General features: G+C 49.3%; 44 protein-coding genes, 3 tRNA genes and 4 pseudogenes (1 of these 51 only partly in view). 40 read left to right on the top strand and 11 right to left on the bottom strand.

Going from position 1 to position 51,068, the window contains the following annotated elements:
* The first annotated feature begins 45 nt into the window (after positions 1-45).
* Positions 46-121 (top strand) — tRNA-Gly (locus AYY17_RS06770).
* A 724-nt stretch (positions 122-845) separates the two neighbouring features.
* Here AYY17_RS06770 and queG read toward each other — a convergent pair.
* Complete coding sequence (queG, locus tag AYY17_RS06765; RefSeq protein ID WP_067422406.1) at positions 846-2,003, bottom strand: tRNA epoxyqueuosine(34) reductase QueG; 1,158 nt, start codon at positions 2,001-2,003, stop codon at positions 846-848.
* A gap of 196 nt (positions 2,004-2,199) precedes the next feature.
* Here queG and tsaE point away from each other — a divergent pair, with 196 nt between their 5' ends.
* The 16 genes and pseudogenes from tsaE (at position 2,200) to rplI (ending at position 17,965) form a co-directional block, all read left to right on the top strand.
* A complete protein-coding gene (tsaE, locus tag AYY17_RS06760; RefSeq protein WP_067365946.1) occupies positions 2,200-2,664 on the top strand; it encodes a tRNA (adenosine(37)-N6)-threonylcarbamoyltransferase complex ATPase subunit type 1 TsaE in 465 nt (154 codons plus the stop codon).
* A 13-nt stretch (positions 2,665-2,677) separates the two neighbouring features.
* The gene (locus AYY17_RS06755; protein WP_067422404.1) at positions 2,678-3,982 is read left to right on the top strand and encodes an N-acetylmuramoyl-L-alanine amidase; all 1,305 of its coding nucleotides are present in this window, start codon (positions 2,678-2,680) and stop codon (positions 3,980-3,982) included.
* Positions 3,983-4,001: 19 nt separating this feature from the next.
* Positions 4,002-5,900 carry a DNA mismatch repair endonuclease MutL gene (mutL, locus tag AYY17_RS06750; protein WP_067422402.1) on the top strand — a complete coding sequence of 633 codons (1,899 nt, stop codon included), beginning with the start codon at positions 4,002-4,004 and terminating at the stop codon, positions 5,898-5,900.
* The gene (miaA, locus tag AYY17_RS06745; RefSeq protein WP_067422400.1) at positions 5,893-6,831 is read left to right on the top strand and encodes a tRNA (adenosine(37)-N6)-dimethylallyltransferase MiaA; all 939 of its coding nucleotides are present in this window, start codon (positions 5,893-5,895) and stop codon (positions 6,829-6,831) included. The genes mutL and miaA overlap by 8 nt, the downstream gene beginning before the upstream one ends.
* Positions 6,832-6,938: 107 nt before the next feature.
* Positions 6,939-7,247, top strand: coding sequence for an RNA chaperone Hfq (gene hfq / locus AYY17_RS06740; RefSeq protein WP_067407016.1), 309 nt, complete (start codon positions 6,939-6,941; stop codon positions 7,245-7,247).
* A 98-nt stretch (positions 7,248-7,345) separates the two neighbouring features.
* Complete coding sequence (gene hflX / locus AYY17_RS06735; protein WP_067422419.1) at positions 7,346-8,626, top strand: ribosome rescue GTPase HflX; 1,281 nt, start codon at positions 7,346-7,348, stop codon at positions 8,624-8,626.
* An 87-nt stretch (positions 8,627-8,713) separates the two neighbouring features.
* Positions 8,714-9,967, top strand: coding sequence for an FtsH protease activity modulator HflK (gene hflK / locus AYY17_RS06730; RefSeq protein WP_067422398.1), 1,254 nt, complete (start codon positions 8,714-8,716; stop codon positions 9,965-9,967).
* A gap of 2 nt (positions 9,968-9,969) precedes the next feature.
* Positions 9,970-10,985, top strand: a pseudogene (gene hflC, locus AYY17_RS06725) (protease modulator HflC).
* Positions 10,986-11,173: 188 nt separating this feature from the next.
* Entirely contained in the window at positions 11,174-12,472 is a 1,299-nt protein-coding gene (locus tag AYY17_RS06720) for an adenylosuccinate synthase (protein WP_067422396.1), read from the top strand.
* A 206-nt stretch (positions 12,473-12,678) separates the two neighbouring features.
* A pseudogene (gene nsrR / locus AYY17_RS06715) lies at positions 12,679-13,106 on the top strand (nitric oxide-sensing transcriptional repressor NsrR).
* Positions 13,107-13,135: 29 nt separating this feature from the next.
* Positions 13,136-15,577 carry a ribonuclease R gene (gene rnr / locus AYY17_RS06710; RefSeq protein ID WP_067422394.1) on the top strand — a complete coding sequence of 814 codons (2,442 nt, stop codon included), beginning with the start codon at positions 13,136-13,138 and terminating at the stop codon, positions 15,575-15,577.
* 77 nt (positions 15,578-15,654) lie between these two features.
* Positions 15,655-16,389 carry a 23S rRNA (guanosine(2251)-2'-O)-methyltransferase RlmB gene (gene rlmB, locus AYY17_RS06705; protein ID WP_067422391.1) on the top strand — a complete coding sequence of 245 codons (735 nt, stop codon included), beginning with the start codon at positions 15,655-15,657 and terminating at the stop codon, positions 16,387-16,389.
* 151 nt (positions 16,390-16,540) lie between these two features.
* Complete coding sequence (rpsF, locus tag AYY17_RS06700; protein ID WP_004241366.1) at positions 16,541-16,930, top strand: 30S ribosomal protein S6; 390 nt, start codon at positions 16,541-16,543, stop codon at positions 16,928-16,930.
* 5 nt (positions 16,931-16,935) lie between these two features.
* Positions 16,936-17,253: a primosomal replication protein N gene (gene priB, locus AYY17_RS06695; RefSeq protein WP_067365973.1), complete on the top strand. Its 318-nt coding sequence runs from the start codon at positions 16,936-16,938 to the stop codon at positions 17,251-17,253.
* Positions 17,254-17,257: 4 nt separating this feature from the next.
* Positions 17,258-17,485, top strand: coding sequence for a 30S ribosomal protein S18 (gene rpsR, locus AYY17_RS06690; protein ID WP_004234502.1), 228 nt, complete (start codon positions 17,258-17,260; stop codon positions 17,483-17,485).
* A 30-nt stretch (positions 17,486-17,515) separates the two neighbouring features.
* On the top strand, positions 17,516-17,965 hold the full coding sequence (gene rplI, locus AYY17_RS06685; RefSeq protein WP_025154545.1) for a 50S ribosomal protein L9: 450 nt from the start codon (positions 17,516-17,518) through the stop codon (positions 17,963-17,965).
* A gap of 80 nt (positions 17,966-18,045) precedes the next feature.
* Here the strand turns inward: rplI and AYY17_RS06680 are convergent, their stop codons facing one another.
* Complete coding sequence (locus tag AYY17_RS06680; RefSeq protein WP_235845308.1) at positions 18,046-18,645, bottom strand: LysM-like peptidoglycan-binding domain-containing protein; 600 nt, start codon at positions 18,643-18,645, stop codon at positions 18,046-18,048.
* A 266-nt stretch (positions 18,646-18,911) separates the two neighbouring features.
* On the opposite strand from AYY17_RS06680, the gene AYY17_RS06675 reads away from it, so the two are divergent.
* The 3 genes and pseudogenes from AYY17_RS06675 to AYY17_RS21135 all read left to right on the top strand — a co-directional run.
* Entirely contained in the window at positions 18,912-19,532 is a 621-nt protein-coding gene (locus tag AYY17_RS06675; protein WP_067407060.1) for an FKBP-type peptidyl-prolyl cis-trans isomerase, read from the top strand.
* A gap of 195 nt (positions 19,533-19,727) precedes the next feature.
* Positions 19,728-20,468, top strand: a complete 741-nt coding sequence (gene cysQ / locus AYY17_RS06670) for a 3'(2'),5'-bisphosphate nucleotidase CysQ (RefSeq protein ID WP_067422389.1) — start codon at positions 19,728-19,730, stop codon at positions 20,466-20,468.
* Between the two features lie 391 nt (positions 20,469-20,859).
* A pseudogene (locus AYY17_RS21135) lies at positions 20,860-21,063 on the top strand (DUF1107 domain-containing protein); the annotation flags it as partial.
* A 75-nt stretch (positions 21,064-21,138) separates the two neighbouring features.
* Here AYY17_RS21135 and paeA read toward each other — a convergent pair.
* A complete protein-coding gene (gene paeA, locus AYY17_RS06665; RefSeq protein ID WP_067422387.1) occupies positions 21,139-22,491 on the bottom strand; it encodes a polyamine export protein PaeA in 1,353 nt (450 codons plus the stop codon).
* Between the two features lie 304 nt (positions 22,492-22,795).
* Positions 22,796-23,461: a peptide-methionine (S)-S-oxide reductase MsrA gene (msrA, locus tag AYY17_RS06660; protein WP_067422385.1), complete on the bottom strand. Its 666-nt coding sequence runs from the start codon at positions 23,459-23,461 to the stop codon at positions 22,796-22,798.
* 135 nt (positions 23,462-23,596) lie between these two features.
* Between msrA and tamA the strand changes: the two genes are divergently transcribed.
* From tamA to AYY17_RS06645, 3 genes and pseudogenes are all read left to right on the top strand, one after another.
* On the top strand, positions 23,597-25,339 hold the full coding sequence (tamA, locus tag AYY17_RS06655; RefSeq protein WP_067422382.1) for an autotransporter assembly complex protein TamA: 1,743 nt from the start codon (positions 23,597-23,599) through the stop codon (positions 25,337-25,339).
* Positions 25,339-29,111 (top strand): annotated as a pseudogene (gene tamB, locus AYY17_RS06650) (autotransporter assembly complex protein TamB). Before tamA ends, tamB begins: the two are co-directional and overlap by 1 nt.
* A 3-nt stretch (positions 29,112-29,114) precedes the next feature.
* Positions 29,115-29,477, top strand: coding sequence for a gamma-glutamylcyclotransferase family protein (locus AYY17_RS06645; protein WP_067422380.1), 363 nt, complete (start codon positions 29,115-29,117; stop codon positions 29,475-29,477).
* A gap of 67 nt (positions 29,478-29,544) precedes the next feature.
* On the opposite strand, the gene ppa is transcribed toward AYY17_RS06645, so the two are convergent.
* Both ppa and fbp read right to left on the bottom strand, forming a co-directional pair.
* On the bottom strand, positions 29,545-30,075 hold the full coding sequence (gene ppa, locus AYY17_RS06640; RefSeq protein ID WP_067366000.1) for an inorganic diphosphatase: 531 nt from the start codon (positions 30,073-30,075) through the stop codon (positions 29,545-29,547).
* A gap of 86 nt (positions 30,076-30,161) precedes the next feature.
* Positions 30,162-31,175: a class 1 fructose-bisphosphatase gene (gene fbp / locus AYY17_RS06635; RefSeq protein WP_067422378.1), complete on the bottom strand. Its 1,014-nt coding sequence runs from the start codon at positions 31,173-31,175 to the stop codon at positions 30,162-30,164.
* 166 nt (positions 31,176-31,341) lie between these two features.
* On the opposite strand from fbp, the gene mpl reads away from it, so the two are divergent.
* The gene (gene mpl, locus AYY17_RS06630; protein ID WP_067422376.1) at positions 31,342-32,694 is read left to right on the top strand and encodes a UDP-N-acetylmuramate:L-alanyl-gamma-D-glutamyl-meso-diaminopimelate ligase; all 1,353 of its coding nucleotides are present in this window, start codon (positions 31,342-31,344) and stop codon (positions 32,692-32,694) included.
* 73 nt (positions 32,695-32,767) lie between these two features.
* Here mpl and argR read toward each other — a convergent pair whose 3' ends face one another.
* On the bottom strand, positions 32,768-33,238 hold the full coding sequence (gene argR / locus AYY17_RS06625) for a transcriptional regulator ArgR (protein ID WP_067367210.1): 471 nt from the start codon (positions 33,236-33,238) through the stop codon (positions 32,768-32,770).
* Between the two features lie 449 nt (positions 33,239-33,687).
* Here argR and mdh point away from each other — a divergent pair, with 449 nt between their 5' ends.
* Positions 33,688-34,626: a malate dehydrogenase gene (mdh, locus tag AYY17_RS06620; RefSeq protein WP_067422374.1), complete on the top strand. Its 939-nt coding sequence runs from the start codon at positions 33,688-33,690 to the stop codon at positions 34,624-34,626.
* A 93-nt stretch (positions 34,627-34,719) separates the two neighbouring features.
* On the opposite strand, the gene AYY17_RS06615 is transcribed toward mdh, so the two are convergent.
* Positions 34,720-34,986 carry a helix-turn-helix domain-containing protein gene (locus tag AYY17_RS06615; protein WP_067406966.1) on the bottom strand — a complete coding sequence of 89 codons (267 nt, stop codon included), beginning with the start codon at positions 34,984-34,986 and terminating at the stop codon, positions 34,720-34,722.
* Positions 34,987-35,571: 585 nt separating this feature from the next.
* On the opposite strand from AYY17_RS06615, the gene AYY17_RS06610 reads away from it, so the two are divergent.
* The gene (locus AYY17_RS06610; RefSeq protein ID WP_067422372.1) at positions 35,572-35,964 is read left to right on the top strand and encodes a DNA-binding protein; all 393 of its coding nucleotides are present in this window, start codon (positions 35,572-35,574) and stop codon (positions 35,962-35,964) included.
* Between the two features lie 38 nt (positions 35,965-36,002).
* Here AYY17_RS06610 and ispB read toward each other — a convergent pair whose 3' ends face one another.
* Positions 36,003-36,974: an octaprenyl diphosphate synthase gene (gene ispB, locus AYY17_RS06605; protein WP_067406962.1), complete on the bottom strand. Its 972-nt coding sequence runs from the start codon at positions 36,972-36,974 to the stop codon at positions 36,003-36,005.
* A 260-nt stretch (positions 36,975-37,234) separates the two neighbouring features.
* On the opposite strand from ispB, the gene rplU reads away from it, so the two are divergent.
* The 3 genes from rplU to cgtA all read left to right on the top strand — a co-directional run bounded on the left by rplU (position 37,235) and on the right by cgtA (position 39,127).
* Positions 37,235-37,543: a 50S ribosomal protein L21 gene (gene rplU, locus AYY17_RS06600; protein WP_067366017.1), complete on the top strand. Its 309-nt coding sequence runs from the start codon at positions 37,235-37,237 to the stop codon at positions 37,541-37,543.
* 19 nt (positions 37,544-37,562) lie between these two features.
* The gene (rpmA, locus tag AYY17_RS06595; protein ID WP_067406960.1) at positions 37,563-37,823 is read left to right on the top strand and encodes a 50S ribosomal protein L27; all 261 of its coding nucleotides are present in this window, start codon (positions 37,563-37,565) and stop codon (positions 37,821-37,823) included.
* 128 nt (positions 37,824-37,951) lie between these two features.
* Positions 37,952-39,127 (top strand): Obg family GTPase CgtA, encoded by a 1,176-nt coding sequence (cgtA, locus tag AYY17_RS06590; RefSeq protein WP_067422370.1) that lies wholly within the window; start codon positions 37,952-37,954, stop codon positions 39,125-39,127.
* Positions 39,128-39,840: 713 nt separating this feature from the next.
* On the opposite strand, the gene dacB is transcribed toward cgtA, so the two are convergent.
* Positions 39,841-41,283, bottom strand: a complete 1,443-nt coding sequence (dacB, locus tag AYY17_RS06585; RefSeq protein ID WP_067422368.1) for a serine-type D-Ala-D-Ala carboxypeptidase — start codon at positions 41,281-41,283, stop codon at positions 39,841-39,843.
* A gap of 297 nt (positions 41,284-41,580) precedes the next feature.
* Between dacB and greA the strand changes: the two genes are divergently transcribed.
* Positions 41,581-42,057 carry a transcription elongation factor GreA gene (gene greA / locus AYY17_RS06580; protein ID WP_067406954.1) on the top strand — a complete coding sequence of 159 codons (477 nt, stop codon included), beginning with the start codon at positions 41,581-41,583 and terminating at the stop codon, positions 42,055-42,057.
* 194 nt (positions 42,058-42,251) lie between these two features.
* On the opposite strand, the gene yhbY is transcribed toward greA, so the two are convergent.
* The gene (gene yhbY, locus AYY17_RS06575) at positions 42,252-42,545 is read right to left on the bottom strand and encodes a ribosome assembly RNA-binding protein YhbY (RefSeq protein ID WP_067366029.1); all 294 of its coding nucleotides are present in this window, start codon (positions 42,543-42,545) and stop codon (positions 42,252-42,254) included.
* Positions 42,546-42,704: 159 nt separating this feature from the next.
* Between yhbY and rlmE the strand changes: the two genes are divergently transcribed.
* The 10 genes from rlmE to infB form a co-directional block, all read left to right on the top strand.
* Positions 42,705-43,334 carry a 23S rRNA (uridine(2552)-2'-O)-methyltransferase RlmE gene (gene rlmE, locus AYY17_RS06570; RefSeq protein ID WP_067406950.1) on the top strand — a complete coding sequence of 210 codons (630 nt, stop codon included), beginning with the start codon at positions 42,705-42,707 and terminating at the stop codon, positions 43,332-43,334.
* Positions 43,335-43,382: 48 nt separating this feature from the next.
* Complete coding sequence (ftsH, locus tag AYY17_RS06565; RefSeq protein ID WP_067422366.1) at positions 43,383-45,326, top strand: ATP-dependent zinc metalloprotease FtsH; 1,944 nt, start codon at positions 43,383-43,385, stop codon at positions 45,324-45,326.
* Between the two features lie 148 nt (positions 45,327-45,474).
* Entirely contained in the window at positions 45,475-46,323 is an 849-nt protein-coding gene (folP, locus tag AYY17_RS06560) for a dihydropteroate synthase (RefSeq protein WP_067422364.1), read from the top strand.
* Positions 46,316-47,650 (top strand): phosphoglucosamine mutase, encoded by a 1,335-nt coding sequence (glmM, locus tag AYY17_RS06555; protein WP_067422362.1) that lies wholly within the window; start codon positions 46,316-46,318, stop codon positions 47,648-47,650. The genes folP and glmM overlap by 8 nt, the downstream gene beginning before the upstream one ends.
* Before the next feature lie 297 nt (positions 47,651-47,947).
* The gene (gene secG, locus AYY17_RS06550) at positions 47,948-48,289 is read left to right on the top strand and encodes a preprotein translocase subunit SecG (RefSeq protein ID WP_067422417.1); all 342 of its coding nucleotides are present in this window, start codon (positions 47,948-47,950) and stop codon (positions 48,287-48,289) included.
* 82 nt (positions 48,290-48,371) lie between these two features.
* Positions 48,372-48,461, top strand: a tRNA-Leu gene (locus tag AYY17_RS06545).
* Between the two features lie 58 nt (positions 48,462-48,519).
* Positions 48,520-48,596: transfer RNA gene (locus AYY17_RS06540), tRNA-Met, on the top strand.
* A gap of 203 nt (positions 48,597-48,799) precedes the next feature.
* A complete protein-coding gene (rimP, locus tag AYY17_RS06535) occupies positions 48,800-49,252 on the top strand; it encodes a ribosome maturation factor RimP (protein WP_067422415.1) in 453 nt (150 codons plus the stop codon).
* A 26-nt stretch (positions 49,253-49,278) separates the two neighbouring features.
* Positions 49,279-50,790 carry a transcription termination factor NusA gene (gene nusA, locus AYY17_RS06530; RefSeq protein WP_067422360.1) on the top strand — a complete coding sequence of 504 codons (1,512 nt, stop codon included), beginning with the start codon at positions 49,279-49,281 and terminating at the stop codon, positions 50,788-50,790.
* A gap of 21 nt (positions 50,791-50,811) precedes the next feature.
* Positions 50,812-51,068 carry the 5' end (the start) of a translation initiation factor IF-2 gene (gene infB / locus AYY17_RS06525; RefSeq protein ID WP_067422358.1) on the top strand. It continues 2,476 nt past the right edge of the window, so the window shows 257 of its 2,733 coding nt (coding positions 1-257); its start codon is at positions 50,812-50,814; the stop codon falls past the right edge of the window.

The following is a 51,068-nucleotide window of genomic DNA, read 5'->3' as shown; positions in this document are numbered from 1 at the left end:
AATCTCGTTTCCCGCTCCAAATTATCAGGTATACGCCGTTGTGATGCGGGAATAGCTCAGTTGGTAGAGCACGACCTTGCCAAGGTCGGGGTCGCGAGTTCGAATCTCGTTTCCCGCTCCAATCTCTTTTCTTCTTATATCGTTTTTCTCTTCTGCTCGTTTTCTTTTGTAAAAATACCATTGTCGCTTTTATTCGTATTTCTTATACCTGCTGCTTTCAGTTAAATTGTTGCCGGTATAAATAAGCATCTGTGCCCGCCGTTTGCACAGAATAATCACCGTTAATGATCCGTAGCGGAATAATGCTGATTATTTAACCGGTTAAACCGGTTTTTTTGGAAAAATCAGGTAAAATGCTTGCTAATCCACGGCTGGCGAAATAGAATGTGCGCCCTCTCTGATGAAGGTCAGGCCGGTGATCAGCAGTGGTGATTGTTTGAACGCAAACAGATAGCCAACAGGACTTTCTGACCGGTTTTCAGGTTAGTTTCCGGTTTATACCCTCTTTCAGGGGATAATTAAGGTAAACTGACAGATTATTTTTGTCCGCCTGTTATTTTTTATCCATAATCAGATGCGCCACGTTATTAACACCCTGCGCGCTCAGTCACACTTTCCTGCACAGAGTTATCCACAGATCGGATTTTGACGGCTATTCTCCTTAATGTGGTAAAACTCCGCATGCTACTTATTTAATTCATTGATATTTATATATTAATTTAATTTATACTATTTGCGTGACAGCTCTCTTGCATTTTTTTCTTCACGTTGATAGACAAGGTTTTTTTTATATTATTCACAACTCATAGTATTGTGGATAACTTTTTCTGCTATAGGGGGAGAGCTCAGGCGTCGCGGGGTAAACCTTTGGAAATGGCGCGGATAAGTCGTTTTTGCTGTGAAGTCTGTATTTCAATACCGGATTCCTCTCTTTTCACATACTGGCAGGCAATTGCCCAGTCAATGTGCTCATCCAGCCAGTCTGTCAGCCCTTTTTTCGCGGTCAGGGCGATCACTATATTATCTTCATAAGACGCATTGCCGAGTGCAACACTGATATTTCTCAGCCAGCGCAGATACCCGATACGCCGTATCGCAGAGCCTTCCGTGATACGCAGAAAGGTGGCTTCATCCCATGCGAAAAGTGTCAGTAACTCCGGGGTATGCAGTTGTTTGCGCGGTGAAAAATCATCTTCATCAGTCAGTTGTGAGAAACGGTTCCACGGGCAGATAAGCTGACAGTCGTCGCAGCCGTAGATCCGGTTACCCATCAGCGGGCGGAACTCCTCAGGGATCGCGCCTTCCAACTCGATAGTCAGATAGGAGATACAGCGGCGGGCATCAATAGTATAAGGCGCCACAATTGCCTGTGTCGGGCAGGTGGTCATACAGGCCACGCAGCGCCCGCACTGCTCTTCAACCGGCCTCTCAACAGGCAGAGGCAGGTTAATCAGAAGCTCTCCGAGAAAAAACCAGGAGCCGGCATCACGATTTAAAACAAGTGAGTGCTTACCAACCCAACCGAGACCAGCCTTCGCTGCCAGCGGTCGTTCGAGTACCGGCGCGGAATCAACAAACGGGCGGTAACTCAGGGAATGATTGAGTGCCAGCGCATCACAATGCGCCTGAATTCGCTCACCAAGCTGTTTCAGTCTCTGGCGCAGGAGCTTGTGATAGTCCCGCCCCAGCGCATAGCGGCTGATGTAACCCAGTGCAGGATTTTGCAGTGTGGCGGCAAATGCCGCTTTGGCAGGCAGATAGTTCATCCGCACACTGATGACACGCAGTGTGCCGGGCAGTAATTCATGCGGGCGCGCGCGCATCATGCCGTGACGCGCCATCCAGTCCATCTCTCCCTGATACCCTGCATCCAGCCACGCCTGCAATTTCGGCTCTTCGGCACTCAGGTCGGTATCGCAGATACCCACCTGCTGAAAACCAAGTTCATTTCCCCACAGTTTTATCTGTGCGGCGAGGGCGTGTAAATCGGGGCTATTGCTCATGATGTGAGTACTTGCTGACTATACAGAGGGCTACCGGGAATGGGACGGAGTTTATCACAGACTACCGGGTACAAAAACCGTACATTATTGTCGTTTTATCGCACACGGCTATGCAGGTATAATGCCGTAATGTGGTATGTTTATTACGAAACACGCTCAATTATTTCAATAAAAATAACCTGTGACGAAGAAGAACATGAAAGAACGCCTTTTTACGCTGGCAGATGAAGCTGCCACAGTTGCACTGGGCCGCGCATTGGCGCAACAGAGTCAGCGCGGGTTTGTCCTGCATCTTTTCGGTGATTTGGGTGCCGGTAAAACCACGTTCAGCCGCGGTTTTGTTCAGGCACTGGGGCATTCCGGGCATGTAAAAAGCCCGACATACACGCTTGTCGAGCCCTATGAACTCTCTCCGCGTCCGGTTTATCATTTTGATCTGTATCGTCTGTCTGATCCGGAAGAACTGGAATTTATGGGGATCCGCGACTATTTCGGCAAAAATACAGTGTGTCTGGTGGAGTGGCCACAAAAAGGGGCGGGTTTTCTGCCGGATGCAGATTTGGAATTGCACTTACGGTATGATGGAGAAGGTCGGGAAGCCCGTTTTGCTGCCCGCTCACCCTATGGTGAGGAACTCCTGGACAAGTTAGCGGAGAAATAAGGAATTGCCGAGAATGAATGCATATCTGACACGCAAGCCGGGTTTAACCTCAGCGTCATGGCTGACGGGACTCCTGTTTTGTATGAGCCTTCTGTTTACGGTTGCCGGACAGGCAGCGGTACTGACGGCGGTGAATGTGACCAATGACGGGTCACAGGGCACATTGTCACTCGATTTCGATGCAAAGCCGGATTACAAACTGTTTCCGCTGCATGACCCTGAGCGGCTGGTGATTGATATCCGCCAGTCACAGAAAATTACCGGGCTGCCGATGAAGCTTAATAACGGGCTGATTAAGGTTGTCCGGGAAAGCAAGGCGCCGGATGCTCAACATCAGCGCATTGTGCTGGAACTGGCTGAGAAAAACAGTGTCCGCGACGCCGTTGTGAATAAGGGCGGGCAGTCTCAACTGATAATTACCCTGACCGGTAAAAATGGTTATTCATCACCGGCATCTGCTCCGGTGGCAGCAGCGCAGCCGGTGACCAATCCCGGTAAACCGCTGCGGATGAATAACAGCGCACCGGTTACCTCCGCACCAGTCGCAGAACCGGTTCAGGCAAAAATTCCGGTAGTACCGACAGGTAAAATGCCGAAAAACAGCCGTCAGGTCGTGGTTGCGATTGATGCAGGGCACGGCGGGAAAGACCCCGGCGCGATTGGTCAGAACGGACTGAAAGAAAAAAATGTCACTATCAGTATCGCCCGCAAGCTTGAAAAACGGCTGAAAGATGACCCGATGTTTAAACCGGTTCTGACCCGCGACGGCGACTATTTTATCTCGGTTGCCGGGCGTTCAGAAGTTGCCCGTAAATTTGGTGCCAATATGCTGGTTTCTGTCCATGCAGACTCCGCCCCGAACCGCACTGCGCGGGGCTCTTCTGTATGGGTACTGTCTAACCGCCGGGCAAACAACGAATTAGGCAGCTGGCTTGAGAAGAGCGAGAAGCAATCTGAGTTGCTGGGCGGCGCAGGTGATGCACTGGCAAATGGTGCGGATCCGTATCTGAGCCAGGCGGTACTGGATTTGCAGTTCGGTAACTCTCAGCGCGTCGGTTACGCCGTGGCGCAGGATGTTATCCGCCAGCTCCGTCAGGTGGGTAAAGTGCATAAAGGTACGCCGGAACATGCTAGCCTCGGCGTGCTTCGCTCACCGGATATTCCGTCCATTCTGGTGGAAACCGGGTTTATCAGTAATGAATCCGAAGAACAACTTTTAGGATCGGATGCGTATCAGGAGCAGGTTGCTGCCGCGATCCACGGTGGATTACGCGCCTACTTTACGGCGAACCCGCTCCAGGCCGCGCCATCTAAATAACAGAGATACGGGAGCGATTATGGCAATCCGGATTTTACCGCCACAGCTGGCAAACCAGATAGCCGCCGGCGAAGTGGTTGAGCGCCCGGCATCGGTGGTAAAAGAGCTGGTGGAAAACAGCCTGGATGCCGGTGCAACCCGTATTGATATCGATATCGAACGGGGCGGAGAGAAACTTATCCGCATCCGTGATAATGGCTGCGGAATCGCCAAAGATGAGCTGGCACTGGCGCTGGCACGCCATGCCACCAGTAAAATCGCCACACTGGATGACCTTGAAGCCATTATGAGTATGGGATTTCGCGGTGAGGCGCTCGCCAGTATCAGCTCGGTATCCCGCCTGATGCTGACCTCCCGGACTCAGGATCAAAACGAGGCCTGGCAGGCATATGCCGAAGGCCGCGATATGGCGGTAACTCTGAAACCGGCGGCACATCCCGTCGGCAGTACAGTGGAGGTTCTTGATCTCTTCTTTAACACCCCCGCCCGGCGCAAGTTTATGCGCACAGAAAAAACCGAGTTCGGTCATATTGATGAAATTGTCCGCCGCATTGCGTTGTCGCGTTTTGATGTGGCGATAAATCTGACCCACAACGGCAAGCTGATGCGCCAGTACCGCGCGGTTAAAGCCGACGATCAGCATGAACGGCGCCTGGGAACTATTTGCGGCACGGTATTTATGCAGCAGGCACTGACTGTTGCCTGGTCTCATGACGGGCTGGATATCAGAGGCTGGGTGGCATCACCGGCGGATTACAGCGGTCCGGCGGATTTACAGTACTGCTATGTAAACGGACGGATGATGCGGGATCGCTTAATTAACCATGCGATCCGCCAGGCGTATGAAGATAAGCTGGGCAGCGACCGGCAGCCGGCGTATGTGTTGTATCTGGAGATTGACCCGCGTCAGGTGGATGTTAATGTTCACCCGGCAAAACACGAGGTTCGTTTTCATCAGGCGCGTCTGGTGCATGATTTTATTTATCAGGCCGTACTCAGTGTGCTGAAACAGCATGAGCAGCCTGCACAGTTACTTGCACAGGAAGAGTCAGTTGCTCAATCACATCATGTGATTGAAAACCGGGCCGCCGCCGGTAAAAATATTTTTGAACGTGAGCAAGCGCTCACACCAGTTTCCCGTCCTGCGGGTGCAGAAAACCCGGCTCCCCGCAGTGAGCGCGGCGGCACAATCCCGGCATATTCTGCCGATAAACCTGTTTACAGCGCAAAAGAAGCCGGAGTATATCAGTCATTAATGCAGGTTCCGGCAGAAACAAAGCCGCAGCTGTTCCCTGAGCGAAGCCATTTTTTGTCAGAAAACCGGGTTAGCGCGGGAAGTCAGCCGGTAACGGAAAAAAGTGAGCGTGTAAGTTTTGGTAAAATGCTTACACTTTATCCGCCGTGTTATGCGTTAATTGAAACAGATGCTGGGATAGCACTGTTTTCCCTCAGTAAAGCGACATATTATCTGCGCTGCCAACAACTTCTTCCCGGTAAGCAGGGACTAAAGGCTCAGCCGCTGATGATACCACTTCAGATTACGCTGAACGCGCAGGAGTGTGAGACATTTACGCAATTTTCCGGGGTATTGAATGCTTTCGGTATAGAAGGCTCAATTTCCCGTGGAAAAGCGACGATTCGTACGGTATCGTTACCGCTTCGTCAGCAAAATTTACCTCATCTTATCCCCGCGTTACTGAATTTTCTGGCTGCGGCTCCTGATACGGCGTCTGATGTTGTTGCCGGCTGGCTGGCAGATCAGCTTGAGAGTGAACCGGTGGCACAGAGTAAAGCGCAGGCGGTTCAGATAGTCGCTGAGGTTGAGCGGCTCTGTCCGACCCTGGTACAGAATCCGCCAAAGAATTTATTACAATTAATTGATTTAACTGAGGTCGTTTCGGCATTTTGTCATGAGTGAACTGAATAATCATAAACCTGCCGCCCTGTTTTTGATGGGACCGACGGCCTCAGGAAAAACGGCGCTGGCGATTGAATTACGTCAGCACCTGCCGGTGGAAATCATCAGTGTGGACTCTGCATTGATCTACCGGGGCATGGATATCGGAACGGCAAAGCCGACCGCCGCCGAACTGGCGCTTGCCCCGCACCGGCTGATTGATATTCTGGACCCGTCCGTTGCCTATTCTGCGGCCGATTTTCGCCGTGATGCGCTGGCCGCCATGAATGAGATAACCGCACAGGGAAAAATTCCGTTGCTGGTGGGCGGAACCATGCTGTACTTCAAAGCCCTGCTGGACGGATTATCACCATTACCGTCAGCAGACCCGGTTATCCGGGCGCAGATTGAGACGCGGGCAGCACAGGATGGCTGGCAGGTACTGCATGATGAACTGTGTGCTGTTGATCCGGTTGCCGGCGCACGTATCCACCCGAATGACCCGCAGCGCCTGAGCCGGGCGCTGGAAGTGTATTATATTTCCGGCAAAACAATGACAGAACTGACGCAAACAGCAGGGGAAAATTTGCCCTTTAATGCTTATCAGTTTGCCATTGCGCCGGCAGATCGTAAAATATTGCATCAGCGTATTGAAATGCGTTTTCAGATGATGCTGGAAGCCGGTTTTGAGGACGAAGTCCGCGTGTTGTATCAGCGTGGAGATCTTCATCCTGATTTGCCGTCGATCCGTTGTGTCGGCTATCGCCAGATGTGGTCTTATCTGGCGGGCGAATGCAATTATGACGACATGGCGTACCGCGGCATTTGCGCCACCCGTCAGCTTGCCAAGCGGCAGATGACGTGGTTGCGGGGTTGGGAGGGTGTTCAGTGGCTCGACAGCGAACAGCCTGAACAATCTCTTAAAACCGTTATGCATGTTCTTCGTGCATAGCGCCGTTGATTGTGTACAATTAACGGGTTATGAAAGTTTTTGAGTAGTTATTTTTCGAACCCTGTTTGGGTTTAATCTAAAAAACAACAAAATAAGGATAATACAGAATGGCTAAGGGGCAATCTTTGCAAGATCCGTTCCTGAACGCATTACGTCGCGAAAGGGTTCCGGTTTCTATTTATTTGGTCAACGGCATTAAATTGCAGGGTCAGATCGAATCATTCGACCAATTTGTTATTCTTTTGAAAAACACGGTCAGCCAAATGGTTTACAAACACGCGATCTCTACCGTCGTACCTTCGCGTCCGGTTTCTCACCACAGTGGTGGCGCAAACCCGGGTACTGGTGGCAGCAGCAATTACCATCAGTCAGCCGGTAATGGCGGAGCACAACAGGATACTGATGGCGCTGAATAAATCAGTGTTCAGACGTCATTCGCGGAAAAACATGGGTAGGGAGACTTTACCTGTGTTTTTTCCTGTGTGTTTTTCACCTGTCCTGAGAGGTTATGCTGTTGTTTGACAGATATGAAGGCGGTGAACGGGCCGTTTTGGTCCACGTATTTTTCTCACAGGATAAAAACACTGATGATCTCAGTGAGTTTGAATCCCTTGTGACATCCGCGGGCGTAACTCCCGTCCAGATTGTTACCGGCAACCGCAGCTCTCCGCACCCGAAATATTTTGTGGGTGAAGGTAAAGCGGAAGAAATCGCCGGTGCAGTGAAAGACAGTGAGGCGGACGTGGTGCTGTTTAACCATGCCCTCAGTCCGGCACAGGAACGCAACCTTGAGCGTTTATGTGAGTGCAGAGTGGTCGGCAGAACCGGGGTTATCCTGGATATCTTCGCCCAGCGGGCACGGACACACGAAGGTAAATTGCAGGTGGAACTGGCGCAGTTACGCCACATGTCCACGCGTCTGGTTCGTGGCTGGACGCACCTGGAACGCCAGAAAGGCGGGATTGGTCTGCGGGGACCGGGCGAAACACAGCTCGAGTCTGACCGCCGGATGCTGCGGGATAAAATAAAACTTATCGCCGGTCGTCTGGAAAAAGTAGAACGTCAGCGCGGACAAGGTCGTCAGGCGCGCAGCAAAGCGGATATTCCGACTGTGTCACTGGTCGGTTACACCAATGCCGGAAAATCCAGCCTGTTTAATCACATAACTGACGCGAAAGTCTATGCCGCGGATCAGTTATTTGCGACACTCGATCCGACACTGCGGCGGATTGATGTTGATGATGTCGGCACGGTCGTGCTGGCGGATACCGTCGGGTTTATCCGTCAACTGCCGCACGATTTGGTGGCTGCATTTAAAGCCACATTGCAGGAAACGCGTGAAGCCACCTTATTGCTTCATATTGTGGATGCTGCAGATAACCGTGCTGATGAAAATATTCAAGCCGTTGATAGTGTACTGGAAGAAATAGATGCAAATGAAATTCCGGTACTGATGGTGATGAATAAGATCGATATGCTGGAGGATTTTGAACCGCGTATCGACAGAAATGAGGAAAATCTGCCGGTCAGAGTCTGGCTTTCAGCGCAGACCGGGGCAGGTATCCCGTTGTTGTTCCGCGCGCTGACCGAACGCCTTTCAGGTGAGATCGCACACCTGGAATTGTGTTTGCCTGTACAGGAAGGTCGTCTGCGCAGTCGTTTTTATCAGCTTCAGGCGATTGAGCGTGAATGGCTTGATGAAGATGGCCGGATTTGCCTTGAAATCAGACTGCCCATTGTTGAGTGGCGCCGTCTCTGCAAGCAGGAACAACAGTTAGCCGATTACGTTATCTGATTATCAGGGGGCGTAATATATTAATTAAGAGTGCGTTTTTGCGCTCTTAGCCCTGAAAAACCGATCATAAAAGAGTGGAGCGAAGGCATGGCGTGGAATCAGCCCGGCAATAACGGACAGGACCGCGACCCTTGGGGGAGCAGCAATAAAGGCGGCAACTCCGATGGTAACAAAAGCGGCCGCAACCGTGGGGCATCTGATCTCGACGATCTGTTCCGGAAAATGAGCAGAAAACTCGGTGGTCTTGGTGGTGGTAAAGGCGGAAATAACAACGGGCAGTCAGGCGGAAACAGCCGTCCGCCAATGCAGTTCGGTGGTGGGCGCCTTTTGGGCCTGGCAGCTGCTGCAGTTGTCGTCGTCTGGGCCGCAACCGGCTTTTATACGATTAAAGAAACAGAGCGTGGTGTTGTTACCCGCTTTGGTAAGTTCAGTCATGTTGTTCAGCCCGGTCTGAACTGGAGACCGACCTTTGTTGATCGCGTTACTGCGGTTGATGTGGCGACTGTCCAGGATCTGGCAACGAACGGAATGATGTTAACCGCAGATGAAAACGTTGTCCGCGTTAACATGAACGTACAGTTCCAGGTTGTGAATCCGGAAGATTATCTTTTCAGCGTCACAAACCCGAATAACAGTCTTCGCCAGGCGATGGACAGTGCGGTACGTGGTGTTATCGGTAAGTTCACCATGGAAAAAATCCTGACGGCGAACCGTACCGTGGTCCGTAACGAAACCCAGAAAGTGCTCGAAGAAACAATCCGCCCTTATAAAATGGGGATAGCGATTGTGGACGTCAACTTCCAGGAAGCCCGTCCGCCGGCAGAAGTTCAGGCCTCATTTGATGATGTGATTGCCGCCCGTGAAAACGAACAGCAATCTATCCGTGAAGCTGAAGCCTATTCGAACGAAGTCTTACCACTGGCAAAAGGTAACGCGCAAAGTATGATTGAAAGCGCACAGGCCTATAAAGCCAGTATCGTACTGAAAGCACGCGGTGAAGTCGCAAGTTTTGCCAAGATGCTGCCGGAATACCGCGCGGCACCGGATATCACCCGTGAACGTCTCTATATCGAGACCATGGAACGTGTGCTGAGTAATACCCGTAAAGTTATTGCTAATGATAAGAGTAACAGCATGATGGTGCTGCCTCTGGATCAGCTCATGCGTGAGCAGCGGGCAGCAGCGCCGTCTGCGCCGTCAGCCTCTGCACCATCTGCGGGAACACCATCCAAACCGGCATCACGTCCGGTACAAAACAGCAGTCAGAATCCGAATGTACCCGCTGAATACGGCGATACGTACGGAGTTCGTGGCAACTCTGAACGCGTAGGGAGACAATAATCATGCGTAAGTATTTAGCCGTTATTGTTATTCTGGTTTTAGGCGTCCTGTATGCCTCTGTCTTTGCTGTTCAGCAGACAGAGCGCGGTATTGTACTGCGCTTTGGTAAGGTTCTGCGTGACTCAGATAACAAACCGATTGTGTATGAGCCCGGTCTGCACCTGAAAGTGCCGTTTATCGAAACTGTTAAGATGCTGCCGGCCCGTATCCAGACTCTGGATATTCAGGCTGACCGTTTCTTAACCAACGAAAACAAAGACCTGATCGTCGATTCTTACCTGAAATGGCGGATCAGTGATTTCAGTCTGTATTACCTTGCGACAAACAGCGGTAATATTAATCAGGCAGAAAATCTTCTGAAACGTAAATTCAGTGACCGTCTGCGTTCTGAGTTTGGTCGTCTGAGTGTGAAAGAGATTGTGACGGACTCCCGTGGTACGTTGACAACAGAAGTTAAAAACGCACTGAATGAAGGTAGTTCAGGTAACGATCCGCAGGCAACTGATGCTGATAACGCGATTGCTGATGCAGCCGCCCGTGTTCAGGAAGAAACCAAAGGCGCACAGCTGATGGTGGTGAATCCGAACAGTATGGCTGCGTTAGGTATTGAAGTGGTGGATGTCCGTATCAAGCAGATTAACCTGCCGGCGGAAGTCTCTGAAGCTATCTTCCAGCGTATGCGTGCAGAACGTGAAGCGGTTGCGCGTCGTCACCGTTCACAGGGTCTGGAAGAAGCGATGAAAATTCGTGCTATTGCAGACAAAACCCGTACTGAAATGCTGGCAGAGTCAGAGCGCCAGTCATTAACATTGCGCGGTGCCGGTGATGCGGAAGCGGCTAAACTGTTTGCGGATGCATTCAGCCAGGATCCGGATTTCTATGCCTTTATCCGAAGTCTGCGTGCCTACGAGCAGAGCTTTAAGCCCGGCGGTAATGACATTATGGTGTTAAGCCTGATACGGATTTCTTCCGTTATATGAAGGCGCCGACATCATTGCGTCCGGTGTCAGGTCAGTAAATCCGGCGCCGCCCGGCGGCACGGATAAATCATCAGCATGCTGATGATCGCAACAGATATATAAAGCCCGCTTTCGCGGGCTTTATTATGTAAATTGCACAGCAGACATTTCAGAATGTGAGAAAAAGTGCTGAAAGGGCGGTCATGAGATGCTAGAATCCTTTTTTAAGCAACCAGGTAAAAACGAAATGGGTAATAACGTTGTCGTATTGGGCACCCAATGGGGTGACGAAGGCAAGGGCAAAATCGTCGACTTGCTTACTGAACGAGCTAAGTACGTTGTTCGTTATCAAGGTGGCCACAACGCGGGTCACACTCTGGTTATAAACGGTGAAAAAACCGTCCTTCATTTGATTCCGTCAGGTATTCTCCGCGAAAATGTTATCAGTATCATTGCTAACGGTGTTGTTCTTGCACCTGATGCTCTGTTAAAAGAAATGACTGCGCTGGAAGCCCGTGGTGTGCCGGTACGTGAGCGTTTACTGATTTCTGAAGCCTGTCCGCTGATCCTGCCGTATCATGTTGCACTGGATAATGCCCGCGAAAAAGCACGCGGCGCGAAAGCTATCGGTACGACCGGCCGCGGTATCGGACCGGCTTATGAAGATAAAGTAGCCCGTCGTGGTCTGCGTGTGGGTGACTTGTTTGATAAAGAAACCTTTGCGCTGAAACTCAAAGAGATCCTTGAGTATCACAACTTCCAGTTAGTGAATTACTACAAAGAGCCTGCGGTTGATTACCAGACAACACTGGATGATATCATGGCTGTTGCTGATATCCTGACCGGTATGGTCGTTGATGTGTCAGACCTGTTGTACAAAGCAACCGTTAACGGTGAGCTGGTCATGTTTGAAGGCGCACAGGGTACGCTGCTGGATATCGACCACGGTACGTATCCGTACGTGACCTCATCAAACACCACTGCCGGTGGCGTTGCGACAGGGTCAGGCTTAGGCCCGCGTTATGTGGATTATGTCCTGGGTATCATCAAAGCGTATTCTACCCGTGTGGGTGCAGGTCCGTTCCCGACTGAATTGTTTGATGAAACCGGTGAATACCTGCGTACGAAAGGTCAGGAGTTCGGTGCAACTACCGGACGCAGCCGCCGTTGTGGTTGGTTAGATATCATTGCTATCCGTCGTGCTGTGCAGATAAACTCCCTGTCAGGGTTCTGCATGACTAAACTGGATGTTCTGGATGGTCTGAAAGAAGTGAAAGTGTGTGTCGGCTACCGTTTACCGAATGGTGACGTGATTGAAACCACACCACTGGCAGCAGACAACTGGGAAGGCATTGAGCCAATCTACGAAAGCATGCCGGGCTGGAGTGAAAAAACTTTCGGTGCGAAAAGCCGCGAAGAACTGCCGCAGGCAGCACTCAATTACATCAGCCGCATTGAAGAACTGACGGGTGTTCCTGTTGATATTATTTCAACCGGTCCGGATCGTTCTGAAACCATGATCCTGCGCGACCCGTTCGACGCATAAGGTTTTTCAGACGAAATCAGTCAGGGCCGGGCATTATTGTCCGGCCTTTTGTTTTTTGAGCGCCGGGTTTTCTGACATAGTTTGTTGCAGGAAATCCGGCGTTTTCGGTAACACTTTTTGCTTAATAAGCAAAAGAAACACATAATGATTATTCATTACATATCGTGTGATCCCCCTATGGGATGACAGAACTTACGGGGTAAAATGTGCAGTTAACCAGTTTTACAGATTATGGCTTACGTGCGCTTATCTATATGGCGTCACTTCCTGATGGCAAAATGACGAATATCACAGAAGTGACAGAAGTCTATGGCGTGTCACGTAACCATATGGTCAAGATAATTAACCAATTGAGCCATTTAGGTTATGTTGAGGCTATCCGTGGCAAAAATGGCGGGATCCGCCTGGGAAAACCTGCTAATACTATACGTATCGGTGAGGTTGTCCGTGCGCTGGAGCCATTGACCCTGGTGAACTGTAGCGGTGAATTTTGTCACATTACCCCGCATGCCGGCTGAAATCGATTCTGGGTAAAGCTATCCGGGAATTTTTGCAGGAACTGGATAAACACACGCTCGCTGATATGGTGCAGGACAATCAGCATCTTTATAAATTGTTGCTGACGGACAAATAGTGTCGGTCATAAAAACCACGGAGGACAAGATGTCAGTGGAAAAACAATCAAACGACCCTTACCGGGAACGCGAAGCGGAAAAATATGAAGCCCCGATCGCGAGCCGTGAATTTATTCTTGAAATTATCCGCAACCACACCAAACCGGTCAGCCGCGACGAACTCGCGCAGGAACTGGGGTTAACCGGAGAAGAAGCACAGGAAGCATTGCGCCGCCGTTTGCGCGCAATGGAGCGTGACGGACAGCTGGTCTTTACCCGCCGTCAGTGCTACGCGCTGCCGGAACGCCTTGATTTAATCAAAGGAACCGTTATCGGACACCGCGATGGTTTTGGTTTCTTACGCGTTGAAGGACAGAAAGACGACCTGTTTATCGCACAAGATCAGATGAAGCTGTGTATGCACGGCGACGTGATTCTGGCACAGGTGATGGGTGCCGATCGCAAAGGGCGCCGTGAAGCCCGTGTGGTACGCGTAACTGAGCCGAAAACCGGTCAGATAGTCGGGCGTTACTTTATGGAAGAAGGCATGGGGTTTGTTGTACCTGATGACAGCCGCCTGAGCTTTGATATTCTGATCCCGAAAGAGTCCATCAACGGTGCCCGTATGGGTAATATCGTGGTGGTGGAACTGACCCGCCGTCCTGCTAAGCGGGTACAGGCGCTGGGTGTTATCACCGAGGTGCTGGGCGAAAAAATGGGCACCAGTATCGCCGTGGATATTGCACTGCGCAAACATGATATTCCGTATACCTGGCCGGCCCAGGTTGAACGTCAGGTTGCTGATGTCAGCGAAAACGTTCCGGAAGAGGCTAAAAAAGGGCGCGAGGATTTACGTGCATTGCCGTTAGTCACGATTGACGGTGAAGACGCCCGTGACTTTGATGATGCCGTTCACTGTGAAGCCAAACGCGGCGGTGGCTGGCGTCTGTGGGTAGCGATTGCTGACGTAAGTTACTATGTACGCCCGCAAACTGCACTGGATGACGAAGCCCGCAGCCGGGGTAACTCGGTATACTTCCCGTCACAGGTCGTTCCGATGCTGCCGGAAGTGCTTTCTAACGGCGTCTGTTCACTGAATCCGCAGGTTGATCGCCTGTGTATGGTCTGTGAAATGACTATCTCATCGAAAGGTAAGTTATCCGGTTACCGTTTCTTTGAAGCCGTGATGAGCTCCCATGCCCGCCTGACTTACACCAAAGTGTGGAAAATTCTGGAAGGGGATGAAGAACTGCGTGAGCATTATGCGCCGCTGGTAAAACATCTCGAAGAGTTGCATAAGCTGTATAAAGCACTGGCGGAAGCCCGTGACGAGCGTGGCGCGATTGCATTTGAATCGGAAGAAGCCAAATTTATCTTTAATGCAGAAAAACGGATCGATCGTATCGAGCCGGTGCAGCGTAATGATGCGCACAAACTGATTGAAGAGTGCATGATCATGGCGAACGTGGCAGCGGCAAGATTCGTTGAGAAAAACAACGAACCGGCACTGTACCGTGTCCATGACCGTCCGAAAGAAGAGAGTGTTGGTAATCTTCGTACTGTATTCAATGAGTTAGGACTTACCCTTCCGGGTGGGCTGACACCAGAGCCGAAAGATTATGCGCAGGTCATGCGTGATGTGGCTGAGCGTCCTGACTGTGAACTGTTACAGACCATGCTGCTGCGCTCCATGAAGCAGGCCATTTATGACCCGGACAATCGTGGACACTTTGGTCTGGCGCTGCCGGCGTATGCGCACTTTACATCACCTATCCGTCGTTATCCGGATCTGTCGTTACACCGCGCGATTAAATATCTGCTGGCAAAAGAGCAGGGCGAGAAACCATCTAAAACAGGTGCATGGCATTACGATACACAAAGCATGCTGCAACTGGGGGAACACACCTCCATGACAGAGCGCCGCGCAGATGAAGCAACGCGTGATGTGGCAGACTGGCTGAAGTGTGACTTTATGCAGGATCAGGTCGGTAATGTATTCAAAGGGCTGATTACCAGTGTGACCGGTTTCGGGTTCTTTGTGCGTCTCAATGAGCTGTTTATTGATGGTCTGGTACACGTCTCAACACTGGATAATGACTATTACCGCTACGATAATGTCGGCCAGCGCCTGATTGGTGAATCATCAAACAATGTGTACCGCCTCGGGGATGAAGTTGAAATCCGCGTGGAAGCTGTACATATGGATGAACGCACGATTGATTTCGCATTGATTTCAAGCACGCGACGCGCCCGTAATGAAGGTAAAACCGCGAGAACCCGCGCGCGTACCACCCAGACCGGTGATAAACGCCGTAGCGGGAAAAAAGATGACGTTACCCGTGATAAAAACTTTGAACCGGACAGTGCGTTCCGCAAGAAGAAAAAAGACGGTGACGGTCCGAAAGCACCAAAAAGTCCGAAATCTCCCCGGACTAAAAAAATTGAAGCGAATATAAAGGCAAAGCGCGCGAAGAAAAAAGCCGCTAAATAATTGCTTTTAGTTCATATTTTCCCCGGTGAGACGGCAGCGCCTTACCGGGTATATTATCCTGCAACAAACGGAACGTTATGAGTGAAATTATTTATGGTATCCATGCCGTGGATGCCTTGCTGGCGCGTGATCCCAGCCGTTTTATTGAAGTCTATATTTTAAAAGGGCGTGAAGATCGTCGTCTTATCCCGGTTGCCCAGGCTCTGGAAGCTGCCGGTATCCGTGTTCAGGTGGCTAACCGCCAGTGGATGGACAGCCAGGCTGAAGGCGGCGTTCATCAGGGTGTTATCGCTAAAGTTAAAGGCGGGCGTCAATATCAGGAACAAGATCTGCCGGATTTACTGGCAGAGCATGAAACGCCGTTCCTGCTGGTGCTGGATGGTGTCACTGATCCGCACAACCTGGGCGCTTGTCTGCGTACCGCAGATGCTGCCGGTGTTCATGCCGTGATCATCCCGAAAGACCGCTCGGCGCAACTGAATGCGACGGTTAAAAAAGTGGCATGTGGTGCGGCGGAAAGTGTGCCGTTGATCCGTGTGACCAATCTTGCCCGTACACTGCGTCAGCTGAAAGATGAAAATATCTGGATTGTCGGCACTGCCGGTGAAGCGACACACGATCTGTATCAGAGCAAAATGACCGGCCCTGTGGCACTGGTTATGGGTGCGGAAGGTGAAGGTATGCGCCGCCTGACCCGCGACCTGTGCGATGAGTTGATAAGCATCCCGATGGCGGGAGCGGTATCTTCTCTGAACGTCTCTGTGGCAACGGGTGTCTGTCTGTTTGAAGCCGTACGCCAGCGCGGGAAATAATCCCTGATACGTAAACTATTGCCTTGTTTTTTGCATCGGGCATGGGTATAGTTATGCGTCAAATTTTTCAGCCGCACTTAAACAAGTTCCTTGCCTCTCAGGGTTGCGGTTGCCCGGACTGGAGGCTAATAATCCGTAAGGAGCACTACTAATGCGTCATTACGAAATCGTCTTCATGGTTCATCCGGACCAGAGCGAACAAGTACCGGCAATGATCGAGCGTTACAAAACTGCTATTACTAATGCAGAAGGTCAGATCCACCGTCTCGAAGACTGGGGTCGTCGCCAACTGGCTTACCCAATCAACAAACTGCACAAAGCTCACTACGTTCTGCTGAACGTTGAAGCGCCGCAGGAAGTGATTGACGAGCTGGAAACTATTTTCCGCTTCAATGATGCCGTTATCCGCAGCATGGTTATGCGCGTTAAGCACGCGGTGACTGAACCTTCTCCAATGGTTAAAGCGAAAGACGAACGTCGCCCGCGCGACATGTCTGACGACATTGAAGAAAATGATGAAGCTGAGGAAACTGAAGAGTAATAACGGTGTCCGCTAACCGTCTGGTGTTATCCGGCACAGTGTGCAGGGAACCCATCCGGAAAGTAAGCCCGGCCGGAATTCCGCATTGTCAGTTTGTGCTTGAGCACCGCTCACAACAGCAGGAAGCCGGACTTAGCCGGCAGGCATGGTGCAGAATGCCCGTGGTTGCCAGCGGACTAACCATCCAAACCATTACTCGCAGTATAACGGTCGGCAGTCATATAACCGTTCACGGATTCATCAGCACCCATCAGGGTCGCAATGGATTAACGAAACTGGTTCTTCATGCCGAACATATTGAATTAATAGATTCTGGAGACTAGCCTTATGGCACGTTATTTCCGTCGTCGTAAATTCTGCCGTTTCACCGCAGAAGGCGTTCAAGAGATTGATTATAAAGACATCGCTACGCTGAAAAATTATATCACTGAAAGTGGTAAAATCGTACCAAGCCGTATTACCGGTACAAGTGCGAAATATCAGCGTCAGCTCGCTCGTGCTATCAAGCGTGCCCGCTACCTGTCTTTACTGCCTTACACTGATCGTCATCAGTAATCGGCATCGTCCATTTAAGAGGATAAGGTAATGCAAGTTATTCTGCTTGATAAAGTAGCGAACCTGGGTAGCCTGGGTGACCAAGTAAATGTTAAGTCTGGTTATGCACGTAACTTCTTAGTACCGCAAGGTAAAGCTGTTCCTGCAACCAAGAAAAATATCGAATTCTTCGAAGCACGCCGCGCAGAACTGGAAGCTAAATTAGCTGACGTTCTGGCTGCAGCTCACGCTCGTGCAGAGAAAATCAATGCCTTGGGCGTTGTAACTCTCTCTTCTAAAGCGGGTGACGAAGGCAAACTGTTCGGTTCTGTCGGTACTCGTGACATCGCTGATGCTGTAACTGCAGCTGGCGTTGAAGTTGCGAAAAGCGAAGTTCGTCTGCCTAACGGCGTTCTGCGTACTCTGGGTGATCATGAAGTTCACTTCCAGGTTCACAGTGACGTGTTTGCAGAACTGAATGTGAAGATTGTTGCTGAGTAATCTCTGATTACGATGTAAACATCTTTGAAAGACGCTGGCTCAGGCCGGCGTTTTTTTTTTATCTTTTTTTATTTTCCACATCATGAACGCCTGTAACTGCCGTCTTTCTGGCGTTTAAAGGTTACGGACTGCCCGCTGGTCTTATCAATTTTAAGCTCTGTAATCGTTTTATCTTTTCCCCGGATAACCCGTATTTTATCACCGGCTTCAACCAGGTTCAGCGGCTTCTGCGTTCCTTCAACGGCGGTCATACGGAACAAATCATCAACCGGTAACCCGTTATTACGGAAAACCTGCGCGATTGTCTGCCCTTTTTTTACCGTAAACCGCTGCGCCACAAGCGGAGCATCCTGTGCAGCTGTAATGACAGGCGCTGTCTCTGTTGTGACAGGCGGCTGTTCTGCTGTGGGTTGTGGTGCCTGATCCGGAGTCTGTGCGACAGGCGGCAGGTTATTATCCGGCAGCGGGAGATTTTCCGTTGTGTTCTGTGTGTCGGTAAGTTGACGCTGTGCCATCAGGTCACCCAGCGGATCATCCTGTACCGGTGGTGTCAGCCCGATAGTCTGTGGCGGAGATGTCACCGGTGGTTTGGGTGCGGATGGCCATAAAAACAGCACAATAATAACAATCAGCGCGATGGCGGCGATGGTATAAAGATGAAATTTAGGTAGTAATCGCATAGTATTTCCCCGCTATTGTGCATGCGTCATAATCACCAAACGTTCTTTCAGTGTAGCAGCCGTCTTCCTGAAATTATTCAGAATTAGTCCTGTTTTGTAATTTGTTTCTTATGTTTATACCCGGTGCTATTCAGGATGCAGACAGGTTTAATGAATAAGGACATGTCTGTAATGGCGGTTGCATCAGCTTTCACTGATAATCGGGTTTACCGGGGTACATGCTGCTGTTATGCTTATCCATCTTACTTATTAATCAGGTATCTCTCATGACACAACCGACTTTTGACACGATGGAAGCACAGGCAAGCTACGGAATTGGCTTACAAATCGGCCAGCAATTACAGGAATCCGGACTGACCGGATTAGTACCGCAGGCGATCCTTGCCGGTATCACTGATGCATTAGCCAATAATCAGCCTGCTGTCGCGGTTGATGTTCTTCATCGTGCCCTGCGTGAAATGCATGAGCGTGCTGATGCTGTCCGCAATGAAATGCAGGCAGAACTGGTAAAAGACGGCATGCGTTTTCTGGAAGAAAATGCGAAGAAAGAAGGCGTTTCATCCACTGAGAGCGGTTTACAGTTCTCTGTTATCACTCAGGGTAATGGTCCGATTCCGGCACGTACTGACCGCGTCCGCGTTCATTATACCGGCCGTCTTACTGATGGTACTGTGTTTGACAGCTCTGTACAGCGCGGCGAGCCGGCTGAATTCCCGGTCAATGGCGTGATCGCAGGCTGGATCGAAGCACTGACCCTGATGCCGGTTGGTTCTAAATGGGAGCTGTATATCCCGAGCAACCTGGCTTACGGTGAGCGTGGTGCCGGTGCCGCTATCCCGCCATACAGCACATTAGTTTTTGAAGTTGAGCTGTTAGAGATCCTGTAAGTACGGATTGTGTTACCAAAAGCAGAATATTCGAAATGGCCGGTTTCCACCGGCCATTTTTGTTTCTATACTCAACGTCATTCAAGATGCAGCCAACGAACCTGCAGTTTGAATGAATAAGAGTATATACTCAGGTCTCCGGAGACGTGAACAGGATAACGCGACTCACTAACCGTTCAGTGAAAGAGGTGAAGGATGCTCAATCAAATTTGTCACCTGGCTCGGCGGGCGGGTGAAGCTATCATGGATATTTATCATCATCCCGACACGATGAATATTTCAGCCAAAGCGGATAACTCGCCGCTGACCGCCGCTGATCTCGCGGCTCATCATATTATCCTGCAAGAACTGACTGCGCTGACCCCGGACATCCCGGTGCTCTCTGAAGAAGATCCGCAAGCCTGGTCTGAACGTCAGCACTGGACACAATACTGGCTGGTGGATCCTCTTGATGGCACAAAAGAATTTATCAGCCGTAACGGCGAATTTACGGTCAATATTGCATTGATAAGTGATGGTGTCCCTGTCATGGGTGTGGTGTATGCGCCGGTGGCAGATGTGCTCTATTTTGCAGAAGGGCCACGAGCCTGGCGTGAACGTGGCGGGCAGCGGATGCAGATTAAAGTAATAAACGCGGAGTTACCGCTGGTGGTTATCAGCCGTTCTCATCAGGATGATGAACTGGCGGATTATCTGGCGCAACTGGGACCGCATGAAACACAGGCAATTGGTTCATCCCTGAAATTTTGCCTGGTGGCGGAAGGGAAAGCACAGCTGTATCCGCGCTTTAACCCGACTCATATCTGGGATACTGCCGCCGGTCATGCTGTTGCGTTGGCTGCGGGCGCACACATCACTGACTGGAATGGTAAGACTCTCGATTATACGCCGCGTGAATCGATGATTAACCCAGGATTTCGCGTCTCCAGTTTTTGACGGCCATTTTTCTCTGAAAAGCCAGTGTAATATGCATAACAATGCATATTACACTGGCTTTTTTCTGTTTAGTAAAATCACGTAGTGCGCTATTTATCAGTTAAGTCCTTACACTTTTTATTATTTATAAAAGTTATAATAATTATAAGGTTATTATTGATGCATCATATTGTGATGCCATCTGGTTCTGGTGTGATGAAGATCTATTTTTCTTATGGTTTTGTGAAGTACATCGTAGCGGTGTGTCATTTTATGTAAAAATAGTGATTAAAACACATGATTAATGAACTTGGCGGGGATTTTAGTCTACCTTGTAGTATAAAGGTGATGTCAGTAATTTTACCTGTCACCGAAAGACCGAAAGGTAAAGGGGAGGACATAAGAGTGATGAAAATTTTTTGCCCGTTACAACCCGTCTCAGATAGCGCGCTATGTGAAAACATTGTTCCGTGGTCGGCTGTATATACAGGGAATGGGGGCGTTTGAGTTTGACTACGGTAAGATTTTACCGCCGAAAGTCAGAGATAAACGTCATCTGAGTGCAATGAGTGAGATTAATCAGCAGGTATTGTTGCTCCAGGCACAACTGGCTTAGTAATCAACAATACCCGGTGAAAAATAAGGGTTGGTTTTACGGCTGTTGACCGCGGGTATCCGGTGTTACGTCAGACTAACCCTCTTTGTTTTCTCCTGCCGCAGGCGACAAGGGAGAAACCGGTAAAATAACCGCAGTGACCGGGGAATCCGGAATACGCGTGACTAATAACTGGTCAATTTTATAGTTATCAATATCAACGACTTCAAATTTATAACCGACATATTTTACAAAATCTGTGCGTTTCGGGATCCGGCGCAGTTTATACATCATAAAGCCGGCAATAGTTTCATAGTTGCTGTCATCCGGAAACTCATCAATATCCAGCACCCGCTGCACATCTTCAATCGGCGTACCGCCTTCAATCAACCATGAGTTTTCATCACGGGCGACAATTTGTTCTTCCTGGCCCTGACCGACCAGGTCACCCATCAATGTAATCATCACATCATTGATAGTGATAACACCCATCACCATCGCGTATTCATTGAGGATGATAGCAAAGTCTTCACCGGCATTTTTAAAGCCTTCCAGCGTATCAGACAAACTGAGTGTGTCCGGGATCATCAGTGCCGGGCGGATTTGCACGCCATCATGCAGATTCAGACTCTGACCAATCAGTACGCGGTTGAGCAGATCTTTGGAATCAACATATCCGAGGACATGATCAAGACCGCCGTCACACACCAGGAATTTTGAATGTGGCTGTGTGGAAATCTTTTCTTTAATACTCTCTTCGCTTTCCTTTCTGTCAAAGTAAACGATACTTTCACGCGAGGTCATGGCAGAAGGGACAGTCCGGGATTCCAGTTCAAACACGTTTTCAATCAGTTCGTGCTCCTGCTTGCGCAGCACACCGGCAACGGCGCCGGCTTCCACGACCGCATAAATATCATCAGATGTAATATCTTCATTACGCGCCAGCGGAATTTTGAATAATTTAAAGAACAGATTGGATAAACCGTTAAACAGCCAGGCCAGCGGGCGCAGTACAGCCAGACAAAAACGCATCGGCTGAACAATACGGATAGCCACGGCTTCAGGTTTGATCATTCCCATCCGTTTAGGTGTCAGGTCAGCCAGCAGGATAAACATGGAGGTGACGATAACAAATGAACACACGGAGCCGAGCTGTTGTGCGGCGGAATCAGACACAATGTTCTGAAACATGGAGCGCAGTGCAGGTGAAAAAGCAGATTCTCCGACAATACCGGCGAGGATTGCCACGGCATTCAGCCCGATCTGCACTACGGTGAAAAACATTCCCGGTGCTTCCTGAAGGCGGAGAACAAGCGCTGCATTCGTGTTGCCTTCGTCGATCATGATTTTGAGCTTTATACGCCGTGAGGCAGCAAGCGAAATTTCTGATAATGAAAAGAATGCGCTGATAGCGCAAAGTAACAGTACAATTAATACACTATTTAACATATAGGTTCCGAATGGCCGGCACGTTTGCCTGAGGCAGTGCTGTTATTTATTATGCGTGGCGACCGGTTATTTTTGAGATATTTATACTCGTCATACTTCAAAATGCCTGGGTGTTGACTGCGCTCAGCTCGTCGGGTCACATACTGATGTATGCTCCCCGGCAATCGGAGCTTGTCGCCTGCATGCATTCCGAATTATTTAGAGTATTAAGTATAAATATCGGATATAAAAAGAGAAATACGCACAGAGTATTGATATTTTCTGTGCGTGGATGTGCAGTATAACACCGGATCAGGAAAAACGGTTAGTTTCTCAGCGAAGGCGGCATGCAAACGCCGATCCCGCCCAATCCGCAATAGCCTTCCGGGTTTTTATCCAGATATTGCTGATGATAATCCTCTGCCACATAAAACGGACCGGCCGGACGGATTGCTGTCGTGACAGGGCGGAGATCGCCGCTGTCAGACATCGCCTGCTGATATTGCTCCCGCGAGGCGATAGCCTGTACGCGCTGACTGTCTGATTGTGTGAAAATCGCTGAGCGGTACTGAGAGCCGATATCGCCACCCTGTTTCATGCCCTGCGCCGGATCGTGATTTTCCCAGAACAAACGCAGCAGATCAGCATAACTTATCACTGACGGGTCATAGACAACACGCACTGCTTCAGTGTGTCCGGTATTGCCGGTACATACTGCTTCATAGCCCGGATTCTGAGTGATCCCGCCGGTATAACCCGCCGTAGTACTGTAAATCCCCGGTTGCTGCCAGAACAAACGCTCCACACCCCAGAAGCAGCCCATGGCAAAATACGCAATATCAAAGCCTTCCGGGATATGATTCACCTCATTCCCTGTGACGGTATGGCGGGGGCTGATAGTCAGCGCAACAGCACTGCCGGGGAGTGAATTTTCGGCGAAAACAGGTGAAATAATTGTATCCTGCGGGTAATTAATTATCGTTTTTATCATATGCGGTGGCTCCTTTTTTAAGAACAATCGGTGTATTATCAACAGAATTCAGGTTATTTATCTTATGTATCTATAGTAAAATTCAAATAATTTTCATATTGTTTTCGGGCAAATCCCGGAAATTCAGGAGTTGATGTGATCCGATACCCTCTTATTTGTGTAGTCGCTGTGTCTCTCACATCCCCTCTGGCATATAGTGCAAATCTTCGCTTAAAAGTGGAAGGGCTGAGCGGTCAACTTGAAAAAAATGCAAGAGTCCAGCTTTCGACAATCTCAACGGATGAAGTGGTGGCAGATGGCCGTTTCCGCTCCCGTGTGGAAAAAGCCATTAAAGAAGGTCTGCGCCCGCTTGGTTATTATGAACCGACAGTCACCTTCGAATATCAGGATAATCAGCCACCTGCACGCCCGATATTGCTTGCGCGTGTTACGCCGGGTGAACCCGTCAAAATTGCCGGCGTGACCGTCGATATTGAAGGTGCGGCAAAGGATGACACCGCTTTCAGCCGGTTCGTCACTAAAAATAAACCTGAAATCGGTACAGTCGTCAATCACGGTGAGTATGAAAGTTTCAAGGGCGGATTATCCGGGCTTGCATTAAAGCGGGGGTATTTTGATGCGGAGATGGAAAAAAGCCAGCTCGGTATTGCACTGTCCCGCCACGCGGCCTATTGGGATTTTGTGTTCAACAGCGGCAAACGATACCGGTTTGGCAAAGTGAACTATGAAGGTTCACAGATCCGCGACACTTATCTGGAAGGCTTGGTGCCTTTTAAAGAGGGGGATTATTATACCTCTGAACAGTTAGCCGACTTTAACCGCCTGCTGGCAGAAACCGGCTGGTTCCAGTCTGCGATTGTGACACCAAATATTGCGCAGGCACGGGCAGATAACAGTGATTATCTGACGATGGATGCCTCTTTTACGCCACGCGCACAAAATTTTGTGGAGCTGGGCGGCGGTTTTGCCACTGATGTGGGGCCGCGCGTGCAGGCAAAATGGAATAAGCCGTGGGTTAACTCCCGCGGGCACAGTCTGACCTCCAGCATCAGTTTGTCAGCACCTGAACAAATTATCGACACATCCTACCGTATCCCGCTGAAAGTAAACCCTATTGAACAATATTATGCCGTTTCCGGCGGATATAAACGTACTGATCTGAATGATACCAAAGCCGATACCGCAACCGTCGGTGTGTCCCGTAACTGGGATTTATCGAGCGGCTGGCAGTACGGTATCAATATGCGCTGGAGTCTCAGCCACTTTACACAGGCTGATATCACCAATACCACTATGCTGCTCTACCCGGGTGTCAATGTCAGTCGTGTCCGCTCCAGGGGTGGGATGATGCCGTCCTGGGGGGACAGCCAGCGTTATTCTGTTGATGTATCCAATGAAATGTGGGGCTCTGATGTCGATTTTGCTGTGTTCCGCGCCCGTAATGTCTGGGTCAGAACACCGTGGGAAGGTCATCGTTTCGTGATGCGCGGGACACTTGGCTGGATAGAAACGAATAATTTTGACCGTGTTCCGCCTGATCTGCGGTTTTTCGCCGGGGGTGACGGCAGTATCCGTGGCTATCGCTACAACAAAATCTCGCCGGAAGATGCCGATGGCAAACTGACCGGTGGCTCGAAATCCGCAGTCGGCTCCCTGGAATATCAGTACAACGTGACCGGTGACTGGTGGGGTGCGGTATTTGTGGACAGCGGCGAAGTGGTGAATGACATCAAACGGAGTAATTTTAAAACCGGTGCGGGTGTCGGGGTGCGCTGGGCATCACCGGTCGGGCCGGTGAAGTTTGATCTGGCAGCACCTGTCGGTGACGATCAGACAAAAAATATTGAGTTTTACATCGGTTTGGGAGCAGAACTCTGATGAAATGGCTGACGTATCTGAAATGGCCGGCAATCGTTCTGCTGGTGCTTATCCTGATGATTGGCGGCACGCTGGGCTGGGTGTTGGGCACTCAGTCCGGGCTGCATTTTGCCCTGAACTTGGCACCGCGTTTTGTGTCCGGTCTGACACTCGGGCAGGTGGAAGGGGATCTGCGTAACCTGACTCTGAAGCAGGTGAAATACACCATGCCGGGCATTGATGTCAGCGTGGATAAAGTCGATCTCGCACTGCGCCTCAGTTGCCTGAAAGATATGACGCTGTGTGTTGAAAACCTCAGTACAGACGGCACCCGCGTCACTGTTGATACCACAAAACTGCCGCCGTCAGAAGAAACACCGCCGTCGGAACCACTGACGGAACTGAATGCACCACTGACTATTTTTCTGGATTCACTCTCTGTCACCAATACGCAGGTGACCGTTGATGATATGGCGATCAATTTAGATACGTTCCGTACCGCCATGACCTGGGAGGGTGACCAGCTCACACTCAAACCTACCGTGATTAAAGCACTCTCTGTTGTGCTGCCGGAATCCGTGCCTGAGGTTGTCGCCGAAAAACCGGAACCGGTAACTGACGAGCCGGAAAAACCCCTGAGTGAAACCATTAACGCTATTTTTGCCAAACCGCTGCTGGCTGAGCTGCCGGAGGTTATTCTTCCGCTGAATATTTCGGTTGAAGGTATTTCCGGTGATAACTGGAAGGTGAGCGGCGATACACCGGTCACTATCAATTCTCTGCATCTGGCACTGTTTAACAAAGGGCAGACACTGACACTGAGTGATTTCTCAGCGGACGCACCGCAGGGAAATATCAGTATCAGCGGGGAGGCCACGCTCAGTGATAACTGGCCGGTGGCGCTCTCAGTCAAAGGTACGGTTCGTGATTTTGATGAATTCAGCGGGCAGAATATCGATCTGAATCTGAATGGCGGGTTGCTGGATGAACTGAAGCTGGCACTGGCGCTGAAAGGGCCGGTTAATGCGACCCTGGACGCGCAGACGAATCTGACGCAGGCGGATTTACCGGTATTGCTGACGCTGGAGAGCCAGAAAGTCAGCTGGCCGTTAACCGGAGAGGCGGATTATCAGCTCGACGGGGTAAAATTACGTCTTAACGGCAAAATCAGCGGATACGATCTCTCCCTGCGCTCAGACATCAAAGGTAAGGAGATACCGCCCGCGCTGCTGACGCTGGATGCCAAAGGCAATACAGAACAGCTTAATCTCACCCGGCTGCGCCTGAATGCGTTACAGGGCTTTGCTGAGATCACCGGTGTGGCAGACTGGCAGAAAGCCATCAGCTGGCAGGCGGTACTGACACTGTCCGGTCTGAATACAGCAAAAGCCTACCCGGAATGGCCGGCGAAAGTGGATGGCAAAATTACCACACGCGGCAGTCTGTACGGCGGTAACTGGGAATTGTCTGTCCCGGATATCACACTCGACGGGAAAGTTAAAAATTATCCGCTGAAAGCGCGCGGAAATGTAAAAGGTAACGCCGGCGGGCAGTGGACGATCCCTGAGCTGAAACTGGCGCTGGGCAATAATAAGCTGGATATCAATGGTCAGCTGGCAAACAACTGGAAGCTGGATGCGGATATTAATGCTCCGGCGCTGGGCGGTTTGGTTCCGGGTCTTGCCGGGACAGTGAAAGGTAAGCTCAATATCCGCGGTAATATGGAAAAACCGCAGATCCTTGCGGATCTCACTATCCACAGTCTGAAGTGGCAGGATGATTTATCTGTCGCCAATGCCACGATCAAAGGGGATGTCACTTCAGCTGAACAGATCAAAGGTCAGTTGGATGTGACTGTTACTCAGCTGAAGCAGGCGGATCTGGTGATAAGCAATCTGACCCTGAATGCAAAAGGGACAGAAGCACAGCACGCACTGAAACTGACGATGAAAGGGGATCCGGTATCAGCACAGCTGATGCTTAACGGCGGGTTTGATCGTAAAACACAAATCTGGAAAGGTTCTCTGAATAATACCCGTTTTGAAACGCCGGTGGGTGAATGGCAGCTCAGCAAAGCAATGGCGCTGACGTATCTTAATGAAAAACAGGAAATTACAGTTGGTACCCACTGCTGGGTGAACCCGGATGCACGTATCTGTGTGCCTAAACCGATTACTGCCGGTGCATCCGGTAATGCCTCGGTTGCGCTGGAGCGGTTTGATCTGTCGATGATAAAACCGTTCCTGGATCAGGGCACGAAACTGAGCGGTGTATTCAGCGGAAATGCGAATATCCGCTGGTTTGCTGATGGTTCGCAGCCGGTGATGGATGTCTCCCTTAAAGGGAATGGCGTAAAGGTGGTACAGAGCCTGGAAGGCGCAAATCTGCCGGTGGCATTTGATACTCTTACACTGACTGCGGCGATGAAGAGCGGCAAACTGAATCTTCAGTGGCTGATTGCTATTGCCGGAAACGGAAAAATCAACGGCAACGTACAGATTTCTGATTTGGAAAAACGCCGTCAGCTGAGCGGAAATGTCGGGATCGATAATATCTCGCTGGATCTGATCAAGCCGCTGCTGGGTAAAGGCGACAAAGCCACCGGGCGGCTGAATGCGAATCTGCGCCTCGGCGGTAATGCAGCCGGACCTCTGCTGTTTGGTCAGCTCGGGTTGTCGGATCTTGCTGTCAGCGGAAGGTTGCTGCCGTTTGATATTACACAGGGCGGCCTGACTGTTAACTTTGACGGCGCGCGCTCTGATCTGAACGGACAAATTAAAACCCCGGAAGGGTATCTGAACCTCAGTGGTAATGCAGACTGGCGTAAGATGGACGCGTGGTACGCTAAAATCAGTGCGCAGGGCGATAAACTGCGGGTTTTATTGCCACCGATGATACGGATAGATGTCAGCCCGGATCTGGTTTTTGAAGCAACACCGTCAGTGCTGAAGCTGGACGGAACGGTTAATATTCCGTGGGCGCGGATAACGGTGCATGACGTACCGGAATCTGCGGTCGCATCAACATCTGATGAAGTGATGCTGGACGATAATCTGCAACCGATTCACGAAAAACCGGTCAGTATTCCGATTCAGAGCAACCTGAAAATCCATATTGGTCCGGATGTGGCGCTTGATGCATTTGGCCTTAGTGCGATGCTGACGGGCAACCTGAGAGTTGCCCAAGACAAACAGGGTCTCGGGCTGAACGGACAGGTTGATATCCCGCGCGGGCGTTCAAAGCGTACGGGCAGGATCTGCTGGTGCGCAAAGGGCAGATTCTGTTCTCCGGTCCGGCCGACCAACCGTTCCTGAATATGGAAGCTATCCGTAATCCGGATAACACGGCTAATGGTGTTATTGCAGGAGTCCGGGTGACCGGGCTTGCGGATCGTCCGAAAGTGGAAATATTTTCTGACCCTGCAATGTCACAGGAAGAGGCCCTTTCTTATCTGTTACGGGGTGAGGGACTCAATTCCGGTGATGCTGACAGTTCCCAGATGACATCCATGTTAATCAGTCTTGGGGTAGCACAAAGCGGGCAGTTAGTCGGAAAAATTGGTGAAACATTCGGCATTTCAGACCTGGCGCTGGACACTCAGGGCGTGGGTGATAAGTCACAGGTTGTGGTCAGCGGCAAGATAACGAATGACTTGCAGGTAAAATATGGTGTCGGTATATTTGACTCCTTAGCGACCTTGACGTTACGCTATAGGTTAATGCCCAGGTTATATCTGGAAGCGGTGTCTGGCGTCAGCCAGGCGATCGATCTGCTTTATCAGTTTGAGTTCTAATATATGCGAGTGATCGTTTATGGCAGTTTGCGGCAAAAACAGGGAAACCATCACTGGATGACCTATGCCGCACTGCTGGGTGAGTATACGCTTGAAGGTTATGATCTGTATGATCTGGGGCACTATCCTGCGGTTGTACCGGGAACCGGTAAAATCGAATGTGAAGTGTACCGGATCTCTTCGTCGATCCTGACAGAACTGGATGAATTGAAAAAAGATGGTCAGGATTACCGGCGTGAGCTGGTTTCAACGCCTTACGGCAGTGCATGGATTTACCTGTATCAGCATTCTGTGGACGATTTGGTGCGGATAAACTGTGGTGACTGGCTTAAGCGTAATGAGGAACCGGATTCAGAGAGTGAATAACTTTCCGGTATAAAAATAAAAAACCGCTGTGAAAACAGCGGTTTTTTTTATCCGAACGGGGTGCGGATTATTTTTTCGCAGCGCGTTCGAAAGAAGCAATAATTTCTGCTTTTGCTGACGCAGCATCTTCCCAGCCGTCAACTTTAACCCATTTGCCTTTTTCCAGATCTTTGTAGTGCTCGAAAAAGTGAGTAATTTGTGCTTTCAGCAGTTCAGACAGATCGCCCACATCTTTGATGTGATCGTATTCTTTGCTCAGTTTGGTGTGCGGAACCGCAACCAGTTTGGCATCTTCACCGGATTCGTCAGTCATTTTCAGAACACCGACCGGACGGCAGCGGATCACAGAACCCGGCTGTAACGGATACGGAGTCGGAACCAGGACGTCTACCGGGTCGCCATCCAGTGATAACGTATGGTTGATATAACCATAGTTGCACGGATAGAACATTGCCGTTGACATAAAGCGGTCAACAAACAGCGCACCGGATTCTTTATCCACTTCGTATTTAATCGGATCTGCGTTTGCAGGAATTTCGATAACAACATAGATATCTTCCGGCAGATCTTTACCTGCGGGAACATTATTCAGGCTCATGAGCGGTTTCCTTAAGTCTTCAAACCAAATAGCGTGGCGGACATTATAACGAAAAAAAGGCGGTGGTATACCGCCTTTTCCTTCGCTTACTTCGCGTTTTCGTCCGGGAATTCAGCCATAAAGCTTTCTGCTTTCTCTACCATGGATTTTGTGCCGACAAAGTACGGCGAACGCTGGTGGAGTTTTTCAGGAATAATATCGAGGATACGGTTTTTGCCGTCACTCGCTTTACCGCCCGCTTGTTCTGCGAGGAAAGACATCGGGTTGCACTCATACAGCAGGCGCAGTTTACCGGTCGGATGGCTTGCTGTGCTCGGGTAGATGTAGATCCCGCCTTTGAGCAGGTTGCGGTGGAAGTCTGCAACCAGTGAGCCGATATAACGGGTGGTATAAGGGCGGTTTGTTGCCTCATCTTCATCCTGGCAGTATTTAATGTACTTTTTCACACCCTGCGGGAAGCGGATATAGTTCCCTTCATTGATGGAGTACATATTGCCTTTTTCCGGGAATTGCACGTCTGCCTGGCACAGACAGAACACGCCTAATGATGGATCATACGTAAAGGCGTGAACCCCGTTGCCGGTGGTGTAAACCAGCATGGTGGAAGACCCGTATACCACATAACCGGCTGCGACCTGGCGGTTGCCCGGTTGCAGGAAATCAGCTTCCGTTACCGGCTGACCCAGAGGGGTGATACGGTGATAGATAGAGAAAATAGTACCGACAGACACATTTACGTCAATGTTGGATGAACCATCAAGCGGATCCATCAGAACAACATATTTGGCATTCTCGGCACGTCCGCCTTCAAAAATGACAATGTCATCTTCTTCTTCGGAAGCAATACCGGCAACTTCACCACGGGCTTTTAGTGCCGCCTTCAGTTTCTCGTTAGCGTAGAGATCCAGTTTCATCTGGACTTCACCCTGCACATTAGAGATACCATTGGTACCAAGGATATCAACCAGCCCGGCTTTGTTGATATCACGATGAATAATTTTAGCACCTAACTTAATCGCAGAGAGGAGAGCAGTCAGTTCTCCGGTTGCGTGAGAAAAGTCCTGCTGTTTTTCGACGATAAATTCGCCTAATGTTTTCATGACGTGCGTCCTGAAGTGGGTGAAATAAAAGTATTACGAAAGCGGTTGCCCGGAAACGCGCGTGCAAGTTTAGCCAAAGAAAATCATAATTGATAGGCTAATCCGTTTCAGTTCTTTTGATAGATGGTTAGAATAGTGACCAACGTCATGCTATTGGATAAAAATAATGCATATTCATATTCTCGGTATCTGTGGCACCTTCATGGGCAGCCTCGCAATTCTTGCCCGTTCGCAGGGACATAAAGTGACCGGCGCTGATCAAAATGTCTATCCGCCGATGAGTAGTCTGCTGACAGAGCAGGGGATTGACCTGATCCAGGGCTATGACCCGGCGCAGCTTGAGCCCCGCCCGGACATTGTGGTGATCGGCAACGCCATGAAGCGCGGAAACCCGTGTGTGGAAGCCGTACTTAACCTGGGGATCCCATACACATCGGGACCACAGTGGCTGCATGATCACGTATTACCGGAGCGTTGGGTGCTCGCCGTGGCGGGAACGCATGGCAAAACGACTACCGCCGGTATGCTGGCGTGGATTCTGGAAGACTGCGGCTATCAGCCGGGCTTCCTGATAGGCGGCGTGCCCGGGAATTTTGATGTTTCTGCCACATTGGGTAACAGCCCGTTCTTTGTGATTGAAGCGGATGAATATGACTGTGCCTTTTTTGATAAGCGCTCGAAATTTGTGCATTACAGCCCGCGCACACTGCTGCTCAATAATCTTGAATTTGACCATGCGGATATTTTTGAAAATCTCGCGGCGATTGAAAAACAATTTCATCATCTGGTGCGTGTTGTTCCCGGTGACGGAAAAATTATTGCGCCGGCAAATGACTCAAATCTGAAACAGATGCTTGCTATGGGGTGCTGGAGTGAAGAAGAGTACACCGGCGAGGGCGCCCGCTGGCAGGCGGAAAAAGTGACGAATGACTGTGGTGAGTTTGATGTGCGCTATGATGGTGACATCAAAGGCCGTGTGAACTGGGGCCTGGTCGGTGAGCACAATATGCAGAATGCCCTGATGGCGGTTGCGGGAGCTCATCACGTCGGGGTTCCGGTGGAGGAAGCCTGCCGCGCACTGGGTAAATTTATCAATGCCCGCCGCCGTCTGGAGCTGCGTGGTGAAGTGAACGGCATCAGTGTCTATGATGACTTCGCTCATCACCCGACAGCCATACTCGCGACGTTACAGGCATTGCGCAGTAAGGTCGGTGGCACAGCCCGCATCCTGGTGGTGCTTGAGCCGCGTTCAAATACCATGAAAATGGGGATCAGCAAAGACGATATCGCCCCGGCGCTGGGACGCGCAGATGAAGTGTTTATTCTCCAGCCGGCAAATATTCCGTGGCTGGTGAGTGAAATTACGGCGAACTGTGTTCAGCCGGCATACTGGAGTGGTGATCTTGATGCGCTGACTGCGATGGTGGCAGAGCATGCTCAGCCGGGCGATCACATCCTGGTGATGAGTAACGGCAGCTTTGGCGGTATTCACGATAAGTTGCTGGCAAAACTGAAGTAATCAGATATTAATTATACTAAAAAACCGCGCGGCAGCATCAGCCCACCGTGCGGTTTTTTTATGCAAGCGGGTATTACAACTCTTGCTCAAACAGTGCCAGGATGGCCTCACAAAGCTGTTCTGTTGTGAAACCTTGTGCCGGTGTTGAGAAAATGGTGTCATCGCCGGCAATACTGCCGAGGATCCCTTCTGATTTTCCGATGGAATCCAGCAGGCGGGCAATCAGCTGTGCTGCACCCGGGCTGGTGCGGATGACCACGACAGAGTCGTTATAATCGATATCCAGCACCAGATTTTTTAACGGGCTGGTGGCTGTAGGAACGCCCAGTTCCGCCGGCAGGCAATAGACCATTTCCATTTTTGCATTACGGGTACGGACGGCGCCGAACTTCGTCAGCATTCTGGAAATCTTGGATTGGTTAATATTTTCAAAGCCCTCTTCCTGCAGGGCAGTGACAATCTCCCCCTGAGAGCTGAATTTTTCTTCTTTCAACAGCGCTTTAAACGCTTTGATTAAATCTTCTTGTTTAGAAGGTGCGCGCATAGTCATTCCTGAAAAATTGACAACAAACGCTATTATTATGCGTATAAATGCATTTTTATGCAAATCAAACCCGTATGCCTGAATATATAAAACAGCATCAATGATCAAAATTGGTGAGTGGCTCACGTAATTGGTTTTACTTTTTCGCCCGGATAGTTCATTCCCATAGGTAACAATAATGTTAATCAAATGATGTTGTTAGCAGTCACTCATTGATATATTAATGAGTCTGACCATTAGTGTGTTTAAAGTAAAATAATTGTCAGAATAGTGCCCCTTATCTCATTAACAGATAAGCGATTTGTTTAGAATGACATCACTATAGACAAACAGATTTAAATGCGTGAATATGCAATCAGTCTGTTAAAATATTGTATTTTCAGCCCTCATGCGCTGATTCGTGCCAGGCACTGAATCGGTGCTCACAGTCCCAAGTCAAGGAGTATCAGATGAAAGTTGCAGTTCTCGGAGCAGCAGGTGGTATTGGTCAGGCACTCGCCCTTCTTCTTAAAACCCAACTTCCTTCCGGCTCAGATCTTGCCTTATATGATATTGCGCCGGTCACTCCCGGAGTGGCGAAAGATCTCAGCCATATCCCGACAGATGTCCGTATCACCGGGTTCGCCGGTGAAGATCCGACGCCGGCATTAGAAGGTGCGGATATTGTCCTGATTTCTGCCGGTGTTGCCCGCAAACCGGGGATGGATCGTTCTGATCTGTTCAATATCAATGCGGGGATCGTCCGTAACCTGGTCGAAAAAGTAGCAAAAACCTGCCCGAAAGCATTGATTGGAATTATCACTAATCCGGTTAACACCACCGTGGCGATTGCAGCAGAAGTACTGAAAAAAGCCGGTGTGTATGACAAAAACCGTCTGTTTGGTGTAACCACGCTTGATATTATCCGTTCCAACACATTTGTGGCTGAACTGAAAGGGAAAAAACCACAGGAACTGGAAGTGCCGGTCATTGGCGGACACTCAGGTGTCACTATTCTGCCGCTGCTGTCACAAATTCCGGGTGTCAGCTTCAGTGATGCTGAGATTGACAGCCTGACCAAACGTATCCAGAACGCCGGTACAGAAGTGGTAGAAGCTAAAGCGGGTGGCGGGTCTGCAACACTTTCTATGGGCCAGGCAGCAACACGTTTCGGTTTATCTCTGGTGCGTGCAATGCAGGGTGAAAGCAATGTGGTAGAGTGCACCTATACCGAAGGTGACGGAAAATATGCCCGTTTCTTCGCTCAACCTGTGGTATTAGGGAAAAACGGCGTTGAGAAGCGCCTGGATATCGGTTCACTCAGTGCATACGAAGAAAAAGCCCTGAATGGCATGCTCGATGTTCTGAAAGCGGATATTGCACTAGGTGAGAAATTTATTAACAGTTAAATTAGCCGAATAGTTGTATTTGTTTTTTTGAATTGTAAATAAAACCGCTAATAACGATTAGCGGTTTTATTGTTTTATAACTATATATAAAAATTAATTAGTTATCTTCTCTCTTATTTTCCTATCTAATAATTCACCTGTGATAGAATTAAAATAACGGCTGGGCCATATCTCCGACGGATGGACTGCAAGAAAGTTTGCAATGATCCATTCACCTTTAGGCCAGGGGCGTGAAAGGGCGTTTGCAAGCGTTGAAGAGCTGAGTCCGGCTCCCCGTGACAGTGCGGCCAGGGTTGTCCCCTGTTTTTTCAGCGATGCGATAATATCAGCAGGGTGCCAGTCAGATTTACCGGAATCCATATATTGAGTCCTTTTTATTTTAGATTAATGTCGTGTTAGTGGTATAAATAACGGGTCGCTATCACATTAAAGGTGAACCAAATTCGTTATTAAGAAAATAAAATACCATTATTTTTCTAAATATTTTCTTAAATTTTTTCTTAAAAATATCTTTTTTGAACTCTGTTACAGAATTAAGAAACAGAATGAAAATGTGTAGGCAGCACAAAGGAAATGGCCGCGGTAAGCATATTTACTTACTTAACATAAGGAGCTTGTTGATGAAACGAAAGAGATTTTTACCTGTTATCGGGCATGATGCGTCAGAGAGGACACCGGGTCGGGTATCATTTTCTGATCTATTTTCATTACATGAATGATTAACCATGTTTAGGTTAAAAAATGCCGACTATTCATAAAAAGGTGATGTTTTATCCTTGCGTTTGTCAAATAATGTCGAATAATTTGGTGTTTATCCAGAAACTGTTAAAAAATTCAATGTAATTAACGCATTTGTCATTTTTGGGAAAGTACTTGGCGAGCCGACTACGTTTTAAAACTTAGAAAGCCAAATTTTTTTGCTGAAAATGGGTTGCAGGAGAAAAGATGAAAAAAGAATGGTATTCCGCGAAGGAATTGGTTGGTTTGGCGGGCTTGCCATCATCTCCTCAAGGTGTCAACCTGATGGCGAGACGGGAAGGCTGGCATCAGCGGCGTAAACGCGGCGTGCAGGGTAAAGCGGTTGAATACAGCCTGGATAGCCTGCCGGATGAAGTTCAGGCAATTTTGCATGCATGTGATAACAGCGCAAGTTACCAGGCGAAGCGACAGGATGCGTTTCTGATATGGGTGGAAGCGTATTATCAACTAACCCGCGAGGAGCGGGAGAAAATTGTAACATTTATCCTGCGGGAAGGACTGGCTCAGTTGATCCAGCATCTCAATGCACATGAGCTTCATCTTCCGGGGATCCGGGAGCAGGACGAAAAGCCGGAATAGTAAAACGGGATCCTTATCAGGATCCCGTTTGCTTATGGTCAGGCGGAGCGACGTACTGCGATATGTGCAAGGCCTGCCAGTGCGGCTTTATAAGGTGAATCCGGCAGTAAGGATAACGCAGCAATAGCTTTGTCAGCCTCTTCTTCAGCCCGGTTATAGGTATATGTCAGGGAGCCGCAGCGTTTCATTGTGGAGAGAACTGACTCCAGCAGATGACGCCCGTTACCCTGCTCAATGGCCTGACGGATGAGTGCAGACTCTTCCGGTGTGCCGTTATGCATGGCATGAAGCAGCGGAAGTGTGGGCTTGCCCTCATCCAGATCATCACCGGTATTTTTACCGAGAGTCGTATTATCTGCATCATAATCCAGCACATCATCAATCAGCTGAAATGCGGTGCCGAGATAGCGGCCGTAATTCTGAAGGGCAATTTCCTGTTCCGGTGTGGCACCGGCCAGGATCGCGGCAGATTGTGACGCGGCTTCAAACAAACGGGCCGTTTTACTGTAGATAACCTGCATGTAGTCCGCTTCGCTTATCTCCGGATTATTGCAGTTCATCAGTTGCAGCACTTCACCTTCCGCGATCACGTTTGTGGCTTCAGCCATCAGTTTCAGGACCCGCATGGAATCGAGATCCGTCATCATCTGAAACGATCGTGTATAGATAAAATCACCGACAAGTACACTTGCGGCGTTGCCGAACACTTCATTGGCAGTCTGTTTACCGCGGCGCATATCTGATTCATCCACCACATCATCATGAAGCAGTGTTGCAGTATGGATGAACTCGATCAATGCAGCGACCTGAATATGTTTGTCACCTGTGTATCCCAGAGCCCTGCCGGTCAGTACCGCGATCATCGGGCGGATCCTTTTCCCTCCGCCGCTGATAATGTAATAACCCAGCTGGTTGATAAGTGATACATCTGAGGTTAACTGTTTTTGAATCTTTTGATTGACTGCAGTCATATCATCAGCAGTCAGCGCGATTATTTGTTCTGAGTTCATGTTACTGGCTTTAACCTTGTTTTTGACATCCCGATCAAAGGTAATGGTTTATGATAGCAGTGTTTTTTGCTCTTCATGATTGTACTGTAAAAAAGTTTCAAATAAACGGCTATCTGCAAAGTGACGTTTTTTTTACTATTAGATCGGTTTCAGCTCTTGTCATTAGCAGCGTTTTTGCGTAAAATCCGCGCCCTATGTGAATAATTTTATAGTGCACTCTCAGAATCAAATTTATGGGGTGTGCGGAAAGCGGAGTTTATATGTACGCGGTTTTCCAAAGTGGTGGTAAACAACACCGGGTCAGCGAAGGTCAAATCGTTCGCTTGGAAAAGCTGGACATCGCAACAGGTGAAACTGTTGAGTTTGACCAGGTTCTGATGATTGCAAATGGTGAAGACATCAAGATCGGCGCTCCAGTCGTTGAAGGTGTTACAATCAAAGCTGAAGTGGTTACACACGGTCGTGGCGATAAAATTAAAATCGTTAAATTCCGTCGTCGTAAACACAGCCGGAAACAGCAGGGCCACCGTCAGTGGTTCACTGATGTTAAAATCACCGGTATCGCTTAAGAATTAGGAGAGCAGATCAATGGCACACAAAAAGGCTGGCGGCTCGACTCGAAACGGTCGCGATTCCGAAGCAAAACGTCTGGGTGTAAAACGTTTCGGTGGTGAAGCTATCTTAGCAGGCAGCATCATCGTTCGTCAGCGTGGTACTAAGTTCCACGCCGGCATTAACGTAGGTTGCGGTCGCGACCACACTCTGTTCGCATTAGCTGACGGAAAAGTAAAATTCGAAGTTAAAGGCCCGAAAAACCGTAAATATATCAGCATCGAAGCTGCTGAATAAGTTTTTCACGTCTTAACCGAGTCCGAAGCCCTGCAAACCCTTTTGCAGGGCTTTTTATATGCGTAAAACGTCATCCCTGGGCATACGGACCCGATAGTCCGGACACGGCAACGTTACGGAGAAAAATAATGAAATTTGTAGATGAAGCGAAGATCCTGGTTGTGGCAGGAGATGGCGGCAACGGTTGCGTCAGCTTCCGCCGTGAAAAATATATTCCGAGAGGCGGGCCTGATGGCGGAGATGGCGGCGATGGTGGTGATGTTTACCTCGAGGCCGATGAAAATCTCAATACCCTGATTGATTACCGTTTCGAAAGTTCGTTCCGTGCAGAACGGGGACAAAACGGACAAAGCCGTGACTGTACCGGCAGACGTAGCAGCGATGTCACGGTTCACGTTCCTGTAGGTACCCGTATCCGCGATACGGCGACCAATGAGGTATTGGGCGACATGTTGCTGCACGGACAGCGCCTGATGGTTGCTAAAGGCGGATATCATGGCCTGGGCAATGCCCGCTTTAAATCCTCCGTCAACCGCGCCCCACGTCAGCGCACCATGGGAACGCCGGGTGAAGCCCGCGAACTGATGATGGAACTGATGTTGCTGGCCGATGTCGGTATGCTGGGTATGCCGAATGCCGGTAAATCCACGTTTATCCGCTCTGTCTCTGCGGCGAAACCAAAAGTAGCTGATTATCCGTTTACTACCCTGGTACCAAGCCTGGGTGTGGTACGGATGGATAACTCACAGAGCTTTGTGGTTGCCGATATTCCGGGGCTGATTGAAGGTGCATCCGACGGTGCAGGTCTCGGGATCCGCTTCCTGAAGCATCTGGAGCGCTGCGGCGTTCTTTTACACCTCATTGATATTTTCCCGGTTGATGAAAGTGATCCGGTTGAAAATGCGAAGATCATTGTGGGTGAGCTGGAAAAATACAGCGGAAAACTGGCAGAAAAACCACGTTGGTTAGTCTTCAACAAAATTGATCTTGTCGATCCGGAAGAAGCGAAAGCGCGCGCTCAGGCGATTGCTGATGCCTTGGGCTGGGAAGATAAGTTCTATATGATCTCTGCCGTGAATCACGAGGGTGTGAAAGCACTGTGCTGGGATCTGATGGAATTCCTGAATACGCATGCGCGTGAAGCCGCTGAAGCCGCCGTTGTTGACGATGCAAAAGTTGATTTCATGTGGGATGATTACCACAAAGAGCAGCTTGAGCAGGCAGACGATTTGACTGATGACCTGGACGATGACGACTGGGATGAAGATGATGAAGAAGGTGTTGAATTCATCTACCAGAAATAGTGTCCTGAGTGATAAGAAGCCCGGTGCTGATGCCCCGGGTTTTTTTATGTCCGGATAAAACCATTGGCAACGTATTTTTACTTATATCCTTGTTGCAGGTTCGCCGGCTGCATCCTGAATGACGGCGGGTATATAATAATCAGAAAAGTGAGGATGTTTTAATTTCCTAAAAGGCGAATTTTCAGCATGCTACTTCACATGATAAAACCGGTATAATTCGTTTATTGAAAATAGCATCTGCCGATATTTTATACATAAAGTCACGTAATTACGGATAATGATTATCCTCTGACAGTTAATTATTCAGAGATTAATTTATTTTTATATATTGATTTCGCATTAAACCATTACTTGATTTAATCATATAATTAAAGTTTATTTTTTATATCGTTTAAACATACTATTAATATAATTACTGTTATCAGGCATCCGGTTATATTAATAAATATATTATTATACCCTTATTCATTCAAACTGCAGGTGTGTTGGCGGAACGCGGCCAGCCGCCTTCCTGCATCTTGAATGACGTTGGGTATATAGTGATTTGTCAATGAGTTGCATTGATAAATCAACTACGTATAACGTTCCGTCTTTTCTGCTTTTCAGTACATTATCTGCAGAGTGATATGCACAACACGATAAGTTACGATTCAATCGTATCAGTATTAAGTCTCCCTGATAATAGAAGGAGACTTATTATATGCAGGCCGGGATTAATAGTTACGGTAGAGATCTTTATATAAATGACCTTCAAACCGGACCAGTGGTACACGACGACTGCGCTGCTGAGCAGGCGGAACGGCATAAGCAGAGATAAATTGCACGAATGCGATACGCTGCCCGCTGGCGGTAGTCAGGAACCCGGCCAGATTATAAACCCCCTGTAAGGAGCCTGTTTTGGCAGAAAGTTTGCCGTTTACCCCTGCTTCTGTCAGACCGCCCCGGTATTGCAGCGTTCCGTCATAACCTGACAGCGGAAGCATTTTGATAAATTGCAGCTGATCATCATGTTTGGCGATAAATTGCAGCGCATCCATCATAGTTGCCGGTGTTATCAGGTTATGGCGCGATAATCCGGAGCCATCAACCATTACTGTATTGCCCATATCGATCCCGGCTTTCTCTTTCAGGATATGGCGTACAGCCTCCTGACCTGAGCGCCAGGTACCCGGCACACCATAATAACTGCGGCCGATTGTCCGGAAAACTTCGTCGGCAATCATGTTATCGGATTTTTTCAGCATTTTTGTCAGCAGGTCATGCAGCGGCACAGATTGTGCCTGTGCCAGCACAGTACCCGGTTGATCCGGGTGCGTCTGACGGCGGACGTTGCCGTTTAGTGTGATCCCCGCCTGTATCAGCTCATTTTTTACTATTGCCCCGGCATAGCTTGCGCCGTTTTGTACACCAAAGGCCAGCGGCAGAGGCTCACTGCGCTGATTCATACAGCCGGTGACGGTATAGCGGTTCAGTTCGCCCGGCACGACATCCAGCTCACAAAAACGGGCCTCAGCAGAGCCGCGCTCCAGCGTTTTCACTTCACTGAACATGGTGACAGGATAGTAACTTGCTGTGCGGATAGTCGCGATATCGCCGGGATTTGCGCCGGGATAGAGTGTGACTGAAAAGCAGTTGCGGTCAATAATTGCCGCGCCAGGCGGGGCGCTGAAGCATTGTGTCAGGTCATTCCACACCCAGCCCGGCGCTTTATCGTGGCTGGCGTACGCGGAGATATCAATCACCAGATCGCCCTGAATAGCCTGTACACCTGCTTTACGCAGCTCATTGGCCATATTGCGGATCTGCTGGCGGGTCAGTGTCGGGTCCCCGGTAAAACGGGCGATTAAATCCCCTTGTAATGTATTGCCGTTCAGCTGTCCTTTGGTTTCCAGAGTCGTAATAAAACGAAAGTCCGGCCCCAGTTGCAGAAGGGCAGCAAGGGCGGTTACCACTTTTTGGGTGCTGGCAGGCATTGCCATTTGCTGGCCCTGATACTCAACAATAGGTTGTGAATCACCTACCCGCTGCGCGATCAGGGCCAGGTTTGTACCCGCCGGCAGATATTGGGTATATTGTTCAACCGGGGTGGCCGGCGCGTTACCGGCAAGTAATACAGACAATCCCATCGCATAAGCGGTCCGGGTAAAAAAGTTCATTGAGCGACCTATCCATCACAATCCGGGTTGAGAAGCCGTTATACTAAAGCCCCGGGCCGGTAAAAGTAAACGATGACCGACACAGCACACCGGGATAGAATGCCGGGTAAGGATTTCAGTACAGCCCGCGCAGATAACGCGTTACAGTGCTGATGATGTCCGTATTATGATGACAGTATCAGCGCAAATTTACACGGTTTTACTTAATAGTAGTGTGCCACACATGGCGCATAAGGTACTGTTATCGTTTAATCAGGATGATATGAATATTACTTAGGAATGATTCAGAGGTAGAGAATGAAACAAGTCCCTATGACGGTCCGCGGCGCAGACCAACTGCGTGAAGAATTAGAATTTCTGAAAAATGAGCGCCGTCCGAAAATTATCGCCGATATCGCGGAAGCCCGCGCACACGGTGATCTGAAAGAAAATGCAGAATACCATGCTGCCCGTGAACAACAGGGTTTTTGTGAAGGCCGCATTCAGGAGATTGAAGGAAAACTCTCCAACGTGCAGGTGATCGATGTCACAAAAATTACTAATAACGGCCGGATTATTTTTGGTGCCACAGTCACTGTACTGAATGTCACCACGGATGAAGAACTGACTTACCGTATCGTGGGTGATGATGAAGCGGATATCAAATCGAATCTGCTCTCAGTCAACTCACCGATTGCCCGCGGGCTGATTGGTAAAGAAGTCGATGATGCTGTCGTTATTCAGACGCCGGGCGGTGAAGTTGAGTTTGAAGTTCTTAATGTGGAATATCTGTAAGTCTTGTTGTTCAGCATGCCGGATGACGGTTGCAGGAGCGATATTTCATAATATGGATATTTCATGCAAAAAAGACACTCAGGTGCTTTTTTACTGAACTTTACATTTCAGAAAACGTAAAAAGGAATGCCACCAACAAGATGATAAAATCAGAAATCTTCTGTTGGTGGCATTTTTTTATAAATATGCAATTATCATTTAGGTAGAATGATCTTCCGTGCTTCTGACGGACGATACAGTACCAGGATCTTACCGATAATTTGCACATTGTACGCACGGGTCTCGCGCACAATCGCATCAGCGATCAATGCTTTCATTTCGCGGTCTTCGCCCGCGATTTTAACTTTGATAAGCTCATGATGCGTAAGAGCGACTTCAGTTTCTGCGAGAACGCCTTCAGTAAGTCCGTTGTTGCCAATCATGACAACCGGGTTTAAATGATGCGCGAGCGCTTTCAGGTGCTGGACTTGCTTTTTAGTGAGGTTCATTGTTTTTTTTACTTAATAACTATTGAAAACGGTGTATTCTACCGCCATATCATGCTTATCACCATCATTAGGTGAGAGGTATTATCCGCGGTAATCGCACTTTACGTATCGTTAAGCGAAAAAACTGAGTCAGAAATAACAGGTTAGTCGGAAATCACAATGGCCAATAAAAAACGTTCAGCAAGCTCCAGTCGCTGGTTGCAGGAACACTTTAGTGATAAATATGTCCTGCAGGCGCAAAAAAAGGGGCTTCGCTCTCGTGCCTGGTTTAAGCTCGAAGAGATTCAGCAGGGCGACAATATTTTTAAACCGGGTATGACTATTGTGGATCTGGGTGCCGCTCCCGGCGGTTGGTCACAATATGCTGTAAATCACATAGGTCAGTCCGGGCGGGTAATTGCCTGTGACCTGTTACCGATGGATCCAATCGTCGGTGTTGATTTCCTTCAGGGAGATTTTCGTGATGAAAACGTGCTCAATGCTTTACTGGGGCGCGTTGGTGACAAAAAAGTCCAGGTTGTGATGTCAGATATGGCACCAAATATGAGCGGAACACCTGCAGTTGATATTCCGCGCGCGATGTATCTGGTTGAGCTGGCGCTTGATATGTGCCGGTCTGCTCTGGCACCGGGGGGGTGTCTTATTATCAAAGTCTTTCAGGGAGATGGCTTTGATCAATACCTCCGGGATGTTCGTTCCCTGTTCACCAAAGTGAAAGTCCGTAAACCCGATGCTTCGCGGGCCCGATCCCGTGAAGTATACATTGTAGCGACAGGGTGGAAAGTGTAGTACCCTGTGCTTTATTTGTTAACACAGATGTAAAAAGAGGTTAATCCCTTGAGTGACATGGCGAAAAACCTAATTCTCTGGCTGGTCATCGCAGTTGTACTGATGTCTCTGTTTCAGAGTTTTGGCCCAGGCGATTCAAACAGTCGTAAGGTGGACTACTCTACCTTTATCACTGAGTTAGCACAGGATCAGGTGCGCGAAGTTCGTATTTCCAATCGTGATCTTAACGTCTCTAAAAAAGACGGCTCAAAATACACCACATACTTGCCGATGCAGGATAACCAACTGCTGAACACCATGCTGAACAAAAATGTCAGCGTAGTGGGCGAACCACCTGAAGAACCGGGGATTCTGACCACAATCTTCATTTCGTGGTTCCCGATGCTGCTGTTAATTGGTGTCTGGATTTTCTTCATGCGCCAGATGCAGGGCGGTGGCGGAAAAGGTGCGATGTCCTTCGGTAAAAGCAAGGCGCGCATGCTGACAGAAGATCAGGTGAAAACCACTTTTGCAGATGTGGCAGGTTGTGATGAAGCCAAAGAGGAAGTGGGCGAGCTGGTGGAATACCTGCGCGAACCAAGCCGCTTCCAGAAACTCGGTGGTAAAATTCCGACAGGGATCCTGATGGTGGGACCTCCGGGTACCGGTAAAACGCTGCTGGCAAAAGCTATCGCCGGCGAAGCGAAAGTACCGTTCTTTACTATTTCCGGCTCTGATTTCGTTGAAATGTTTGTGGGCGTGGGTGCATCCCGTGTCCGTGACATGTTTGAACAGGCGAAAAAAACCGCACCTTGTATCATCTTTATCGATGAAATAGATGCGGTCGGTCGTCAGCGCGGAGCAGGTCTGGGCGGAGGTCACGATGAACGTGAACAGACTCTGAACCAGATGCTGGTAGAGATGGATGGTTTTGAAGGTAACGAAGGTATTATCGTTATTGCCGCAACCAACCGTCCTGATGTGCTTGACCCTGCATTACTGCGTCCGGGCCGTTTTGACCGTCAGGTCGTGGTCGGTCTGCCGGATGTACGCGGGCGTGAGCAGATCCTGAAAGTTCACATGCGTCGTGTTCCGTTATCGCCGGATGTTGAGCCGTCAGTACTGGCACGTGGTACACCGGGCTTCTCAGGTGCGGATCTTGCCAACCTGGTGAACGAGGCGGCATTGTTTGCGGCACGCGGTAACAAGCGTGTGGTGACGATGAACGAATTCGAAAAAGCCAAAGATAAAATTATGATGGGTGCTGAACGTCGCTCCATGGTGATGACTGAAGAGCAAAAAGCCTCTACTGCTTACCATGAAGCCGGACACGCCATCATTGGTCGCCTGGTTCCGGAGCATGATCCTGTCCATAAAGTGACGATTATTCCGCGCGGACGTGCGCTGGGTGTGACATTCTTCTTACCGGAAGGTGATCAGATCAGTGCCAGCCGTCAGAAACTCGAAAGTCAGATTTCGACTCTGTACGGTGGTCGTCTGGCTGAAGAAATCATTTACGGGCCGGAACATGTCTCAACAGGCGCATCAAATGATATCAAAGTGGCAACTAACATTGCCCGCAGCATGGTGACACAGTGGGGCTTCTCAGAAAAACTGGGACCATTACTGTATGCGGATGAAGAAGGTGAAGTGTTCTTAGGCCGCTCTATGTCGAAAGCACAGCACATGTCTGATGAAACCGCCCGGACCATCGATGAGGAAATCCGTGAGTTAGTCGAGCGCAACTATAAACGCGCCCGCCAGATCCTGATGGATAACTTAGATGTTCTGCACACCATGAAAGATGCATTAATGAAGTATGAAACCATTGATGCACCACAGATTGATGACCTGATGAACCGCGTACCAGTGCGTGAGCCTGCCGGTTGGGAAGGTGATAAGCCGAAAGCGGATACCCGTCCGCCGGAAAGCAGCAACCAGGTGCCGGTTCAGGAAAATACCGGTTCTGATGATGCGGATGCACAATCGCCTGAAAACGATAAGCAGCCTTAATCATCACTATGGTTGTATCAACGGTATAAATTTTTATAACAAAAACCCGGCGGGAACATCAGCCGGGTTTTTTTATGTCTTTATCCCGCCGGGGTCAGGCATTACAATCAGTTCACGTATTGATTAAAAATAGTAAGAAGGCCGGATTATGAAACTTACCGCACGCGGTCAGACACTCTCCCTGGCAACGCCGCAAGTAATGGGGATACTTAATGTAACCCCGGATTCGTTCTCTGACGGCGGCACACATAACACCCCTGTACAAGCACTCGCACATGCCCGGCGGATGATCCTGGAAGGTGCTGTAATTATTGATATCGGTGGTGAATCAACCCGTCCCGGGGCGGCGGAAGTCAGCCCTGAGCAGGAAGCAGAACGCGTAATACCTGTTGTTGAAGCAATTGCCCGTGAATCAGATGTCTGGATCTCGGTCGATACCTCGAAAGCACTGGTTATCCGTGAAGCCGCGAAAGCCGGTGCGCATATTATCAATGATATCCGCTCATTAACGGAGCCGGGAGCCCTTCAGGCCGCCGCCATAAGTGGTTTGCCTGTTTGTGTCATGCACATGCAGGGCGAGCCGCGTACAATGCAGCAGGCGCCGCATTACCAAAATGTGGTACATGATGTTTATGCGTACCTTGAAGCGCAGGTAGCACGCTGTATGGCTGCCGGTATTGAAAAAAATCACATAATTCTCGATCCGGGCTTCGGTTTTGGTAAATCTTTAGCGCATAATTACCAGCTGTTAGATAAATTAGACGAATTTCATAAACTGGGATTACCGGTTCTTGCCGGAATGTCACGTAAATCAATGATTGGTCAGCTGATGGATCTTCCCCCTGATGAACGGGTTGCCGGCAGTGTGGCTTGTGCGGTGATTGCCGCAATGAAAGGGGCACAAATCATTCGTGTCCATGATGTAAAAGAGACTGTTCAGGCCATGAAAGTGGTGGAAGCAACCCGTTTAGCAAAGGAAAAAAACGACAATGAGTGATCGCAAATACTTTGGTACTGATGGTATCCGCGGAAAAGTGGGCGACAGCCCGATTACCCCTGACTTTGTGCTTAAGCTGGGCTGGGCTGCCGGGAAAGTGCTGGCACGTCATGGTTCGCGGAAAATTATTATCGGCAAAGATACCCGTATTTCCGGTTATATGCTGGAATCCGCCCTTGAAGCCGGACTGGCTGCAGCCGGATTATCCGCCTCATTCACCGGCCCTATGCCGACACCGGCGGTTGCTTATCTGACCCGTACTTTCCGTGCAGAAGCCGGTATTGTTATCTCTGCATCTCATAATCCGTTTTATGACAATGGTATTAAATTTTTCTCGATCGACGGTACAAAATTACCTGATCACGTGGAAGAAGCCATTGAAGCTGAAATGGAAAAACCGCTGACCTGTGTGGAATCCGCTGAATTAGGCCGTGCAAACCGCATCGTGGATGCAGCCGGGCGCTATATCGAATTTTGTAAAGGTACTTTCCCGAACGAACAGAGCCTGAACGGGCTGAAAATGGTGATCGACTGCGCGCACGGTGCAACGTATCACATTGCGCCGAATGTTCTGCGCGAGCTGGGTGCAGAGGTTATTGCTATCGGCTGTGATCCTAACGGGATCAATATTAACGAAGAGTGTGGCGCGACGGATGTCCGTCAGTTGCAGGAACGCGTTATCGCAGAAGGTGCGAGTGTCGGACTGGCGTTTGACGGTGACGGTGACCGCCTGATCATGGTCGACCACCTCGGTGAAAAAGTGGATGGCGACCAGATCCTTTATATTATCGCGCGTGAAGCGTTACGTCAGGGGCAGCTGCGCGGTGGTGCGGTAGGTACACTGATGAGTAATATGGGTCTGGAACTGGCACTGAAACAGCTGGGTATTCCGTTTGAACGCGCGAAAGTCGGTGACCGCTATGTGCTGGAAAAATTACAGGAAAAAGGTTGGCGTTTAGGTGCGGAAAACTCCGGACATATTATTTTGCTGGATAAAACCACAACCGGAGACGGTATTGTGGCGGGCCTGCAGGTACTCAGCGCGATGGTGCGTAATAATATGAGCCTGCATGACCTGTGCAGCGGCATGAAACTGCTGCCGCAGATCCTTATCAATGTCCGCTTTACCGGGCAACACGACCCGCTATCCTCTGACGAGGTTATCCGCGTGACGCAGGAGGTTGAAAAAGAACTGAATGGCAAAGGTCGCGTGTTGTTACGTAAATCCGGTACAGAGCCACTGATCCGCGTTATGGTGGAAGGTGAGGATGAAGCTCAGGTTACTGCAATGGCGAATCGTATCGCCGATGCGGTAAAGCGGGTGTAGTTACCTTACATTATTTATCCTTATCTTATTTATAATGTGATAAACCCGTAATTATTATCAGGGGTGTGAATGGTTTTGCCGGAAAAAATTATTGAGATTTTGTGCCGGCTCTGTCAGAATCCGCCCCTTGTTGTTGTTTTTTTCCGCAACTGATGCGGCAGGCTGAAAATAGACTTGCGTGTCAGCGTTTGTTTGGTTAGTATTCTGACCCGCTCAGCAAGGTAATTCATTTTATCTGTGAGTGTGCAGATTAATACCGAATCAGTCGGTATACCGTACGAGGAACAGGTACATATTATGTATTATACAATACTCTTAGTCGTTTTCTTACTTGTTGCGATTGCCTTAGTCGGCATGGTATTAATGCAGCAGGGTAAAGGTGCGGACATGGGTGCTTCGTTCGGTGCAGGCGCTTCTGCAACTCTGTTTGGTTCTTCGGGTTCAGGTAACTTCATGACCCGTACCACCGGCATTTTAGGAACACTGTTTTTTGTGCTGAGTTTAGTTCTGGGCAACATGACCAGCAACAAAGTCGGAACAGGCAGCAAGTTTGATAATCTCGCTGTGCCGGCGCAGACAGAACAGAAAACGGATGTACCCGTAGCACCAGCAGCACCTAACAGCGATATTCCACGCTGATTGTTGCAGGACCGGAAAGTAGTAACGTTTTAAAAACGGGATTGATATGACACCATCAGTCAGTTCCGTCAGAGTAATCAGTGCCGAGGTGGTGAAATTGGTATACACGCTACCTTGAGGTGGTAGTGCCTACAAAACAGGCGTACGGGTTCAAGTCCCGTCCTCGGCACCATTTTTGTTTGAAGCTTGCGTTTTGCAGGTGATCGGCGTAGAATTTTTCACGTTTCGAACGCGGGATGGAGCAGTCTGGTAGCTCGTCGGGCTCATAACCCGAAGGTCGTCGGTTCAAATCCGGCTCCCGCAACCACTTCTTAAAAACGAATCGTTTTTTCCTAGGTTGATTAAATCAACAACTCTTTGAAGTTATCCCCTGATTTGGAAAAGCGATTAAGAAGTGAGAAGTATACAGGGTCCAGTTGTTGCTTAAAGCCCCGAAATTTCGGGGTTTTTTGTTATAAAACAACAGAACTACTGGGCGTTATGCCCTTTTTTTATGTCCTGGGGGTGGTCTTGTCCACATTAGAGCAGAAATTAACAGAGATGGTCACAGCACCTGTCGAAGCACTCGGTTTTGAGCTTGTCGGCCTGGAATTTATTCGTGGTCGTGTCTCAACACTGCGTATTTATATTGATAGTGATGAGGGTATCACTGTTGATAATTGCGCGGACGTCAGCCATCAGGTCAGTGCCGTTCTTGATGTTGAAGATCCTATTACCGTCGTTTATAACCTTGAAGTGTCGTCTCCGGGTATGGAGCGTCCGTTATTTACGGCAGAGCATTATCAGCGGTTCACAGGTGAAGAAGCTAGTCTGACTTTACGTATCGCTATGCAGAACCGTCGCAGATGGCAGGGTATTATTAAAGCTGTTGACGGCGAAATGATCACGGTTACAGTGGATGGCAAAGACGAAGTGTTCGCACTTGGCAACATCCAGAAAGCTAACCTGGTACCCCACTTTTAATATAAAGTTCAAAAGAGGCAACTAGGATGAATAAAGAAATTCTGGCTGTTGTTGAGGCAGTTTCTAACGAAAAATCGCTTCCTCGTGAGAAAATTTTTGAAGCCCTGGAAACTGCACTGGCAACCGCCACTAAGAAAAAATACGAGCAGGAAATTGAAGTTCGTGTTTGTATTGACCGTAAAACCGGCGATTTCGACACTTTTCGTCGCTGGGTAGCGGTCGATGAAGTCACGCAGCCAACCCGTGAAATCACACTGGAAGCGGCTGAATACGATACGCCGGGCATCCAGCTGGGTGACTACATCGAAGATCAGATTGAATCTGTTACCTTTGACCGTATCACTACTCAGACAGCCAAACAGGTTATCGTTCAGAAAGTCCGTGAAGCAGAGCGTGCAATGGTCGTTGACCAATTCCGCGAGCATCAGGGCGAAATCATCACCGGTGTGGTGAAAAAAGTAAACCGTGAAAACATTACACTGGATTTAGGCAGTAATGCGGAAGCGGTTATCATACGCGAAGACATGTTACCACGTGAAAACTTCCGCCCGGGTGACCGTATCCGTGGTGTCCTGTATGATGTCCGTCCGGAAGCCCGTGGCGCGCAATTATTTGTGACCCGCTCCCGTCCGGAAATGTTGGTCGAATTATTTAAAATCGAAGTACCGGAAATCGGTGAAGAGATTATTGAAATTAAAGCGGCTGCCCGCGACCCTGGTTCCCGTGCTAAAATTGCGGTAAAAACCAACGACAAACGTATTGACCCTGTAGGGGCGTGTGTCGGAATGCGTGGTGCCCGTGTACAAGCCGTTTCCAGTGAACTGGGCGGGGAGCGGATTGATATCGTATTGTGGGATGACAATCCGGCACAATTCGTGATTAATGCAATGGCTCCGGCAGATGTTGCATCTATTGTGGTTGATGAAGATAACTGCACAATGGACGTTGCTGTGGAAAGCAGTAACCTTGCACAAGCCATTGGTCGTAACGGCCAGAATGTGCGTCTCGCCGCACAACTGCTGAAAAAACATCGCGATAATGACAAGTGGGAACTCAATGTCATGACCGCCGATGAACTGAACGCGAAACATCAGGCGGAAGCACATGCTTCCATTGAAACTTTTGTTAAGCATCTCGACATCGATGAAGATTTCGCCACCATATTAGTGGAAGAAGGTTTTTCCACACTGGAAGAACTGGTCTATGTGCCGGTCAGCGAACTGCTGGAAATCGACGGCCTCGATGAGGAAACAGTTGACGCCCTGCGTGAACGTGCAAAAGCCGTTTTAACAACGCTCGAACTGGCACAGAAAGAGAGCCAGTCAGGTGCAATACCGGCGGATGATTTGTTAAATCTTGAAGGCATGGACCGCACACTGGCATTTAGTTTGGCTTCTCGTGGTATTTGTACTCTTGAAGACCTTGCCGAACAGGGTATCGACGACCTGACTGATATTGAAGAACTGAGTGATGAGAAAGCAGGTGTTCTCATTATGGCAGCACGTAATATCTGTTGGTTTGGCGACGATGCATCTTAATTTGTAGCGGGAAGGAGCAGCATGACAGAATCAGTAAAAACACTGGCAGATGAAATTCAGACTTCAGTAGAGCGCCTGGTACAGCAATTTGCTGATGCAGGCATTGAAAAAACTGCGTCGGATAACGTCTCTCAGCAAGAAAAAGAGGCCCTGCTGGCCCATCTGAACCGTGAACAAGGCGGTGCAAGTCAGTCGGGTAAATTAACACTTCAGCGCAAAACACGCAGTACGTTGAGTGTTCCGGTAACCGGTGGTAAGAGTAAATCGGTTAATATTGA

The organism is Morganella psychrotolerans (assembly GCF_001676055.1).
In the GTDB taxonomy this organism is placed as follows: domain Bacteria; phylum Pseudomonadota; class Gammaproteobacteria; order Enterobacterales; family Enterobacteriaceae; genus Morganella; species Morganella psychrotolerans_B.
Note: the sequence above shows the minus strand (reverse complement) of the source record. Positions and strands in the feature narration are given on the sequence as shown.

What these genes read in the sequence shown, in the direction of transcription:
- queG (WP_067422406.1), bottom strand. Translation starts at nt 2,003, where the DNA reads ATGAGCAATAGCCCCGATTTACACGCCCTCGCCGCACAGATAAAACTG.
- tsaE (WP_067365946.1), top strand. Translation starts at nt 2,200, where the DNA reads ATGAAAGAACGCCTTTTTACGCTGGCAGATGAAGCTGCCACAGTTGCA.
- AYY17_RS06755 (WP_067422404.1), top strand. Translation starts at nt 2,678, where the DNA reads ATGAATGCATATCTGACACGCAAGCCGGGTTTAACCTCAGCGTCATGG.
- mutL (WP_067422402.1), top strand. Translation starts at nt 4,002, where the DNA reads ATGGCAATCCGGATTTTACCGCCACAGCTGGCAAACCAGATAGCCGCC.
- miaA (WP_067422400.1), top strand. Translation starts at nt 5,893, where the DNA reads ATGAGTGAACTGAATAATCATAAACCTGCCGCCCTGTTTTTGATGGGA.
- hfq (WP_067407016.1), top strand. Translation starts at nt 6,939, where the DNA reads ATGGCTAAGGGGCAATCTTTGCAAGATCCGTTCCTGAACGCATTACGT.
- hflK (WP_067422398.1), top strand. Translation starts at nt 8,714, where the DNA reads ATGGCGTGGAATCAGCCCGGCAATAACGGACAGGACCGCGACCCTTGG.
- AYY17_RS06720 (WP_067422396.1), top strand. Translation starts at nt 11,174, where the DNA reads ATGGGTAATAACGTTGTCGTATTGGGCACCCAATGGGGTGACGAAGGC.
- rnr (WP_067422394.1), top strand. Translation starts at nt 13,136, where the DNA reads ATGTCAGTGGAAAAACAATCAAACGACCCTTACCGGGAACGCGAAGCG.
- rlmB (WP_067422391.1), top strand. Translation starts at nt 15,655, where the DNA reads ATGAGTGAAATTATTTATGGTATCCATGCCGTGGATGCCTTGCTGGCG.
- rpsF (WP_004241366.1), top strand. Translation starts at nt 16,541, where the DNA reads ATGCGTCATTACGAAATCGTCTTCATGGTTCATCCGGACCAGAGCGAA.
- rpsR (WP_004234502.1), top strand. Translation starts at nt 17,258, where the DNA reads ATGGCACGTTATTTCCGTCGTCGTAAATTCTGCCGTTTCACCGCAGAA.
- rplI (WP_025154545.1), top strand. Translation starts at nt 17,516, where the DNA reads ATGCAAGTTATTCTGCTTGATAAAGTAGCGAACCTGGGTAGCCTGGGT.
- AYY17_RS06680 (WP_235845308.1), bottom strand. Translation starts at nt 18,645, where the DNA reads ATGCGATTACTACCTAAATTTCATCTTTATACCATCGCCGCCATCGCG.
- AYY17_RS06675 (WP_067407060.1), top strand. Translation starts at nt 18,912, where the DNA reads ATGACACAACCGACTTTTGACACGATGGAAGCACAGGCAAGCTACGGA.
- cysQ (WP_067422389.1), top strand. Translation starts at nt 19,728, where the DNA reads ATGCTCAATCAAATTTGTCACCTGGCTCGGCGGGCGGGTGAAGCTATC.
- paeA (WP_067422387.1), bottom strand. Translation starts at nt 22,491, where the DNA reads ATGTTAAATAGTGTATTAATTGTACTGTTACTTTGCGCTATCAGCGCA.
- msrA (WP_067422385.1), bottom strand. Translation starts at nt 23,461, where the DNA reads ATGATAAAAACGATAATTAATTACCCGCAGGATACAATTATTTCACCT.
- AYY17_RS06645 (WP_067422380.1), top strand. Translation starts at nt 29,115, where the DNA reads ATGCGAGTGATCGTTTATGGCAGTTTGCGGCAAAAACAGGGAAACCAT.
- ppa (WP_067366000.1), bottom strand. Translation starts at nt 30,075, where the DNA reads ATGAGCCTGAATAATGTTCCCGCAGGTAAAGATCTGCCGGAAGATATC.
- fbp (WP_067422378.1), bottom strand. Translation starts at nt 31,175, where the DNA reads ATGAAAACATTAGGCGAATTTATCGTCGAAAAACAGCAGGACTTTTCT.
- mpl (WP_067422376.1), top strand. Translation starts at nt 31,342, where the DNA reads ATGCATATTCATATTCTCGGTATCTGTGGCACCTTCATGGGCAGCCTC.
- argR (WP_067367210.1), bottom strand. Translation starts at nt 33,238, where the DNA reads ATGCGCGCACCTTCTAAACAAGAAGATTTAATCAAAGCGTTTAAAGCG.
- mdh (WP_067422374.1), top strand. Translation starts at nt 33,688, where the DNA reads ATGAAAGTTGCAGTTCTCGGAGCAGCAGGTGGTATTGGTCAGGCACTC.
- AYY17_RS06615 (WP_067406966.1), bottom strand. Translation starts at nt 34,986, where the DNA reads ATGGATTCCGGTAAATCTGACTGGCACCCTGCTGATATTATCGCATCG.
- AYY17_RS06610 (WP_067422372.1), top strand. Translation starts at nt 35,572, where the DNA reads ATGAAAAAAGAATGGTATTCCGCGAAGGAATTGGTTGGTTTGGCGGGC.
- ispB (WP_067406962.1), bottom strand. Translation starts at nt 36,974, where the DNA reads ATGAACTCAGAACAAATAATCGCGCTGACTGCTGATGATATGACTGCA.
- rplU (WP_067366017.1), top strand. Translation starts at nt 37,235, where the DNA reads ATGTACGCGGTTTTCCAAAGTGGTGGTAAACAACACCGGGTCAGCGAA.
- rpmA (WP_067406960.1), top strand. Translation starts at nt 37,563, where the DNA reads ATGGCACACAAAAAGGCTGGCGGCTCGACTCGAAACGGTCGCGATTCC.
- cgtA (WP_067422370.1), top strand. Translation starts at nt 37,952, where the DNA reads ATGAAATTTGTAGATGAAGCGAAGATCCTGGTTGTGGCAGGAGATGGC.
- dacB (WP_067422368.1), bottom strand. Translation starts at nt 41,283, where the DNA reads ATGAACTTTTTTACCCGGACCGCTTATGCGATGGGATTGTCTGTATTA.
- greA (WP_067406954.1), top strand. Translation starts at nt 41,581, where the DNA reads ATGAAACAAGTCCCTATGACGGTCCGCGGCGCAGACCAACTGCGTGAA.
- yhbY (WP_067366029.1), bottom strand. Translation starts at nt 42,545, where the DNA reads ATGAACCTCACTAAAAAGCAAGTCCAGCACCTGAAAGCGCTCGCGCAT.
- rlmE (WP_067406950.1), top strand. Translation starts at nt 42,705, where the DNA reads ATGGCCAATAAAAAACGTTCAGCAAGCTCCAGTCGCTGGTTGCAGGAA.
- folP (WP_067422364.1), top strand. Translation starts at nt 45,475, where the DNA reads ATGAAACTTACCGCACGCGGTCAGACACTCTCCCTGGCAACGCCGCAA.
- glmM (WP_067422362.1), top strand. Translation starts at nt 46,316, where the DNA reads ATGAGTGATCGCAAATACTTTGGTACTGATGGTATCCGCGGAAAAGTG.
- secG (WP_067422417.1), top strand. Translation starts at nt 47,948, where the DNA reads ATGTATTATACAATACTCTTAGTCGTTTTCTTACTTGTTGCGATTGCC.
- nusA (WP_067422360.1), top strand. Translation starts at nt 49,279, where the DNA reads ATGAATAAAGAAATTCTGGCTGTTGTTGAGGCAGTTTCTAACGAAAAA.